Origin of the sequence: Mesorhizobium sp. B2-3-7, from assembly GCF_006442695.1 — a bacterium.
Taxonomy (GTDB): Bacteria; Pseudomonadota; Alphaproteobacteria; order Rhizobiales; family Rhizobiaceae; genus Mesorhizobium.
In genome coordinates this window covers 57672-112962 of sequence record NZ_VFVV01000006.1, presented here as the reverse complement: position 1 = coordinate 112962, position 55291 = coordinate 57672, and the positions used below count along the sequence as shown (strand labels likewise).

General features: G+C 63.6%; 53 protein-coding genes and 1 other RNA gene (1 of these 54 running past the window's edge). 15 read left to right on the top strand and 39 right to left on the bottom strand.

The features are described 5' to 3' along the window. On the top strand, positions 1 to 282 hold the end of the coding sequence (locus FJ940_RS13575; protein WP_140656810.1) for an SDR family NAD(P)-dependent oxidoreductase. It extends 585 nt beyond the left edge of the window; only the last 282 of its 867 coding nucleotides appear in the window; its start codon lies off the left edge, out of view; its stop codon occupies positions 280 to 282. Positions 283 to 361: 79 nt separating this feature from the next. Here the strand turns inward: FJ940_RS13575 and FJ940_RS13570 are convergent, their stop codons facing one another. The 3 genes from FJ940_RS13570 to FJ940_RS13560 all read right to left on the bottom strand — a co-directional run bounded on the left by FJ940_RS13570 (position 362) and on the right by FJ940_RS13560 (position 2367). After that, positions 362 to 802, bottom strand: coding sequence for a low affinity iron permease family protein (locus tag FJ940_RS13570; RefSeq protein WP_181165307.1), 441 nt, complete (start codon positions 800 to 802; stop codon positions 362 to 364). 333 nt (positions 803 to 1135) lie between these two features. Then, positions 1136 to 1777, bottom strand: coding sequence for a DapH/DapD/GlmU-related protein (locus FJ940_RS13565; protein WP_140567351.1), 642 nt, complete (start codon positions 1775 to 1777; stop codon positions 1136 to 1138). 86 nt (positions 1778 to 1863) lie between these two features. Beyond that, complete coding sequence (locus FJ940_RS13560) at positions 1864 to 2367, bottom strand: CreA family protein (protein WP_140630936.1); 504 nt, start codon at positions 2365 to 2367, stop codon at positions 1864 to 1866. Between the two features lie 210 nt (positions 2368 to 2577). On the opposite strand from FJ940_RS13560, the gene FJ940_RS13555 reads away from it, so the two are divergent. The 3 genes from FJ940_RS13555 (at position 2578) to FJ940_RS13545 (ending at position 5991) form a co-directional block, all read left to right on the top strand. After that, on the top strand, positions 2578 to 3177 hold the full coding sequence (locus FJ940_RS13555) for an SCO family protein (protein WP_140656808.1): 600 nt from the start codon (positions 2578 to 2580) through the stop codon (positions 3175 to 3177). Positions 3178 to 3187: 10 nt separating this feature from the next. Beyond that, entirely contained in the window at positions 3188 to 4060 is an 873-nt protein-coding gene (locus FJ940_RS13550; protein WP_140557545.1) for a 50S ribosomal protein L11 methyltransferase, read from the top strand. Between the two features lie 86 nt (positions 4061 to 4146). Continuing rightward, positions 4147 to 5991 carry an aminopeptidase P family protein gene (locus tag FJ940_RS13545; protein ID WP_140656807.1) on the top strand — a complete coding sequence of 615 codons (1845 nt, stop codon included), beginning with the start codon at positions 4147 to 4149 and terminating at the stop codon, positions 5989 to 5991. 46 nt (positions 5992 to 6037) lie between these two features. Here FJ940_RS13545 and FJ940_RS13540 read toward each other — a convergent pair whose 3' ends face one another. From FJ940_RS13540 to mraZ, 23 genes are all read right to left on the bottom strand, one after another. Next, positions 6038 to 6334 carry an AzlD family protein gene (locus tag FJ940_RS13540; protein WP_140495242.1) on the bottom strand — a complete coding sequence of 99 codons (297 nt, stop codon included), beginning with the start codon at positions 6332 to 6334 and terminating at the stop codon, positions 6038 to 6040. Beyond that, positions 6331 to 7059: an AzlC family ABC transporter permease gene (locus FJ940_RS13535; protein ID WP_140495239.1), complete on the bottom strand. Its 729-nt coding sequence runs from the start codon at positions 7057 to 7059 to the stop codon at positions 6331 to 6333. The genes FJ940_RS13540 and FJ940_RS13535 overlap by 4 nt, the downstream gene beginning before the upstream one ends. 104 nt (positions 7060 to 7163) lie before the next feature. Next, positions 7164 to 7856 (bottom strand): TIGR02453 family protein, encoded by a 693-nt coding sequence (locus tag FJ940_RS13530; RefSeq protein ID WP_140657014.1) that lies wholly within the window; start codon positions 7854 to 7856, stop codon positions 7164 to 7166. Continuing rightward, positions 7856 to 10060, bottom strand: a complete 2205-nt coding sequence (gene ligA, locus FJ940_RS13525) for an NAD-dependent DNA ligase LigA (RefSeq protein WP_140521206.1) — start codon at positions 10058 to 10060, stop codon at positions 7856 to 7858. The genes FJ940_RS13530 and ligA overlap by 1 nt, the downstream gene beginning before the upstream one ends. A gap of 211 nt (positions 10061 to 10271) precedes the next feature. Then, a complete protein-coding gene (gene recN, locus FJ940_RS13520) occupies positions 10272 to 11945 on the bottom strand; it encodes a DNA repair protein RecN (protein WP_140580004.1) in 1674 nt (557 codons plus the stop codon). A 13-nt stretch (positions 11946 to 11958) separates the two neighbouring features. Next, the gene (locus tag FJ940_RS13515; RefSeq protein WP_140495233.1) at positions 11959 to 12828 is read right to left on the bottom strand and encodes an outer membrane protein assembly factor BamD; all 870 of its coding nucleotides are present in this window, start codon (positions 12826 to 12828) and stop codon (positions 11959 to 11961) included. A 261-nt stretch (positions 12829 to 13089) separates the two neighbouring features. Beyond that, a complete protein-coding gene (gene lpxC / locus FJ940_RS13510; protein WP_140521209.1) occupies positions 13090 to 14040 on the bottom strand; it encodes a UDP-3-O-acyl-N-acetylglucosamine deacetylase in 951 nt (316 codons plus the stop codon). A 282-nt stretch (positions 14041 to 14322) separates the two neighbouring features. Continuing rightward, positions 14323 to 16005, bottom strand: coding sequence for a cell division protein FtsZ (gene ftsZ, locus FJ940_RS13505; protein WP_140580006.1), 1683 nt, complete (start codon positions 16003 to 16005; stop codon positions 14323 to 14325). Positions 16006 to 16071: 66 nt separating this feature from the next. Then, entirely contained in the window at positions 16072 to 17379 is a 1308-nt protein-coding gene (gene ftsA, locus FJ940_RS13500; protein WP_140553117.1) for a cell division protein FtsA, read from the bottom strand. After that, complete coding sequence (locus FJ940_RS13495; protein WP_140656806.1) at positions 17376 to 18317, bottom strand: cell division protein FtsQ/DivIB; 942 nt, start codon at positions 18315 to 18317, stop codon at positions 17376 to 17378. The genes ftsA and FJ940_RS13495 overlap by 4 nt, the downstream gene beginning before the upstream one ends. Then, positions 18305 to 19231, bottom strand: coding sequence for a D-alanine--D-alanine ligase (locus FJ940_RS13490; RefSeq protein ID WP_140495223.1), 927 nt, complete (start codon positions 19229 to 19231; stop codon positions 18305 to 18307). Before FJ940_RS13490 ends, FJ940_RS13495 begins: the two co-directional genes overlap by 13 nt. Before the next feature lie 301 nt (positions 19232 to 19532). Further along, on the bottom strand, positions 19533 to 20498 hold the full coding sequence (gene murB / locus FJ940_RS13485; protein ID WP_140557539.1) for a UDP-N-acetylmuramate dehydrogenase: 966 nt from the start codon (positions 20496 to 20498) through the stop codon (positions 19533 to 19535). Beyond that, entirely contained in the window at positions 20495 to 21895 is a 1401-nt protein-coding gene (gene murC, locus FJ940_RS13480) for a UDP-N-acetylmuramate--L-alanine ligase (RefSeq protein ID WP_140495219.1), read from the bottom strand. The genes murB and murC overlap by 4 nt, the downstream gene beginning before the upstream one ends. After that, entirely contained in the window at positions 21892 to 23019 is a 1128-nt protein-coding gene (gene murG / locus FJ940_RS13475; protein ID WP_140656805.1) for an undecaprenyldiphospho-muramoylpentapeptide beta-N-acetylglucosaminyltransferase, read from the bottom strand. The genes murC and murG overlap by 4 nt, the downstream gene beginning before the upstream one ends. A gap of 1 nt (position 23020) precedes the next feature. Beyond that, positions 23021 to 24172, bottom strand: a complete 1152-nt coding sequence (ftsW, locus tag FJ940_RS13470) for a putative lipid II flippase FtsW (protein WP_140516599.1) — start codon at positions 24170 to 24172, stop codon at positions 23021 to 23023. After that, complete coding sequence (gene murD, locus FJ940_RS13465; protein WP_140656804.1) at positions 24172 to 25572, bottom strand: UDP-N-acetylmuramoyl-L-alanine--D-glutamate ligase; 1401 nt, start codon at positions 25570 to 25572, stop codon at positions 24172 to 24174. The genes ftsW and murD overlap by 1 nt, the downstream gene beginning before the upstream one ends. 9 nt (positions 25573 to 25581) lie before the next feature. Next, the gene (mraY, locus tag FJ940_RS13460; protein WP_140656802.1) at positions 25582 to 26664 is read right to left on the bottom strand and encodes a phospho-N-acetylmuramoyl-pentapeptide-transferase; all 1083 of its coding nucleotides are present in this window, start codon (positions 26662 to 26664) and stop codon (positions 25582 to 25584) included. A gap of 24 nt (positions 26665 to 26688) precedes the next feature. Beyond that, on the bottom strand, positions 26689 to 28170 hold the full coding sequence (locus FJ940_RS13455) for a UDP-N-acetylmuramoylalanyl-D-glutamyl-2,6-diaminopimelate--D-alanyl-D-alanine ligase (protein ID WP_140656801.1): 1482 nt from the start codon (positions 28168 to 28170) through the stop codon (positions 26689 to 26691). Next, on the bottom strand, positions 28167 to 29621 hold the full coding sequence (locus tag FJ940_RS13450; protein WP_140559521.1) for a UDP-N-acetylmuramoyl-L-alanyl-D-glutamate--2,6-diaminopimelate ligase: 1455 nt from the start codon (positions 29619 to 29621) through the stop codon (positions 28167 to 28169). The genes FJ940_RS13455 and FJ940_RS13450 overlap by 4 nt, the downstream gene beginning before the upstream one ends. Positions 29622 to 29675: 54 nt before the next feature. Then, on the bottom strand, positions 29676 to 31385 hold the full coding sequence (locus FJ940_RS13445) for a penicillin-binding protein 2 (protein ID WP_140495205.1): 1710 nt from the start codon (positions 31383 to 31385) through the stop codon (positions 29676 to 29678). After that, a complete protein-coding gene (locus tag FJ940_RS13440) occupies positions 31382 to 31777 on the bottom strand; it encodes a hypothetical protein (protein ID WP_140495202.1) in 396 nt (131 codons plus the stop codon). Before FJ940_RS13440 ends, FJ940_RS13445 begins: the two co-directional genes overlap by 4 nt. A gap of 4 nt (positions 31778 to 31781) precedes the next feature. Then, positions 31782 to 32813 (bottom strand): 16S rRNA (cytosine(1402)-N(4))-methyltransferase RsmH, encoded by a 1032-nt coding sequence (gene rsmH / locus FJ940_RS13435; protein WP_140656800.1) that lies wholly within the window; start codon positions 32811 to 32813, stop codon positions 31782 to 31784. Continuing rightward, positions 32810 to 33268 carry a division/cell wall cluster transcriptional repressor MraZ gene (gene mraZ / locus FJ940_RS13430; RefSeq protein ID WP_140495198.1) on the bottom strand — a complete coding sequence of 153 codons (459 nt, stop codon included), beginning with the start codon at positions 33266 to 33268 and terminating at the stop codon, positions 32810 to 32812. Before mraZ ends, rsmH begins: the two co-directional genes overlap by 4 nt. A 408-nt stretch (positions 33269 to 33676) precedes the next feature. On the opposite strand from mraZ, the gene FJ940_RS13425 reads away from it, so the two are divergent. Next, positions 33677 to 34792 (top strand): cystathionine gamma-lyase, encoded by a 1116-nt coding sequence (locus FJ940_RS13425; protein ID WP_140623125.1) that lies wholly within the window; start codon positions 33677 to 33679, stop codon positions 34790 to 34792. Positions 34793 to 34800: 8 nt separating this feature from the next. Here the strand turns inward: FJ940_RS13425 and FJ940_RS13420 are convergent, their stop codons facing one another. From FJ940_RS13420 to FJ940_RS13390, 7 genes are all read right to left on the bottom strand, one after another. Then, complete coding sequence (locus FJ940_RS13420; protein WP_140656799.1) at positions 34801 to 35103, bottom strand: type II toxin-antitoxin system RelE/ParE family toxin; 303 nt, start codon at positions 35101 to 35103, stop codon at positions 34801 to 34803. Beyond that, positions 35100 to 35375 (bottom strand): type II toxin-antitoxin system ParD family antitoxin, encoded by a 276-nt coding sequence (locus FJ940_RS13415; RefSeq protein WP_140516612.1) that lies wholly within the window; start codon positions 35373 to 35375, stop codon positions 35100 to 35102. Before FJ940_RS13415 ends, FJ940_RS13420 begins: the two co-directional genes overlap by 4 nt. A 178-nt stretch (positions 35376 to 35553) precedes the next feature. Beyond that, positions 35554 to 35963: RNase P RNA component class A (gene rnpB, locus FJ940_RS13410), an RNA gene on the bottom strand. Positions 35964 to 36028: 65 nt separating this feature from the next. Next, positions 36029 to 36745, bottom strand: coding sequence for a transglycosylase SLT domain-containing protein (locus tag FJ940_RS13405; RefSeq protein WP_140623121.1), 717 nt, complete (start codon positions 36743 to 36745; stop codon positions 36029 to 36031). A gap of 211 nt (positions 36746 to 36956) precedes the next feature. Then, the gene (locus FJ940_RS13400; RefSeq protein ID WP_140623120.1) at positions 36957 to 37712 is read right to left on the bottom strand and encodes an N-acetylmuramoyl-L-alanine amidase; all 756 of its coding nucleotides are present in this window, start codon (positions 37710 to 37712) and stop codon (positions 36957 to 36959) included. Then, positions 37709 to 38428, bottom strand: a complete 720-nt coding sequence (locus tag FJ940_RS13395; RefSeq protein ID WP_140495186.1) for a DnaJ family molecular chaperone — start codon at positions 38426 to 38428, stop codon at positions 37709 to 37711. The genes FJ940_RS13400 and FJ940_RS13395 overlap by 4 nt, the downstream gene beginning before the upstream one ends. Positions 38429 to 38583: 155 nt before the next feature. Then, the gene (locus tag FJ940_RS13390; RefSeq protein ID WP_140495184.1) at positions 38584 to 38793 is read right to left on the bottom strand and encodes a hypothetical protein; all 210 of its coding nucleotides are present in this window, start codon (positions 38791 to 38793) and stop codon (positions 38584 to 38586) included. 235 nt (positions 38794 to 39028) lie between these two features. Between FJ940_RS13390 and FJ940_RS13385 the strand changes: the two genes are divergently transcribed. Both FJ940_RS13385 and FJ940_RS13380 read left to right on the top strand, forming a co-directional pair. Beyond that, positions 39029 to 40276, top strand: a complete 1248-nt coding sequence (locus FJ940_RS13385; protein ID WP_224518994.1) for a DUF3419 family protein — start codon at positions 39029 to 39031, stop codon at positions 40274 to 40276. Further along, on the top strand, positions 40273 to 40938 hold the full coding sequence (locus FJ940_RS13380) for a class I SAM-dependent methyltransferase (protein WP_140656798.1): 666 nt from the start codon (positions 40273 to 40275) through the stop codon (positions 40936 to 40938). Before FJ940_RS13385 ends, FJ940_RS13380 begins: the two co-directional genes overlap by 4 nt. A gap of 4 nt (positions 40939 to 40942) precedes the next feature. Here FJ940_RS13380 and FJ940_RS13375 read toward each other — a convergent pair whose 3' ends face one another. Beyond that, entirely contained in the window at positions 40943 to 42322 is a 1380-nt protein-coding gene (locus FJ940_RS13375) for a serine hydrolase (protein ID WP_140521219.1), read from the bottom strand. 315 nt (positions 42323 to 42637) lie between these two features. Here FJ940_RS13375 and FJ940_RS13370 point away from each other — a divergent pair, with 315 nt between their 5' ends. Then, positions 42638 to 43432: a GH25 family lysozyme gene (locus FJ940_RS13370; protein WP_140516622.1), complete on the top strand. Its 795-nt coding sequence runs from the start codon at positions 42638 to 42640 to the stop codon at positions 43430 to 43432. Between the two features lie 186 nt (positions 43433 to 43618). Then, entirely contained in the window at positions 43619 to 44797 is a 1179-nt protein-coding gene (locus tag FJ940_RS13365) for a lytic murein transglycosylase (protein ID WP_140516624.1), read from the top strand. A 102-nt stretch (positions 44798 to 44899) separates the two neighbouring features. Here the strand turns inward: FJ940_RS13365 and FJ940_RS13360 are convergent, their stop codons facing one another. Further along, positions 44900 to 46120: an alanine racemase gene (locus FJ940_RS13360; protein WP_140656796.1), complete on the bottom strand. Its 1221-nt coding sequence runs from the start codon at positions 46118 to 46120 to the stop codon at positions 44900 to 44902. Between the two features lie 208 nt (positions 46121 to 46328). Between FJ940_RS13360 and FJ940_RS13355 the strand changes: the two genes are divergently transcribed. Next, entirely contained in the window at positions 46329 to 47258 is a 930-nt protein-coding gene (locus tag FJ940_RS13355; RefSeq protein WP_140656795.1) for a DMT family transporter, read from the top strand. A gap of 372 nt (positions 47259 to 47630) precedes the next feature. Here the strand turns inward: FJ940_RS13355 and metF are convergent, their stop codons facing one another. Together metF and FJ940_RS13345 are read right to left on the bottom strand one after the other, a co-directional pair. Further along, positions 47631 to 48548 (bottom strand): methylenetetrahydrofolate reductase [NAD(P)H], encoded by a 918-nt coding sequence (gene metF / locus FJ940_RS13350; protein ID WP_140521221.1) that lies wholly within the window; start codon positions 48546 to 48548, stop codon positions 47631 to 47633. Next, entirely contained in the window at positions 48548 to 49570 is a 1023-nt protein-coding gene (locus FJ940_RS13345) for a metalloregulator ArsR/SmtB family transcription factor (RefSeq protein WP_140495166.1), read from the bottom strand. The genes metF and FJ940_RS13345 overlap by 1 nt, the downstream gene beginning before the upstream one ends. A gap of 177 nt (positions 49571 to 49747) precedes the next feature. Here FJ940_RS13345 and tsaA point away from each other — a divergent pair, with 177 nt between their 5' ends. The 4 genes from tsaA to FJ940_RS13325 all read left to right on the top strand — a co-directional run bounded on the left by tsaA (position 49748) and on the right by FJ940_RS13325 (position 52646). Then, on the top strand, positions 49748 to 50269 hold the full coding sequence (gene tsaA / locus FJ940_RS13340; protein ID WP_140656794.1) for a tRNA (N6-threonylcarbamoyladenosine(37)-N6)-methyltransferase TrmO: 522 nt from the start codon (positions 49748 to 49750) through the stop codon (positions 50267 to 50269). Further along, complete coding sequence (locus tag FJ940_RS13335) at positions 50269 to 50583, top strand: DUF2293 domain-containing protein (RefSeq protein ID WP_140495859.1); 315 nt, start codon at positions 50269 to 50271, stop codon at positions 50581 to 50583. The genes tsaA and FJ940_RS13335 overlap by 1 nt, the downstream gene beginning before the upstream one ends. A gap of 131 nt (positions 50584 to 50714) precedes the next feature. Then, positions 50715 to 51671, top strand: coding sequence for an aminotransferase class IV (locus FJ940_RS13330; protein ID WP_140559513.1), 957 nt, complete (start codon positions 50715 to 50717; stop codon positions 51669 to 51671). Positions 51672 to 51806: 135 nt separating this feature from the next. Continuing rightward, a complete protein-coding gene (locus tag FJ940_RS13325) occupies positions 51807 to 52646 on the top strand; it encodes an SDR family oxidoreductase (RefSeq protein ID WP_140495160.1) in 840 nt (279 codons plus the stop codon). 45 nt (positions 52647 to 52691) lie between these two features. Here the strand turns inward: FJ940_RS13325 and FJ940_RS13320 are convergent, their stop codons facing one another. Next, entirely contained in the window at positions 52692 to 53318 is a 627-nt protein-coding gene (locus tag FJ940_RS13320; protein ID WP_140656792.1) for an MOSC domain-containing protein, read from the bottom strand. Between the two features lie 180 nt (positions 53319 to 53498). On the opposite strand from FJ940_RS13320, the gene FJ940_RS13310 reads away from it, so the two are divergent. Beyond that, positions 53499 to 54065, top strand: coding sequence for an isoprenylcysteine carboxylmethyltransferase family protein (locus FJ940_RS13310; protein WP_140557515.1), 567 nt, complete (start codon positions 53499 to 53501; stop codon positions 54063 to 54065). A gap of 15 nt (positions 54066 to 54080) precedes the next feature. On the opposite strand, the gene FJ940_RS13305 is transcribed toward FJ940_RS13310, so the two are convergent. Then, positions 54081 to 55202 (bottom strand): beta-ketoacyl-ACP synthase III, encoded by a 1122-nt coding sequence (locus FJ940_RS13305; protein ID WP_140559509.1) that lies wholly within the window; start codon positions 55200 to 55202, stop codon positions 54081 to 54083. Positions 55203 to 55291 lie beyond the last annotated feature (89 nt).

Genomic DNA, 55291 nt, shown 5'->3' with positions numbered 1-55291 from the left:
TCGTCGCATCTGCTGATCCCGGGCTTCACCTATACCGGCCTGACCGAGGGTGCGACCGAGAAGCCGGCCGGCGCCTGGACCGGCGAACAGGTCATTGATTTCATGCTGGAATCCCTGACAAAGCGCGACTTCTACATCCTGTGCCCTGACAACGAGGTGACGCGTCCGCTGGATGAGAAACGCATGGCCTGGGCGATCGGCGACATCATCGAAAACCGCCCTGCTCTGTCGCGCTGGCACCCCGACCACAAGGATGCCTTCGCGGCATTCATGAAGCAATGAGCATGTCCGAAAAATGAGAGCCGGTGTTCGGATCGGGTCGCATTCGAGCAACGACGGAACCCTTGGGGGTTAACCGGTTTCAGCCGGTGCTTCGAGCCACCTGCTTTTTCGGTTTGCTCTTTGACGCCACGGCTTTCTTGGCAGCTACGGCCGCGATTTTCTCGTCATGCCGCTTCGCTGCCCGCTCGCATTTGGCACGGATCTCCTGGACCTCGGCTTCGGTCAGATGCTCGATACCGATAAAGGTGTTCTTGGCTTCGCTGACCCGGATCAACTCGTCCAGTTTGGCCTGGATTGCCGCGCCGTCTCGATTCTGGGTGTTTTGGATGAGAAACACCATCAGGAAGGTGATGATCGTCGTCCCGGTGTTGATCACCAGTTGCCAAGTGTCCGAGAAGGCGAAGAGTGGGCCGCTTACTGCCCAGATGATGACGATCAGGCAGCAGAGTGCGAATGTCGGCGACAGCCCCGCAAGGTGGGCTACCCGGTTGGCGATTTTGGTGAAGAGCTTCTCGATCATGGGGTCCCTCAAACAGCGCCGCGCCGTGCGGTACGCCGGAAGGAACAACCGGCGGCCATATCGGGTTCCCATCGGAAAGAAATACAACCGCCGCAATCGAATGCACGCATCAAGGGAATCGGAAGGACAACACACTTTATCGGTTTGGTGTCACAGTAACGGTGCAGGCAAAACAGGCCTGTTCCTTCCGCTTCACAGCGGTTTACCTCCAGCCCCTTCCGTTGCGCCACCCCCGCATGACGGAAGGGGTTCAGTCCGGAGCGCTCGCATAGTGGTTCCCTGAAGCGCGCCTTTGGCGCAAATGCGCGTGCTCTTCAGCCGCGCCGGCGTCACTCACGCGGCGTGATTTTCCCAGCGGTCCAGGAAGGTCTCGATGGTCATGGCCTGCATGTCGGGAACGGCGCTGGCGAGCTTTTCGACCGGCCAGTCCCACCAGGCGAGAGCCTCGATCCGTGCCGCGATATCGGCTGCGAAGCGCGGCCGAAGCGGCTTGGCCGGCACCCCGGCGACGATCGTATAGGGCGGCACGTCATGCGTGACGACGGCATTGGCGCCGACGACGGCGCCATTGCCGATGGTGAGGCCGGGCATGATCACGGCCCCGTGGCCGATCCACACGTCATGGCCGATGCTCACCGCCTTCGCCTGGCGCCGTTCGCGGAAGACGGCATCGACGCCCAGCCAGCGGAAATATTCGTTGGGCCGGTAGCTGACCTTGTGCTGGGTCAGTCGCTCGATCGGATGATCCAGCGCATTGATGCGGCTGTTGGCGGCAATCGAGCAGAATTTGCCGATGTTCGTGTAGATCGCCTCGGCGTGCCGCTCGAAATAGGAAAAATCGCCGACGCTCACTTCGCGCAGCACCACCCGCTCGCCGATCGAGGCGTAGCGACCGAGCTTGCAGGCTTTCAACTCCGCCGTCGGATGGATACGCGGCTCAGGATCTTTCAGCACGAGATTTTCGGAACGGTCCATGCGGGCGGCTTTACGTCAGGGCAATAGCTCCCGCAAGTCGGGAGCAATTGTCGGCCACGTCAATTGCACGAAAGAACCGGATCCATCTATTTCGGTTTGCCCTTGGTCCACACCACGTTCTGGCCATAGAGCGGCACGGTGGTGACCGACATTTTGGCCGAGCCGTTCTGCACCTGGCGCGAATGCGAGAGGTAGATCAGCGTCTCGTTGGCCTTGTCGTAGATGCGGTTCACCACCTGCTTCTTCCAGATCAGGCTGATGCCTTGCTTGAACACCTCCTCGCCGCCTTCGCTCATGTCGATGTCGCCGATGGTAATCGGACCGGTCTGGCGGCACGAAATCGAGGAATCGGAAGGATCCTCGAACCAGTTGCCCTTGTGCAGACGGTCGATGATGCCGCGGTCGAAATAGGACACGTGGCAGGTGACGCCGTCCACCTTTGGGTCCTTGATCGCTTCGACGATGATGTCGTTGCCGAGCCAGTCGACGCCGACCTTGCCGACTTCATCGGCGACTGCGGCACCGGCGCCAAGGACAAGGCACGCGGCCAGAGCGCCGCCGATCAGATTTCGCCCAATCAGTCGTTGCAAGACAGCCTCCTGCGCTTCGAGTTGCCGGTCACAGGTGGGGCGAGCAGTCCGGCTTTGCAAGCAGGTACGTTGACAGGATATACGGTTGCGGCAACGCGGCACTTTGCGCGGGTTTGACCAAGGCACTATGATCATGCTTGGTGAATCTGAAACATCCTGGGTTTGAGCCCGACGTTACAGAGCCCCCAATTTCGTAACTAGCAGGCCAAAATGTATAAAGACGCTTCACCATTAATGCGCTTCATCCTCATTGGCATCCTCGTGCTGATGGTGGTGGGGATAGGCGCGATGACGGTCAAGTCGTATTTGCCCCTCTATGGCGGCGAACCCTACGGTGCCGCCTTTACACTGGTCGACCAGAAAGGCGCGCCGATCACCGAGGCCGCCTTCCGGGGCCACCCCAGCGTCGTCTTCTTCGGCTTCACCCATTGCCCAGAGGTCTGCCCGACCACGCTGTTCGAACTGTCCGGCTGGCTGAAGACGCTTGGCGACGACGGCAAGAACCTGCATGCCTATTTCGTCTCGGTCGATCCGGAGCGCGACACCCCCGCGGTCATGAACGCCTATGTCAGCAATTTCTCTGACCGCATCACCGGCATATCGGGCGACCCGGACAAGGTCCACGCCATGGCGAAGTCCTTCGGCATCTACTGGAAGAAGGTCGACACCGGCGACGGCGACTACACGATGGACCATACCGCCTCGGTGCTGCTGCTCAACGGCAAGGGCGATTTCGCCGGCACGATCGCCTATGGCGAAAGCGCCGACACCGCGGTGGAAAAGCTCAAACGCCTCGCGGCCAAGGGCTGATGCGAAATCCATGACCCAGACGCGGCTCCATTTCACCGCCGGCAAGATCGAATCCACCAGAATTTTCGCCGCCCTCGATGCCGCCTTTGAGGACGAAGGCTTGCCGATAGCCGTGCTGGAGGTCGATGAGGACGCGGACATTCATGAAGTCTCTCTCTATGCCGACGGCGATGTGGATGCGGTCGAGGCGCGGGTGAAGGACATTCTGGCAGGGCTAGCCCTGTCCAGGCCGGTCGAGCGCGAGACCTTGCCCGATATCGACTGGGTGGCGCGCTCGCTGGAAGGGCTGAAACCGGTGCGTGCCGGCCGTTTCTTCGTGCATGGCGCGCATGATCGCCGCAAACGCCACAGTGGCGAGCTTGCCATCGAGATCGAAGCGGGGCTGGCCTTCGGCACCGGCCACCACGGCACCACCGCCGGATGCCTGGAAATGCTGGAAAAGGTGACGCGGCGCGAGCGGCCGCGCAACGCGCTCGATCTCGGCACCGGCAGCGCGGTGCTGGCCATCGCTGTGGCCAAGCTCTTCCATATTCCCGTGCTGGCGACCGACATCGATCCGGTGGCGGTAAGCGTTGCCGCCGCCAATGCGCGGCTCAACCACGTCAAGGCGCTGGTGGAAACAGTGACCGCGCCCGGATTCCACCATCCGATCTTTGCCAGGCGTGCGCCTTTCGACCTGATCATCGCCAACATATTGGCGCGGCCGCTGATGCGGCTTGCTCCGGAAATGGCGCGACACATCAGCCTCGGCGGCTCGCTGGTGCTGTCAGGCATCCTCGACCGGCAGCGCGATGCGGTGATCTCCGCCTATGTCGGCCAGAGCTTTCGCCATGTCAGAACGCTGCACCGCGAAGGCTGGGTGACGATCCATCTCAAACGGTGACGCAGCCCCGTCTGGCCCTGCTGAAATCGATTCCGGTTTCCAGCTCCATGCGCTACGGTCGGGCACTATCCGAGGGAGACGCCACCATGTTCCAGACCTTTGATTCCGCTGGCAATCCGGCCGTCGGCAGACCGCGCGTGGCGCTGCTGCGCCAATGGCTGGCGGAAAACGGCCTGGATGGATTTGTCGTTCCCCGCGCCGACGAGCATCAGGGCGAATATGTCGCCGACCGCTCGGCGCGGCTAAAATGGCTGACCGGCTTCAGCGGCTCCGCCGGCGTTGCCATCATCCTGCGCGACCGCGCCTTCATCTTCGTCGACGGACGCTACACGCTGCAGGTGCGCGGCGAGGTTGATCTCGGTATCTTCTCGATCGAGAGCCTGGTCGACAATCCGCCTGCAAATTGGCTCAAGGATAACCTCGGCAAGGGCGCGCGGCTCGGCTTCGACCCCTGGCTGCACACGATTGGCGAGGTCAAGGCGCTGCGGGCCTCGGCCGAAAAGACCGGCGCCGTGCTGGTGCCGCTCGAGGCGAACCCGATCGACATAATCTGGAAGGATCAGCCGGATGCACCGGTCGCTCCTGTCGAACTCCATCCCATCGGTTTTGCCGGCGAGCTCGCCAAGGACAAGCTGGCGCGGCTGGCGGCGGCGATCGGCCAGGAGGGCGCCACCCATGCGGTGCTGACGGATCCCTCCTCGATCGCCTGGGCCTTCAACATCCGTGGCGGCGACGTACCGCACACGCCGCTGGCGCTCGGCTTTGCTGTCCTCGCTGCCGACGGACGGCACCGGCTATTCATGGACAGCCGAAAATTCTCGCGCCAGGTTGCGGCGTATCTCACCCAGCTTGCCGAGCCCCATGAGCCCGGTGAATTCGAGGCAGCGGTCGTGGCGCTGGCCAAGAGCGGCGCGAAAATCGCGCTAGACCCCGTTTTGGCCGCCGACAGGCTGCGCATGCTGGTCGAGGACAATGGCGGCGAGGTGATTGCCGCTCCCGACCCGGCCCGCATCCCGCGCGCCACCAAGAACCAGGCCGAGATCAACGGCTCGCGCGCCGCGCATCGGCGCGATGGCGCGGCGGTGGCGAAGCTTTTGTGCTGGCTCGACCGCCAGAAGCCCGGCTCGCTCGACGAGATCGCGGTCGTCACCCGGCTGGAAGAGACGCGCCGGCAGACCGGCGAGGAAACGCAAATGCCGCTGCGCGACGTCTCCTTCGACACCATTTCGGGCGCCGGCCCGAATGGCGCCATCATGCACTACCGCGTCTCACGCGCCACCAGCCGCAAGCTCCAGGCCGGCGAGCTGTTCCTGCTCGATTCCGGCGCCCAATATCAGGACGGCACCACCGACATCACCCGCACCGTGCCGATCGGCCAGCCGACCGAGGAAATGCGCGAACGCTTCACGCTCGTGCTGAAAGGCATGATCGGCATTTCCACGCTGCGTTTCCCCGCCGGCACGCGCGGCTCGGAAATCGACGCCGTCGCCCGCATGGCGCTGTGGAAGCACGGCTGCGACTTCGCCCACGGCACCGGCCATGGCGTCGGCTCTTATCTGGCGGTGCACGAAGGCCCGCAACGCATCGCCCGCACGGGCACCGAAAAGCTGCTCGAAGGCATGATGCTGTCCAACGAGCCGGGCTATTACAAGGAAGGTTCTTACGGCATCCGCATCGAGAACCTCATCCTGGTGACGCCGGCCGAGCAGATCGACGGCGGCGACATCGCCATGCACGGTTTCGAGACGCTGACCCTGGCGCCGATCGACGTCAGGCTAGTGCTCTCGGATTTGTTGACCCGCGACGAGCTGCATTGGCTCGACACCTACCACGCCCGCGTGCTGGCCGAGATCGGGCCGATGCTCGACGGCGAGACGCTGGCCTGGCTGGAAAAGGCAACGGCGCCGTTACCGCATGGCGCTAAGATTTGAGTACGTCTAAGGCGGCGCCAGCGTTCGAACGATCGCGCCCGGAACTCTACCCCACGAACTGCCGCGCCAGGATCAGCATCGCCGCACCAGCCAAAAACATCGCCATCAGCCCGCCGCGCAGCGAAACCACAGCGGTGACAACCAACGCCGCCCATTCCGCCGGTCCGGCATTCAACAGTTCCGGCGCCACCAATGTCGTCAGCACCGCCGCCGGCACCGCGTTGAGGCCGGCCTCGACGCGCGGATGGATATTGTCGAAGCGCGAGATGACCAGATGTCCGCCGATGCGCGTAAGATAAGTGGCGATCGCGCCGGCGATGATGATCCAGAACGTCGTGCTCATGGCCGTGCCTTCACGCCTGAGTGGTGGGGCGGCAGGATGACGGCCAGCAGCATGCCGGCGATGGCGCCGATCGAGACGTGCCAGGGCGAACCTACCGTCTTGTAGGCGACGATCGAGGCGCAAGCACTGGCGACGACCACCGGCAGCCACAACGGCCGCTTGCGGAAGCCCATCACCAGGCCAAGGAAATAGATCGGCAGCAGGAAATCGATGCCCAGCGCATGCGTGTCGGGGATGAGCTTGCCGAACACCGCGCCGAGCGCGCTTTCGATCACCCAGAATACATAGACCGGCAGGCCGAGCCCGAGATACCAGGCGAAGCCGACCGTCTCGCCGGATTGCGCCCTCGCCTCGGCGACGGCGAATTGCGGATCGGTGAGGATGAAGAAGCCGAGCGCTTGGCTGACCACAGGCCAGTGCGCTATGCGCCGGCCGATACCGGCCGAATAGAGCACGTGGCGAAAATTGACGGCGAAGATTGACAGCACGATCAGCCACGGCGCGACATGCTGGCCGAACAGCTCGATGCCGACCATCTGGCTGGCGCCGCCGAAAATCATCGCACTCATCAGGAAGGCTTCGAACACCGAGAAGCCATTGTCGACGGCCAGCGCCCCGAACAGCACCCCGAACGGCGCCGACGCCACAACGACCGGCATGGAAAGCCGCACGCCTTGCCAGAAATCGCTCTTTGCGCCGTTCTCGGAAATTGCATCCGACACCATGGATAACTCCCAGGAGAATGGCCTGATCTAGGTAGCGTGGCCCGCCTTGTCACACGAATTCGGTTGAGCCCAACAATCAGCGGAAATGATTGCCAGGACCAATCCTAGCCCTGCCCCACCTTGCCCTCGATCGCCCTCCCCCAATCGAGCAGCGGCTTGGCGCGCATGGTGAAATCGACCAGCTCGTCGACCAGCGCCGCCGTGTGGATCCCCGCCGGATCGATGACATGCTGGACGTAGAAATGACGGTTGCGGATGGCCTCGGCCAGATCGGAATCGCCGACATGCTCGAAGCCCCGCGGCGTGCGCTTCATGCGGCCCTCCGTCTCGAATTCCAGACCGTTCTTCTTCAAGGCGCCCACCAGGGCGCGGAACCTGTCCGGCCTTGCCGCGATGGCCTTGCGCATGGCGAGCAACAGTTCCGGGGCGGGCTGCCACCAGGCAATGTCGGCGAAGCAGCGTTCCAGCCCAACGTGGACATAGAACACGCCCTGCTCCATCTTGGTGCCGTCGGGCGACAGGATCGCCGACAGATGCCGGTTGTAAGGCCGCTTGTCCTTGGCGAAGCGCACGTCCCGGTTGATCCGGAACAGTGATTTCTTGCGGTCGCCCTTGAGGCCGAGCCCGGCCTCGCCGAAACGGCGTGTGAGCGTCTCCACCAGATCGCCCAGCGGATCGCGCAATTCCTGTTCGAACAGGTCGCGATTCTCTACGAACCACTCGCGACTCTGGTGGAAATCAAGTGCCTTCAGGAACGGAATAGCCTTTTGGCCGAACCCCTTGAATTCGCCTGACATCATGCCTTGCCGATCCGCTGCAGCCACGCGTCCTCGTCTATGACCTCGATGCCGAGTTCACTGGCAAGCTTGAGTTTCGAGCCGGCGCCGGGCCCCGCCACTACCAGATCGGTCTTGGCCGAAACCGAGCCCGCCACCTTGGCGCCCAGCCGTTCGGCCATCGCCTTGGCTTCGGAACGCGTCATCTTTTCCAGCGAGCCCGTGAACACGACGGTCTTGCCCGCGACCACGCTGTCGGCCGAGACGGTGACGACATACGGCTTCGGCCTGACCTGTTTAAGCAACGCCTCAAGCACGTCGTCATTGCGCTCATTGCCGAAGAAATCGGCCAGCGCGTTGATCACCGTATCGCCGATGCCGTTGATCGACGGGAAGACACTATGCGGATCGTCAGCCGCCGCGGTCTCCTTGCCGACGCGGATCAGTTCCTCGATTGTCGAAAACGTCCGGGCAAGCACGGCCGCCGTCGTTTCGCCGATATGGCGGATCCCAAGCGCAAAGATGAAGCGGTCGAGCTCGGGTTCGCGGCGCGAATCGATCGCCGCAAAGAGCTTGTCCAACCCTTCATAGTTGCGGTCCTCGACGCTGCGCACGTTCTTGCGCGTCTTGCCCGACGCCGCCTCGCGCTGCCTCGCCTGCTCCTCGCGCCGCTCGGCCAGCGCCTTGGTGACGGCGGGACGCCGATCCCTGAGCGTGAAGATGTCGGCGGCCGTCTTGACCAGGCCCGCATTGAAGAACAGGTCGATGTTTTCCGCGCCTAGTCCCTCGATATCCATGGCCCCGCGCGACACGAAGTGGCGCAGCCCTTCCACGGCTTGCGCGGGGCAGATCAGTTCGCCCGTGCAACGCCTGCGGGAATCCTCCTTGCCGGTCTTCTCGTTGATTTCGCGCGTCGCCGGCGAGCCGCAGATCGGGCAAGTATGTGGGAATTCGTAAGGCACGGCATCCGGCGGACGCTTGTCGACGACGACACTGACGATCTGCGGGATGACGTCCCCTGCCCGCTGGATCACCACGGTGTCGCCGATGCGCACGTCGATGCCGTCGCGGATCGGCTGGCCGTTGCTGTCGAAACCCTTGATATAGTCTTCGTTGTGCAGCGTGACGTTCTCGACCACGACGCCCCCGACTGTCACGGGCGCAAGCCTCGCCACCGGCGCCAGCGTGCCGGTGCGCCCGACCTGGATATCGATCTTCTGCACGGTCGTCATCGCCTGTTCGGCCGGAAATTTGTGCGCGATGGCCCAGCGCGGTTCGCCGGTGACGAAGCCCCACCGGCGCTGCAACTCCAGTTGGTCGACCTTGTAGACGACGCCGTCGATGTCGTAGCCCAAGGAAGAACGCTGTTCCTCGATGCGGTGATAATGCGCGATCAGCTCGCCGACCGACCTCGCCCGCACCATCAGCGGGCTGACTTTGAAGCCCCATTCCGCGAATTTCTGCACCGAATCGTATTGTGTCGGAGCGGGGTCGGCTGTCGTGTAGCCCCAGGCATAGGCAAAGAATTTGAGGTTCCGGCTGGCGGTGACCGATGGATCCTTCTGGCGCAGCGACCCAGCCGCCGTATTGCGCGGATTGACATAGTCCTGGCCGCCGGCGGCCGCTGAGCGCTGCTTCAGCGCCTCGAATTCGGCATAGGTCATGTAGACCTCGCCGCGTATCTCGATGATTTCGGGCCAGCCCGAGCCTTTCAGCCTGCCGGGAATATCGGCGATGGTCCTCAGATTGGCGGTGATGTCTTCGCCGACAGCGCCATCCCCGCGCGTTGCGCCCTGCACGAACACGCCGTTCTCGTAACGCAGCGAGGCCGACAGGCCGTCGATCTTCGGTTCGGCCGTGAAGGCGATGTCGAGATCCTTGTCGCGGTCGAAGAAGCGCCGGCCGCGTTCGATGAAATCGGCGACGTCCTCGTCGGTATAGGCCTTGGCGAGGCTGAGCATGGGCACGGCATGGCGCACCTTGGCAAAGCCTTCCGCCGGCGCGGCACCGACCCTGCGCGATGGCGAATCCTCGCGCACCAGGGCGGGAAAGCGCTGCTCGATGGCGAAGTTGCGCCGGGTCAGCGCATCATAGGCGGCGTCGGTGATAACAGGCGCGTCCTCGGTATGGTAGCGGCGGTCGTGCTCCGCGATCTCCTGCGCCAGGCGCTTCAGCTCCGCTTCGGCTTCGCTCTCACTGAGTGAATCGACTGGTCTTTCAGACATCGCACGGCTTCCCTGACCAATGCACGCCGCCCAAAATACGGTGCGATTTTGGGGCAACGACATGCGCAAAACAATAACCAAGGCGCGGCTCACTTTGGTTGGGCGCCACTATAAATCAGGATTTGGCAGGAGGGAGCCGGCCTGCGAAAAAATCATTCCTGAACAGCAGGATGCAGCCATATCCTGACTCGCCTTCACGGGAAACGAGCTTTCAGGCAGCCGCCGTATTCTCCCGCAGCAATCTCTCGGCGGCCGCGCGCGCTTCGTCGGTGATGGTGGCGCCGGCCAGCATGCGCGCGATCTCTTCCTGGCGCGCCGCCCGGTCCATTTCGGCGATGCCGGTCGCGACCTTGTCGGTGCTGCCGGACTTGGAGATCAGGAAGTGCGTCGCCGCGCGGGCCGCCACCTGCGGCGCATGGGTGACCGAGAGCACCTGCACGCGCCTGGACAATCTTGCCAGCCGCTGGCCGATGGCATCCGCGACGGCGCCGCCTACCCCTGTGTCGATTTCATCGAAGACCAGCGTTGGCGCCGAGCCCCGGTCGGCCAGCGCCACCTTCAGCGCCAGCAGGAAGCGCGAAAGCTCGCCGCCGGAAGCAACTTTCATCATCGGCCCGGGTCGCGTGCCGGGATTGGTGCGCACCCAGAACTCGATCTGGTCGATGCCCTCTTCCATGCGGCTCTCGGCCTCGCTCTTCATCTCGACGATGAAGGCGGCGCGTTCGAGCTTCAGCGCCGGCAGTTCGGCCATCACCGCCTTGGTCAGGCCGACCGCCGCGGCATGGCGAAGCGAGGACAACCGCGCGGCGGCGATGTCATAGGCTTCGCGCGCTGCGGCCGCCTGCTTTTCCAGCCCATGAAGGCGCTCCTCGCCGGCATCGAGATCGGCAAGATCGGCAACCATCGTGTCGCGCAATTGCGCCAAATCATCGACGGCAACGCTGTGCTTGCGCGATGCCGCGCGCAGCGAAAACAATCGCTCTTCCGCCTTTTCCAGCCGCTGTGGATCATATTCGGTGGCGCGCAAAGCCGCCTCGACACCCGACTGCGCCGCGTCGAGCGACAGCATCGCCTCATCCAGCGACTTGACCACTTCGTCGAGCAGCCCGGGGGCCTCGCCGGCCTTGCGCTGCAACCGCCTGAGCAGGCTGGCCAGTTGCGGCAAGGGCGAGGATGGACCCGAAAGCACGTCCTGCGCGTCGTGGATTTCGGAGGCGATCTTCTCGGCCCGCATCATGTGGGCGCGCAAGTCGGCAAGCTCCGTCTCCTCACCCGGCTGCGGATCGAGCTTGGTCAGCTCCGTGACCGCTGCGCGCAGGTAGTCCGCTTCGCGCGCCGCCGCCGCCACCTTGGCACGATGGCGCGAAAGCTCCTGCTCGCAGGCACGCCAGTGCCGCCAGGCCTCGCCCGTCGACCGGACGGCGCCGAGATGGCCGCCGAAGGCGTCGAGCACGTCGCGATGCGCGCCGGGATCGACAAGGGCGCGTTCGTCATGCTGGCCGTGGATCTCGACCAGCGCGCGGCCGACTTCGCGCATCAGCGTCACACTGGACGGCTGGTCGTTGACGAAGACGCGGGTGCGGCCGTCTGCCGTCTGCAAGCGGCGCAGGATGATGTCGCCGTCGTCCTCGATGGCGTTCTCGGCGAGCAGCGCGCGCACCGGATGGTTGGGCGGCACGTCGAACACGGCAATCACCTGGCCCTGTGCCGCGCCGTGGCGCACCAGGGAAGCGTCACCGCGAGCCCCAAGCGCCAAGGACAGAGCGTCGAGCAGGATGGATTTTCCGGCGCCGGTCTCGCCCGTCAGCACCGAGAGACCGGGCTGGAAGTCGATATCCAGCTTCTCGATCAGGACGATATCGCGGATCGACAGCCTGGAAAGCATCGTTACGCCTGCATCAGGCGCCGGTGATCAGTTTCCCGGCCTTGGATATCCACGAGCCGGCATTCTCGCGCGGCGCAAGCCCGTTGCTCTGCAGGAGCTTGTAGGAATCCTTGTACCATGGGCTGTCGGGATAATTGGTGCCGAGAACGGCGGCGGCGGTCTGCGCCTCCGAAGTCAGGCCCATCGCATAATAGCTCTCGGTCAGGCGCGCCAGCGCCTCCTCGACGTGGCGGGTGTTGGAATAATTCTCGACCACATTGCGGAAACGCTTGACCGCGGCGATGTATTCGCGGCGTTCGAGATAATAGCGGCCGATCTGCATCTCTTTGCCGGCGAGCTGGTCGTTGGCGAAGCGGATCTTTTCCTTGGCGTCATCGACATATTCTGAATTAGGCCAGCGCGTCACGAGATCCTGCATGGTCTGCACGGTCTGGCGCGCTTCCTTCTGATCCTGCGTCACGTCCTTGATCTGGCGGTAGTAGCTAAGGCCGATGATGTACTGCGCATAAGCCGCGTCATCCGTTGACGGATACAGCGTCAGATAACGCTTGGCCGACGAGATCGCTTCGTCGTAGCTGCCCTTGCGATAGTCGGCGAACGCGCCCATCACCATCGATTTGCGGGCCCACTCCGAATAAGGATGCTGGCGGTCGACCGCGTCGAACTTCTTGCTCGCCTCGTCGAGGCGTCCGGCATTCAGATTGGCGAGCCCTTGGTTGTAGAGAACGTCGGCCGGCTCGGTCTGGTCGACATAGGTCGACAGGTCGATATCTTTTTCCGACGACATGCAAGCAGACAGGAAGAGCGATGGAACAACCACCGAAAGCGCCAGGAAAACGGACCGCTGCGGCGCTTTCAATTGACCGACTCGCTTGAAGAACATGATTGGATTGCGCCCTTTCGGCGTTATTTCAGTGCCTGTTGCATATCGTTTCCCCAAAACTGGTCCCCACTTCCAGGCGACATGCACTATCGACGGCAGCAGCCATAAACCATAACCGCCTTGCCCGGCAACGCTATGTCTAGGCAATCGAACATTTTTGTGGCGGCCGGGCCGCGCCGGAGCATCCCTGCGATTTCGCCGGCAAATGATGCATTCATGCAACACCAGCGAGCTGCGATGGCATCCGGAAAGTGGCGCGACTCAGATCATCCAGGGCGCATAGAGAGGCGCGTTGACGGCGCTCATCTCGGCCGCACGGCCGCGCTCGCGGCGGGTCGTTTCGACGATCTCGAATGCGGTACGGTCCGACAGCACGCGCCGCAAGGCGGCCGCATTCAGCCTATGGCCGCCACGATAGGAGCGGAAGCAGCCGATGAAGCGGGCCCCGGCCAGTGCCAGATCGCCCATGGCGTCCAGCGTCTTATGGCGTACGAACTCGTTGGGATAGCGCAAGCCGCCCATGTTGATGACGCGGTTGTCGTCACCGATGACCAGCGAATTCTCAAGCGAGGATCCCAGCGCATAGCCGGCGGCCCACAGCCGCTCGACGTCCTTCATGAAGCCGAAGGTGCGGGCGCGCGCGATGTCGCGGCGGAAAATGTCCGCATTGATGTCGGACGCGAACAGCTGCCGGCCGATCGCCGGGCTTTCGAAATCGATCTCGACCTCGAAGCGAGTGCCGTCATAGGGCCTGAACTCAGCCCAGGAGGCGCCGTTCTCGATGCGGACCGGCTTGACGATCCGGATGTAGCGCCGCTTGACCGACAGCGTTTCGATGCCGGCCTGGTCTATGGCCTCGACGAACGCCATGGCGCTGCCGTCGAGGATAGGGACCTCATGGCCGTCGATCTCGATGATGACATTGTCGATGCCGAGCCCGAACAGCGCCGCCATGATGTGCTCGACCGTGGCGATGTGCTCGCCAGAGGGATCACCGAGCATGGTGCACAGGTCGGTTGCGCCGATCTCGGAAAACAGGGCGCGGAACTCGCGACCTTGCCCGTTCTCACTAAAAAGCTGGAAAACAATGCCGGTGTCGGCATCCGCCGGGAGAAAGCTGATGGAAACTTCCTTGCCGCTGTGAACGCCGGTGCCCGTAAGCGACGCGCGCGCCTTCACTGTCGTCTGATAGTCGTGCAAGACAATCCCCATAAGCCCGAAATGCCTAGGTCCGCTTCTCCAGCCCGAGGGCGCGGCTCTCTTGTAAAAATCGGCAGGCCAGGTCACTTCCCCCGAAATCCCGGCAAACCGACGACGGTAGGCAGCGAAGATAATGTCCCATCAGGGATAGTCCAAATCACGGTTTCTTACTCTCTGTAACCGCAACCGACATATGGATAGCCTCTTAAGTGCTTGAATTTGCATTCTTTTAAACGTTAACAGGCAAGCAATTCCTTGCTTGCCTGTTAACAATTGTTACAGCCCGTTAACCGCTCAGTTGGCTTGGCGACGCAGGAACGCCGGAATTTCCAGCTGGTCGTCCTCCTGAGTCGCCCTGGCCTGCGGCGTCAGGCGGCCTTGGTCGTCGAGCTGGCCGCGACGAGGCGCGTAGAGCTGCGCGTCCTGGCTTGCCAGACGGCGCACTTCCGGTGCGGCCTGACGCAGCTTGGGCTCGCGCGGCTGCGCCGGCTGCAGGCGTGCAGGCTCTTCCTCGCGGCGCGTCAGGCCGTTGGTCAGACGCTTCAAGAGCCCCATCGGTCCGCTGTTCTCATGGTCGGCCGGGCGGCTCTTGGCGTCGACCTCGGCCTTCACGACAGGCGGAAAGTCCTCGACGCGCGGCATGCGCTGGGGAGCCATCGCGACCGGCTGCTGGACTTCGCGCAGGATCTCGCGCGGCTGAGGCGCCGGCTGGATCTGCTGGACCACGGGCTGCACCATCGGTTGCGGCTGCGCCGGCGGAGCCTGGAAGATCTTGCTCTGCGGACGGAAATCATCCGCATGGGCAACCGGCGCCGGACGGGCTTGCGCCATCGCCGCGGCGTTTGCTTCGGCCAGTTGGATCGCTTCCGCGACCGGATCGGCGGCGCGCGGCTCGTACGCAGCCTGCTGGACCGGCGCGGGGCGGCTTTCCGCCGCGGCAACGGCCGGGCGGGCGGCCGGCTTCTGCGGCGCGGTGCGGATCGAGATCGGAGCGGCGGCGATTTCGGCCGCCGACTTGTCGATGCCGGTGGCGACAACCGAGACGCGGATGACACCTTCGAGCTCCTCGTCGAAAGTGGCGCCCAGGATGATGTTGGCGTCCTGGTCGACCTCCTCGCGGATGCGGGTCGCCGCTTCGTCGACTTCGAACAGGGTCAGGTCGCGGCCGCCGGTGATCGAGATCAGCAGGCCCTTGGCGCCCTTCATCGAGGTCTCGTCGAGCAGCGGGTTGGCGATCGCGGCTTCCGCGGCCGCCATCGCGCGGCCCTCGCCCGATGCCTCGCCGGTGCCCATCATCGCCTTGCCCATCTCGCGCATCACCGAACGAACGTCGGCGAAGTCGAGATTGATCAGGCCTTCCTTGACCATCAGGTCGGTGATGCAGGCTACACCCGAATAGAGCACCTGGTCAGCCATGGCGAACGCGTCGGCGAAGGTGGTCTTGTCATTGGCCAGCCGGAACAGGTTCTGGTTAGGGATGACGATCAGTGTGTCGACGCATTTCTGCAGCTCCTCGATGCCGAAATCCGCCGTCTTCATGCGGCGCTGGCCTTCGAAATGGAACGGCTTGGTGACGACGCCGACAGTGAGGATGCCCTTCTCGCGGGCGGCGCGCGCCACGACCGGCGCCGCTCCCGTGCCCGTGCCGCCGCCCATGCCCGCGGTGACGAAGCACATATGGGTGTTGGACAGGTGATCGATGATCTCGTCGATGCATTCTTCCGCTGCCGCGCGGCCCACTTCAGGCTGGGATCCGGCGCCCAGCCCCTCGGTGACATGCGCGCCGAGCTGGATCAGCCGGTCGGCTTTCGACATGGTCAGCGCCTGCGCGTCGGTGTTAGCGACAACGAACTCGACGCCGCGCAGACCGGCGGTGATCATGTTGTTGACGGCGTTGCCGCCGCCGCCGCCGACGCCGAACACGGTGATGCGTGGCTTAAGCTCGGTGATGTCCGGCTTTTGCAGATTGATGGTCATTGTCTCCGTCCTTTGCCTTTCCTGCCGCTTCGCCGCCGCGGCCACTTATGGGGCTGTCCCCGTCAATTAGAAACTGTCTCTCAACCACTGACTCATGCGATGCAGTTTTCCGCCTGTTCCAGTCATCCTGAGACCGGAAATTCCTTTCGCCGGATGGCTCTCGAAGCTCGCCATCTGCGGATAGATCAACAAACCGACGGCCGCCGAGAAGGCCGGCCCCTTCGCCGCTTCGGGCAGGCCCGCCACGCCGAGCGGGCGGCCGATGCGCACATTGCGCCCCAGGATGCGGCGCGCCGCTTCCGGCAGGCCGGCAAGCTGGCTGGCGCCGCCGGTCAGCACCACGCGCTTGCCCACCGCATTGCCGTAGCCGGACTTGTTCAGCCGGTCGCGCAAAAGCTCGAGCGTCTCGTCGATGCGGGCGCGCACGATACGCGTCATGACGGAGCGCGGAATCTGGAGCGGCACTTCGCCCTCGTCGCCGATCGGCTGGATCGAGACCAGGTCGCGGTCATCGGCGCTGCCGGGCAACGCCGAACCGTGCATCACCTTCAGCCGTTCGGCGGCATCGAGCGAGGTGGACAGTCCCTTGGCCATGTCCAGCGTGACGTGGTTGCCGCCGATGGCGATGGCGTCGCCATGGACGAACTTGCCTTCCGAAAACACCGAGATCGTCGTCGTGCCGCCGCCCATATCGATGCAGGCGGCGCCCAGTTCCAGCTCGTCGTCGACCAATGCCGCCAGCCCGCTGGCATAGGGCGTCGCCACCATGCGCTCGACCGAAAGATGCGAGCGGTTGATGGAGAGCTCCAGGTTGCGCATCGGAGCGGCGTCGCCGGTCAGCACATGCATGTCGACGCCAAGCGTGTCGCCGACCATGCCGCGCGGATCGCGCACGCCGCGCTCAGCGTCGAGCGAGAAGCCGACGGGGAGCGAATGGACCACCTCGCGCTCGGTCTTCAGCGCCTGCTTGGCGCCGGCACCGAGCACCCGCTTGATGTCGGCCTCGTCGGCCTCATGGCCGCCGAGATTGATGGTTGCCGAGAAAGCTTCGCTCTTCAGCCGGCCGGCGGTCATGTTCACGATCAGCGAATCGACCGTCAGCCCGGCCATGCGCTCGGCGGCGTCGACGGAGAGACGAATGGCATGTTCGGCACGATCGAGATCGATGACGACGCCCGATTTGACGCCCTGCGACTTCTGATGGCCGATGCCGATCACCTGGATGCGGTGCGAGCGTCCGCGCAGCAGCTTGCCGTCATCGCACGGCTTCAGCTTCGCCACCATGCAGCAGACCTTGTTCGAACCGACATCCAGTACCGTCAAGGTGCCGGAGCGGCGCGAAGAGGCATCGCCTGAACCGCCAAGCCAGCTCATATCTTCGTCTCCGGCTTGCGCTTCAGCATTTTCGGCTTCTCGTTGAGCGCGGCTTCGCGCTGGGTCGCCGCCTCCGGCGTCAGTTGCACGACCAGCCGGTCGGACAGCCGCATGTCGACGGCAGCGATGTCGCGCGACAACAGCCCCTTGTCATGGTCCATGCCGACGAGTTCGGCGAGTGCCTGATCCTCGCCATCCTCGGGAAGCTTGACAGTGATGCCGTTGTCGAGCTTCAGGTCCCAGCGCCGATCGCCGACACGGACATAGCCCCTGATGCGGGTCGCGAGATCCGGGTATTTTTCGATCTTCGCCAGGAATTCCGGCGCCTTGGCCGGCGCGCCGGCTCCGATCAGCAATGGCAGCAGCACCTGCTTGCCACCCGAGAACGGCGCGATAACGGCACCGTCTTTTTCGATGACGGAGAGATCGCTGCCCTGCTGCCAAAGTGCGAACGCCTGACGCTCCTCGACGCGCACCTCCAACGTGTGCGGATAGACCTTGCGCACCGCGGCGACCTCGATCCAGGGCAAGGTGGCGATGCGTTCCCGCGCCGCCTCGGCATCGAAGCCGATCAGCGACGTCCAACCATCGAGCTCGAGCCTGTCGAGAATATCGATCTCGGACGTCTGGCGATTGCCGACCACCTTGACCTGGTCGACGGCAAAGCCGGTCCGGGCAGTGATGCTCTGGACGATGCCGTCGGCATGACCGCCGAGATAGGCGCCATAGGCGCCGCTCGAGGCAATGAGCACTGCCGACATGATCGCGGCGGAGAAGCGCGGCGCCTGGAATTCACCCTCGCCCAGGCGCGCCAGGATACGCACCGGGCGGCGAAGCATGCGCGGCAGCACGAAATGGTCGAACGACAATGGCAGGCTGAACAGCGCCGGCCCGGCCACGCCCTTCCCCTTGCCCTGCCCCCACTTCAACGCAGACACGAAGCGTCCTCCACCATCCAACTCAACAGATCGCCGAACGAATGCCCTGCCTGGGCGGCGATTTCAGGCACCAGAGACGTCGGCGTCATGCCCGGCTGGGTATTGACCTCGAGCCATACAACTTCGCCATTTTCGGAGTGACGATCGTCATAACGGAAGTCCGACCGGGAAACGCCCCGACAGCCGACAGCTTGGTGAGCCTTGAGCGCCAGTGTCTGTATTTTTTGGTAAATATTCGGTGAAACTTTTGCGGGGCATTCGTGTTTTGATCCGCCCGCGACATATTTTGAATCGTAGTCATAGAACGAATGGCCCGTCGGGATGATCTCGCAGACGCCAAGCGCCACGTCGCCCATGACGGCACAAGTCAGCTCGCGCCCATGGATGTAGCGCTCGACCATGACGGTATCGCCATATTTCCACTCGGACGAGCCGATGACCTGCGGCGGATGCGACTGCCCCTCATGCACGATCACGACGCCGAAGCTCGACCCCTCATTGACCGGCTTCACCACATAAGGCGGCTTCATCGGATGGTTGTTCTGAATGGCGAAGCGATTGGCGACCTTCGATTCGGCGACGGGGACACCGGCCAATTTCACGACTTTCTTCGACTGCTCCTTGTTCATCGCAAGCGCCGAGGCGAGCACGCCGGAATGGGTGTAGGGAATGCCGAGATATTCGAGAATGCCCTGAATGGTGCCGTCCTCGCCAAAAGGACCATGCAGCGCATTGAAGGCGACATCGGGCCTGAGATCGGCAAGCACGGAGCCGACATCGCGCCCGACATCGACGCGCGTGACTTGATAGCCTTCCGTCTCAAGCACATCGGCACAGGCCTTCCCCGAAGACAGGGACACGGGCCGCTCGGACGAGAAACCACCCAGCAGGACGGCCACATGCTTGTTTTTCATTCCCCGTCATCCCCTCTCACGGCGGATCAAAAACCAAGATTTCCGCAACATTGAGTCCGAGTCTCCCGGCAGGTTGCCCCCCAGACGGAAAACGCGGGAAACGCGTCGAACGACTCAAATCAGGAAACGCTTTGGAGCAGAGAATCAGAGAGTTGATTCACTGGCAAGTGCTTATGATTCCGAGAGATTCACTTTCTGAGAAAATGGATGCGAAAACCGTGCTGTTGAGTCTTTGGAGCAACGGTCGCGCGGTCGTTCCGGACCGGTTGAAGTTCATGCGTCACATGAACTTCAACCGCGGCTAGAGCAGCTGTCCAAGAAACTCCTGGACGGCGTGTCCGGGGCGGAAGTCCCCGATGCGCTTGATCTCCCAGTGCAGCCGGATGCCGGAATGTTCGAGCACCCGCGTGCGCACCGTTTCGCCGAGATATTCGAGTTCGTAGCCGGTCGCTGTCCCGGTGTTGATCATGAAATTGCAGTGCATGGGCGACATCTGCGCGCCGCCGATCAGCAGGCCGCGGCACCCTGCCTTGTCGATCTCTTTCCAGGCTGAGGTGCCTTCAGGATTCTTGAAGGTCGAGCCACCGGTCTTCTCGCGGATCGGCTGCACCGTCTCGCGATGGTTCTGCACCGCGTCCATCGCCGCCTTGATCACTGCCTTGTCCTCAGCAAAGCCCTCGAAAATGGCCGAGGTGAAGATCAGCCCGGACGGTGCCGACGAGTGCCGGTAGGCATAGCCCATATCGGCATTGCTCAGCGTCTGGACGTTGCCTTTGCGGTCGAGCGCACGCACCTCGACGACGCGCTCGCGCGTCTCGACGCCATTGGCGCCGGCGTTCATCCTCAGCGCCCCGCCGATGGCGCCCGGTATGCCGTGGTAGAAATGGAAGCCGCCGATGCCGGCTTCCAGCGCCACCGCGGCGATGCGCTTGTCGGGCGTGGCCGCGCCAGCCTTGATCGATGCCGGCGAAACAATTTCGGTTTCACCGAACCCCTTGGCCGACAGCCTTATCACGAAACCCGGAATACCCCCATCGCGCACAAGCAAGTTCGAGCCGACGCCGACTATGGTCAGCGGTATCTCTTCGGGAACCGCTTTCAGGAAAGCAGCGAGATCCGCCTCGTCCGCTGGCTGAAAGAGCGCCTCGGCCAGTCCTCCGGCGCGGAACCAGGTGATCTTGTCCATCTCGGCATTCGGCGTGATGCGGCCGCGCAGGCCGGCAAGCCGGCCGCCAAGTCTGTCGATCAGCGCCTGGCCCTGCATCATGAGACGGCCAGCTCCTTGGGCAGCGCATAGGCCCATTGCGTGATGTTGCCGGCGCCGAGGAAGACGACGAAGTCGCCGGGCCTGGCCAGATCACGGACAACAGGCGCTATTGCTTCCGGACCCTCGATGTAGCGCGCGTCGCGATGGCCGCCGGCCCGGATGCGCGACACCAGCGCATCCGAGGTCACGCCTTCGATCGGCTCCTCGCCGGCGGCGTAGACCGGCGCCACCATCACCGTGTCGGCGTCGTTGAAGCAGGCGGAGAATTCATTGAACAGATCATGCAGCCGGGTAAAACGGTGCGGCTGGGCAATGGCGATGACGCGGCCCTTGGTGGCGCTGCGCGCGGCTTTCAGCACCGCAGCGATCTCGACCGGATGGTGGCCGTAATCGTCGAACACTTCGACGCCATTCCAGGAGCCGGTTTGGGTGAAGCGACGCTTGACGCCGGCGAAGGACGACAGGCCTTTCTTGATCGCCTCGGCCGACAGGCCGAGCTCATGCGCCACCGCGATCGCCGCCGTCGCATTGGAAACGTTGTGGCGGCCGGGCATCGGCAGGCGCAAATCCGATATCGTCGTCTGGCCGCGTCCCTTGCGGTCGCGGATCACCACGTCGAATTCCGAGGTCGCGCCGGCCATGCGATGGTTGGTGAAGCGCACGTCGGCCTGCGCGTTCTCGCCATAGGTGATGACGCGGCGATCCTCGATTCGGCCGACCAGCGCCTGCACCTCCGGGTGGTCGGTGCACATGACGCCGAAGCCGTAGAACGGCACGTTCTCGACGAACTGGCGGAAGGCTTCGCGCACCTTCTCGAAACTGCCGTAGTGATCGAGATGTTCGGGATCGATATTGGTGACGACGGCGATATCGGCCGGCAGCTTGAGGAAGGTCCCGTCGCTCTCGTCGGCTTCGACCACCATCCACTCGCCGTCCCCCATGCGCGCATTGGTGCCATAGGCGTTGATGATGCCGCCATTGATGACGGTCGGGTCGAGCCCGCCGGCTTCGAGCAGCGTCGCTACCATCGAGGTCGTCGTCGTCTTGCCGTGCGTGCCGCCGATCGCCACTGCCTGGCGGAAGCGCATCAGTTCGGCCAGCATTTCGGCGCGGCGCACGATCGGCAGCAATTTCTCCCGTGCCGCCTTCAGTTCGGGGTTGGATTTCTTGATAGCCGTCGAGACAACCACCACTTCGGCATCGCCGAGGTTTTCTTCCCTGTGGCCGACAAAGCATTCGATCCCCTTGTCGCGCAGCCGCTGCACATTGGCGCTGTCGGCCTGGTCGGACCCCTGCACCTTGTAGCCGAGATTGTGCAGCACTTCGGCGATGCCGCTCATGCCGATGCCGCCAATGCCGATGAAATGCACGAGGCCTATGGTCTGCGGCATCTTCATGCGTGCGTTCCCTTCTTAAAATCCGAAACGGTTTTGCGGGACGCAATAGCCTCTGTGAGATCGGCGAGCAACCGTGCGGCATCCGGTTTGCCGACCGACTTCGCCGCGGCAGCCATTGCCGTGAGCCGTTCGGGCTCGGCCATCAGGGCGCCGATCAACGCCGCGATGCGCTCGGGCGAAAGTGAGGATTGCGGCTCCACCTCGCCACCGCCGGCGGCCGCAAGAGCGGCTGCGTTCGCGGCCTGGTCGTGATCGAGCGCATAGGGATAGGGCACCAGCAGCGCCGGTCGCCCGATGACGGCGATTTCCGAGACGGTCGACGCGCCGGAGCGCGACATAACCAGCTGTGCGGCCGCTATACGCGCCGCCATGTCGCTGAAGAAGGGCGAGACCTCGACAACGACACCGAGCGCTGCATAGGCCGCCTTCACCCGCCCGACGTCATCGGCCCGAGCCTGCTGCGTGATCACCAGCCGCTTGCGGAGTGCGTCGGGGAGCAAGGCGACGGCCGCCGGCACCGCATCGGAGAAGAACTGCGCGCCCTGGCTGCCGCCGAACACCAGCAGGCGGAAGGGATCATCTCCGGCCGAGGCGACGTAGGCGGTCTTTGCGGCTTCGAGCACCTGTGGGCGAACCGGATTGCCTGTCGTCACCGTCTTGGCGCCGACGGCGCTTTCGTCTTGGGGCAGGAAGCCACCGGCAATTGCATCGACGCGGCTGGCCAGCGCCCGGTTGGCGCGTCCCATCACCGCGTTCTGCTCGTGGATCAGCGTCGGCACCTTGCGCCGCGTCGCGGCGTAGAGCGGCGGCAAGGTCGGATAGCCGCCAAAGCCGACCACGGTATCGGGCTTGATCCTGCCGATGATGACGGACGCCTGGCGCACGCCGCGCCAGATTTTCCAGAAAGCGCCAAGCAGGGCAACAGGATTTTTGGAGCCCAGCGTCGCGGACTGGATCGGGTGGATGGCGGCGGCCGGGAAGTGGCCGGCAAAGCGCTCAGCGCGGTCGTCGGTCGCCAGATGCACCGTCCAGCCACGCGCGTTCAACTCATGCGCCAGTGCCTCGGCCGGAAACAGATGTCCGCCGGTTCCGCCCGCCGAGAGAAGGATAACGCCTCTGGCCATGTCACTCCGCCGGCATGGCGCGCTGTGGCAAGGCAAAGCCCACCTGCTTGCGCTTTTCCGGTCGCTTGCGCGTCAGCGCCAGCACCATTCCCATCGAGATGGCGATGGCAATCTGCGAAGAGCCGCCATAGGAGATGAACGGCAGCGTCATGCCCTTGGCCGGCACCAGCTGCAGGTTGACGCACATGTTGATGACTGCCTGCAGGCCGAACACGGTGACGAGGCCGCCGACCGCATAGCGGGTGAAATCGTCATGCTCCTTCAGCGCCGTGTTGAGGCCGCGCAGCACGATGAAGGCGAAGATGGACATGATGAAGAAACACATGATCAATCCGAATTCCTCGCCCGCGACCGAAAAGACGAAATCGGCATGGCTGTCGGGGATGACCCGCTTGACGGTGCCCTCGCCCGGCCCAACGCCGAACCAGCCGCCATTGATCAATGCGTCGCGGCCCATATCGACCTGGAACGTGTCGCCTTCGCCAGTGAGGAACTTGTCGATACGCAGGGCGACGTGCGGAAATACCGTATAGGCGGCAAAGACGCCGCCGACGCCGGCCGCTCCGAGCACGACGATCCACAGCCATGGCAGCCCCGCCATGAAGAACATGATGCCCCAGGTGCCGGTCGTCAGCATGGTCTGGCCGAGGTCCGGCTGCGCCACCAGCAGCGATACGACCAGTACCAAGAGCAACATGGCGAAGAGATTGCCCGGAATGTCGGGCTGGCGCTTGTGTTCGGCGAACAGCCAGGCGCACATGATGACAAAGGCGGGTTTCAAAAACTCCGAGGGCTGGATCGACAGGCCGGCAAGCGACACCCAGCGCCGCGCGCCTTTCACCTCGACGCCGATGTAGAGCACCGCCACCATCAGCACCAGCATCAGGCACAGCATGATCAGCGCCATGCGCCGGATTTCTCTGGAATCGAGGAAGGACACCGCCAGCATCACGCCGAGCGCCGGCACGGTGAAGATGATCTGCCTGGTCGCGAAATGGAAACTGTCGAGGCCGATGCGTTCGGCGACCGCGGGACTTGCGGCGAAGGACAAAACTATGCCCAGCCCCATCAGCGACAGGAACGCCGCCAGGAACCAGCGATCGATGGTCCACCACCAGGTCGCAACCGGGCTTTTGTCGAGACGGCTCTGCATTATCGTGCCCCTCCGATGGGTTTGACGCCCTCGATAGCATTCGCAGCTTGCCTGAAGGCTTCGCCGCGGACCTCGAAATTCTTGAACTGGTCGAAACTGGCGCAGGCCGGCGACAACAGCACCACCGCCTCGCCGCCATCGTCCTTGGCCGCATCATGCGCGGCATGCTCGACCGCGGCTGCAAGCGTGCCCGATATCTCATACGGCACCGCCTCGCCCAGCGTCGCCGAAAAGGCCGGCGCTGCCTCGCCGATCAGATAGGCCTTGGCGATACGCGGGAAGAAGCCGCGCAGCGGCTCGATGCCGCCTTCCTTGGGCAGGCCGCCGGCGATCCAGTAGATGCGTGAAAAGCTCGACAGCGCGGGTGCCGCCGCATCGGCGTTGGTCGCCTTGGAATCGTTGACGAACAGCACGTGGTCCTTGCGGCCGACCTGCTCCATGCGATGCGCCAGGCCCGGAAAGCTTTCCAGTCCGGACTGGATCTCGCCGAGGTCGAGCCCGACCTTGAGGCAGGCGGCCACCGCGGCAAGCGCGTTTTGCGCATTGTGCTGCCCGCGCAGCGAGCCGATGCCTTCGAGGAAGGCGACCCGGCTGTAGCGGCCATGCACCGCTTCCATCAAATTGGTGCCATCGGCGAAATAGCCGTCGGTCAGCGGCAGCCGCTTCGAAATGCGGATGACGTGCCGCCCCGCCCGCTCCAGCCGTTCGGCAATCTGCGCACACCAGGAATCGTCGATGCCGACGATCGCGGTCTCGCTGCCGGCAACCAGCCGCTCCTTGATCGAAGCGTAATGCTGCATGGTGCCGTGACGGTCGAGGTGATCCGGCGTCAAATTGAGCAGGACGCCGGCCGTCGGATTGATCGATGGTGCGAGGTCGATCTGGTAGGACGAGCATTCGACGACATAGTGCCGGTCGGGTTGCGGCGGATCGAGTGTCATCACGGCGCGGCCGATATTGCCGCCCATCTGCGTATCGCGGCCGGAAGCCTTCAATATATGCGCCGTCAGCGCCGTGGTCGTCGACTTGCCGTTGGTGCCGGTGATGGCGATGAATGGGGCGGCTGGCGCGCCGAGCGTCCGCTCGCGGCAGAAAAGCTCGACGTCGCCGATGATCTCGACACCCGAACCGCGCGCCAGTTCCACCGTCCAGTGCGGCTTGGGATGCGTCAGCGGCACGCCGGGCGACAGCACGAAAGCTGAGAAACCGGCCCAGTTGGCGCCACGCAGGTCGGCGGTTGCAATACCCGCTTCGGCCGCCTTGGCGACACTGCCTGGATTATCGTCCCAGGCCAGAACCTCAGCCCCGCCCTCGATCAGCGCGTGCGCGGTCGCGATCCCCGAGCCGCCGAGCCCGAAGAGCGAAACACGCTTGCCTGCGAAGGATGCGGCGGGAATCACGGGGCGCGCCTATCTGAGCTTGAGGGTGGAAAGGCCGACCAGCGCCAGGATGACGGCGATGATCCAGAAGCGGATCACCACCTGGCTTTCGGTCCAGCCGAGCTTTTCGAAGTGGTGATGGATCGGCGCCATTAGGAACACACGCCTGCCGGTCATCTTGAAGTAGCCGACCTGGATGATGACGGACAGGATCTCGACCACGAACAGCCCGCCGACGATGACCAGCACGATCTCGTGCTTGGTGGCGACCGCAACGGTGCCGATCAGCCCGCCCATGGCCAGCGAGCCGGTGTCGCCCATGAAGATCGCCGCCGGCGGCGCGTTGAACCAGAGAAAGCCGAGGCCGGCGCCGATGACCGCGCCTAGCACAACAGCCAGTTCGCCGGTGCCGGGCACGAAATGGATCTGCAGATACTCGGCGAACACCGCATTGCCGGAGAGATAGGCAATGACGCCGAAGGACGCAGCCGCGATCATGATCGGTACGATCGCCAGGCCATCCAGGCCGTCGGTGAGGTTCACCGCATTGCCCGCCCCCACGATGACGAAGCAGGAGAACGGGACGAAGAACCAGCCGAGATTAATCAGGAATTCCTTGGCGAAGGGGAATGTCAGCGACGAGGAGAACGGCGCCTGGCCATTATGCATGATCGCCCAGGCGGCGATGCCGGCGATGACGAATTCGAGCGCCAGCCGTGCTTTGCCGGAAAAGCCGAGATGCGACTGTTTCGTCACCTTCAGATAGTCGTCGTAGAAGCCGATCGAGCCGAAGCCCAGCGTCACCAGCAACACCACCCAGACATAGATGCTCGACAGGTTCGCCCATAGCAACGATGAGCCGATGATGCCGGACAGGATCATCAGTCCGCCCATGGTCGGCGTGCCGGCCTTCTTGAAATGGGTCTGTGGCCCGTCGGCGCGGATCGGTTGGCCCTTGCCCTGGCGCAACCTGAGCGAATTGATGATGGTCGGCCCGAAGATGAAGACAATCAGCGCCGAGGTGATCAGCGCCCCGCCGGTACGGAAGGTGATGTAGCGGAAGACATTGAAGACCGAGATCTTGTCCGCGAAATCGACGAGCAGTGTGAACATGCGCTTTTCGTCCCCGACTTGACCCTAGGTCTGTTTGCCGATTGTCGTTTCAGCCGGGAACTTGCCCAGCAACGCATCGACCAGCTTTGCAAAGCCGATGCCCTTCGACGATTTGATCATCACCACGTCGCCTGGCCTCAGCGCGGCAAGCAGCACCGGCTTCAATTCTTCGGCGCCGGCGCGGTATTCCGTCCTGATCTCGCCCGGCAGCGCTTCCGCCAGCGCCCGCATCTCCGGCCCCCCGAGAAAGACGGTCTGTGTGCCGGTGCCGACGATGAGACCGGCAAGTGCAGCATGCAGCTTGGCCGAATACTCGCCTAGCTCCAGCATATCGCCCAGCACGGCGATGCGGCGGCCTTCGCCCGTCACCGGCGTCGCGTTGAGCAGCGCCATGGCGGCCGCCATCGAGGCGGGGTTGGCGTTGTAGCTTTCGTCGATCAGCGTGATCGGTCCACCGGGGTGGCTTGAAGTCGGGCCACCGGGATGGCTCGAAGTCGAGCCACCGGGATGACGCAGCACATAGCGTTTGCCGCGGCCGCGCTCGGCCGAGAGATCGGCCAGCGCTAGGGCAACCTTGTCGAGATCGGCACCGACCAGACGGGCCGCGCCGAGGACTGCCAGAATGTTCTGCACCATGTGGCGGCCGGGCGCGCCGATGCGAGCCGTCACCTCGTGACCGCCGATCCTGGCGGCAATGTCGGAATGATCGGCATGGACTTCGCATTTGACCAGTCTGAAGGTTGAGCGCGCGTTCTCGCCGAACCCATAGACATGCTCGACGCCGGCGGCGTGCGCCATCTTGTCGAGAAGCTTGAAACGCGCGTCGTCGCGGTTGAGGATCGCCGCGCCGCCAGGTTCCAGCCCTTCGAAAATCTCGGCCTTCGCCTTGGCGATCTCGTCCAGATTTCGGAAGAAGCCGAGATGCGCGGCCGCGATCATGGTGACGATGGCGACATGCGGCCTTACCATCTTGACCAGCGGCCTGATCTCGTCGGGATGGTTCATGCCGATCTCGAACACGGCATAGTCGCAATCGGCCGGCATGCGCGCCAAGGTGAGCGGCACGCCCCAATGGTTGTTGAACGACTGCACCGAGGCATGCACCTTGCCGACCGCCGACAGCACGTGGCGCAGCGCTTCCTTGGTGGTCGTTTTGCCCGCCGAACCGGTCACCGCGATGATCCTGGCCTGGGAACGGTCGCGCGATGCGACACCGAGCTTTTCCAGTGCCACCAGCACGTCCTCGACGACGATCATCGGCGCCGTCAGCCGGCCAAGCGACGGCAGCTTGCCTTCGGCCACGACCAGCACCCCGGCTCCGGCCTTGATGGCGGCGGTCGCGAAATCATGGCCGTCCATCGCCTCGCCCTTGATGGCGAAGAAAGCGTCGCCCGGCTGAAGGCTGCGGCTGTCGATCGAAATGCCCGATATGCCGTCCGGCATCGGCCCGATCGGTCGCCCGTCCATGGCGGCGACCAGCGTCTCGGATGTCCACAGCAAATTCATGCGGCACGCTCCAGCAGCGCGGCACGGACTTCTTCGTGGTCGGAGAAATGCAGGGTCTCGGTGCCGATCGTCTGGCCTTCCTCATGACCCTTGCCGGCCACGATCAGCGTGTCCCCGGCATGCAACATGGCAACGGCCTCGTGGATCGCCGCGCGCCGGTCACCGATCTCGATCGCGCCGGGAGCGGCGGCAAGGATCGCGGCCCGGATCGTCTCCGGCACTTCCGAGCGCGGATTGTCGTCGGTGACGATGACGACGTCGGCGAGCCGCGTCGCGATCTCGCCCATGATCGGCCGCTTACCGCGATCGCGGTCGCCGCCGCAGCCGAACACGACGATGACCCGGCCGGTGGTGAACGGGCGCACCGAGGCAAGCACGTTTTCCAGCGCGTCCGGCTTATGCGCATAATCGACATAGACCGGCGCGCCGTTTGCAGTCGTCCCGACAAGGTCGAGCCGGCCGGGTGCGCCCTTGAGTTTCTCCAACGCCTTCAAGGCCTTGGCGACTGGCGTTCCCGTGGAGATGGCAAGCCCGGCCGAAACCAGCGCGTTGGCTATCTGGAAATCGCCGGCCAGCGGCAGGTCGATCTCGTAGAGCATCCCGTCGGCCTCGACCTCGGCACGCTGGCGGTGGCGCTCATGCTCGACCCGCTTCAGCGTCAGGAAATCGCCGTGGCGGCCGACCGTCAGCACGTCGAGCCTTGCGGCCTTCGCCGCCTGGATGGTTGGCGCCGACCACGGATCGTCGGCGAAGATCACGGCCGGCGCGCCCTTCGGCAGCAGCGCATCAAACAGACGCAGCTTGGCCCGGTGATAGTCCTCGACCGTCGGATGGTAGTCCATGTGGTCGCGGCCGAGATTGGTGAAGCCGCCGGCGGCCAGCCTGACGCCGTCGAGACGGCGCTGGTCGAGACCATGGCTGGAGGCCTCCATGGAAGCATGGGTGACGCCGGCGTCCGCCAGTTCAAGCAACAGCTGATGCAAGGCGACGGGATCTGGCGTCGTCAGCGAGCCATAATCGTTGCGGCCCGGCGCCACCACGCCGGTGGTGCCGATCGAGGCCGCGGCAAAGCCGGCTTGCTCCCAGATCTGCCTGACGAAAGCGGCGACCGAGGTCTTGCCGCTGGTGCCGGTGACGGCCACCATCATCTGCGGCTGTTTGCCGAAATAACGGGCCGCGCTCAGGGCCAGCGCCAGGCGCGGGTCATCGACGGCCAACACTGGAACTGGCAGTCCGCCAAGGGCGCTGTCCTTGCCCGCGACGATCGCGGCAGCCCCTCGTGCGGCGGCGTCCGCGGCATAGGCGGCGCCATCCGCCTTGCTTCCAGCGAGCGCGAAAAAGACGACGCCGGGTTTTACCTGGCGGGAATCCGAAGAGATGCCGGTAACCTCCAGATCGGCGGAAGCTGTTCCTTCGACTGGCAGGATACCGGTTAGATTTTTGAGCTTCATCGAGTTCCGTTCACCGCAACAAAATAGCGCGCAGTTGCCGGCGCGCCCTAAGAATCATTGATAGGAAACCAGCGTTGCACCATTTTCATGGCTGAAATCTGGCTTCACGCCAAGCATGGCCGCGGAACGCCTGATGATATTGCCGGCCATGACCCCGGCATTCGCGGCCGCGACGTCCGTCATGCCCGGCTTTTCCGGGTGCGGAGCATCGGCAATCGTAAACACGAGATATTGCGGATCGTCCATCGGGAATGCGGCGACGAACGTATTGAAATTCAACTCCTTCGAGTAGCGGCCATTGATGACCTTCTCGGCTGTTCCGGTCTTGCCGCCAACGCGGTAGCCGGGGACCCTGGCATTTCTGGCCGAGCCCTTCTCGGCGTTGAGCATGTAGAGATAGCGCATGCCCTCGACCGTTTTGTCGGCTACCACTTTCTTGGCCGCCGCCATCGCGTCCTGCTGGCTGCGGACCAGGAATGTCGGCTCCATCAGATATCCGCCATTGATCAGCGCCGCGCAGCCGACAGCCGCCTGCAACGGTGTCGTCGACACGCCATGACCGAAGGCGATGGTGAACGAGTTGACCTGTTTCCAGACCTTCGGCTCAGTCGGACGGGCGACTTCCGGCAGTTCGGTCTGCATCTTGTCCAAGATGCCAAGACGATGCAGGAATTCGCGGTGCGCCTCGATGCCGACCAGTTCGGCCTCCCTGGCCGACCCGATGTTGGATGAATAGAGGAACACCTCCGGCAACGACAGCACGCGGTTCTTGCCGTGGAAATCGTGAATGGCCTGATGGCCGACCCGGATTGGATGCGAAGCGTCGAAGCGGCTCGCCATCGTCGCCTTGCCGGAATCGAGCGCCATGGCTGATGTGAAGCTCTTGAAGGTCGAGCCCATCTCATAGAGCCCCGCCGACATCCGGTTCAGCCGGTCCTTGTCTTGTGCATTGTAGGGATTGTTCGGATCAAAATCCGGCACCGAGGCCATGGCCACCACTTCGCCGGTCTTGACGTTGAGCACGACGGCGCCCGCGCCCATGGCGCGATAGCGCTCCAGGCCGGCGGCAATCTCGTCGCGCACCACATGCTGGACGCGCAGATCGATCGAGAGCTTCACCGGCTTGAGATCCTTCGCCACCGCCAGGCCCGACGCCTGCAGATCGCTCAGGCCCTGCTCGTCGATATATTTCTCCATGCCGGAGATGCCTTGATTGTCGATATTGGTCAGGCCGACAATGTAGGACGAGGTTTCACCACTGGGGTAGAAACGGCGCTTCTCGGTGCGGAAGCCGAAACCGGGAATGCCGAGCTGCATGATGTCGGCCTGCTGCTTGGGCGTCAGCTGCCGCTGCAGCCAGACGAAGCCGGCGCCGCTCTTCAGCTTATGGTAGGTCTGCTCGTAATCGATCTCCGGCAGCACCGTCGACAGCTTTTCGATCGCCTCGTCGGCGTCGACGATGCGGCGCGGCTCTGCAAACAGCGATGCCGTCTTGATGTCCGTCGCCAGCACCTCGCCGTTGCGGTCGACAATGTCGGGTCGCGAGGCCGTCACCCGGCTCTGCGGGCCGCCCGACATGTCGGGGGTCTGGAAGCCGAGATAGACAAGCCGCCCGGAAATGATCGAGAAGATACCGAAGAACACCGCCATCGTCATGACGATGCGCGCCTTGCCCTTGCCTCCGGTCGCCTTGCGGGCGCCATCGACCACGATTGAACCGTCTTCGCTGGCCCTGGGGCGACGTTTCAGCAGTTTGCCGATCATTGGGCGATGCCTCCGGTCACGATGGGATCCTTGCCGTCCGAGGGTGTGTTGCCGGAATTGTCTGCCATGCCGCCTTGGCGCCCGTTCAGGATGTCCTGGATGTCGAGGGTTTTGGCTGGCAGGTCGCCGAGGCCGACGATCTGGTGCGCGCTGACCGGCTCTAGTTCAAGCTGCGACTTGTAGAGCTCGGCGAGCTTCTGTAGCCGCGATGGCTGGGTGAGCAGGCTCCAGTCGGCCTTGAGCAGGTCGATCGTGTCCTCCTCGTAGCGTATCTCAGCATGGATCTTCTGCACTGCAGCCAATTGGTCCTCGGCCTCGCGCTTGGTTTTGTAGGTCAGGGCCGCCGCCGAGACCATGACGGCGATGAGGACGATGTCGCTGGAACGAAACACGTGCTTACCTCTCCCCCGGCTGCTCGATGCCGGGAAGTTTTGGGCCGGGAAGTTTTGGAAGGCCGAAAATCGAAAAATCGCCGGCACGCGCCGGCGCATCGGTGCGGATGGCGGCGCGCAGCCTTGCCGAGCGGGCGCGCGGGTTGGCCGCAGTCTCGGCCTCACCCGGCGTCACGCCGCCGCCGGACTTGCTGAAGGTGGCACTGCGTGCCCGTGCCTCCGGCATGTGGCGCGAGCCGCTCGCGGCGTCGGAGCGATCGGCAATGAAGCGCTTGACGATGCGGTCCTCCAGCGAATGGAATGTCACCACGGCAAGTCGTCCGCCCGGCTTCAGCGCCCGCTCGGCGGCGAACAGCGCCTTGGCCAACTCACCGAGCTCGTCATTGACGAAGATGCGCAGCGCCTGAAAGACGCGGGTGGCGGGATGGATCTTGTCCTTCGGCGCCCGGCCGATATGCGTCTCGATGGCGTCGGCAAGCTCCAGCGTGCGCTCGAACGGACGCTTTTCGCGACGCGCTTCGATCATGCGCGCGATGCGCCCGGCGTGGCGCTCCTCCCCGAGGAAGCCGAAGATGCGGGCAAGATCGCCCGGCTTGAAGTTGTTGACGACATCTGCGGCGCTGAGGCCCGCCTGCGCCATGCGCATGTCGAGAGGCCCATCGACGCGGAACGAAAACCCGCGCTCCGCCTGGTCGAGCTGCATCGAGGAAACGCCGATGTCGAGCACGACGCCGTCGGCACTTTCGACATGCTGGTCCAGCATCGAGAATGGCGCCTGCACCAATCGCAGGCGGCCGCCTGATTGGGCTTCGAGATTGCGACCAGCCGCTATGGCATCCGGATCGCGATCAATGGCAACCACGGACGCGCCGGCCGCCAGGATGGCCTTGGTGTAGCCGCCGGCGCCGAACGTGCCGTCGACGATGACGTCCCCTTCCGCTGGCGAGAGCGCCTGCAACACTTCGGCAAGGAGGACCGGAATGTGGCGGGCCAGTCCGCCAACGGCGTTGATATCATCGCCGTGGCCCACCGTCATTCCGGTCGCTCCCCAGGCTTCGTCCCCTGCCGAAGCTGCAAAAGCCGGGCCCGCGCCTGCGCTCCGTAGGCCGCAAGCCGTCCCGGCTCCCAGATCTGAAAGAAATTGCCGCGCCCGACAAAGGCTACTTCCGCCGAAAGGCCGGCATGTTCGCGGATGAAGTCGCTGATCGTGATGCGACCATCCTGGTCCAGCTTCAGGAATGTTCCGTCGCCATGGCAGAAGAACGACATGTCGTCCGCCGTCTGCTGGAACGGATCCTCGAGCGCGATGCGCTGCTCGTAGCGGTCGAGCAGGTCGGGCCCGCCGACATCCATGGCCGGCAGATCCAGGCAACGCAGCGCGTATAGATCCGAATAGCCGCGTTTCTGAACGACGGCGCGAAAATGCGCAGGAACGGACACCCGCCCCTTCGCATCGATCCTGCTCACCGTGTTCGACAGAAACCGGTCCATCACACGTCACGGCCGCTTGCGCCGCCGCACCCCTCTTCGTCGTGTTGCACGCGCCACCGCTACGCGTTCCCTGCCCTGAACCCGCCTCCGTGACAGGGGCGAAAACCGGCAAACGCGCAGCCGCCGCGGCTGCCCGATTGGCGTACGCTTCACTCTGACGCGGAACGAAGGCTTTGGTATCGATATGGGATATCATGGGGTGTTATGGGCGTCAACGGGAACAGGCTTCACAACATGCAGTCGCGACCGATGGAAGCGGCTTTGAAAACACGTCTCGTCTTTATGGATCATTAAGCCTAACGAAGCGTTTAGAGCCGCTTGGCCCAACCGGACGCGCCTTGTCGCGAGCTGTTGCCGGGCATAGCGTCTCACCACACGTCCAGGGTCACCAAGAGGGTTGGAATGTCGATGTCTGAAACAGCACGGTCGCGCGCCGCGGCTCTTGCCCACCTCCGTCGCAACGCACTTGCCGTCGGCGATTCCATCCCCCTGCCACTCACCATGGCTGCCATCTTTCACGCGCCTGGCGACGCCACCGGTTTCAACCAGTATGGCCGTTTCAGCAATCCGACCTGGGATGCGGTAGAACATATGCTGGCGCATCTGGAAGACGCGCCCTGCGTCGCCTTTCCTTCCGGAATGGCGGCGATTTCGGCGGCATTTTTCGCTGTCCTCAAGACCGGCGACCGCATTCTTCTGCCTTCGGATGGCTATCACACGACAAGGGCACTGGCCGAACGCTTCTTGAAACCACTCGGCATCGCCTACGATGTGAGGCCAACCTCGACCTTCCTCGATGGCGGTTTCGAAGGCTATCGTCTCGCTTTCGTAGAGACGCCCGCTAATCCGGGGCTGGACATATGCGATATCGCGGCGGTGGCCGCGGCCGCACACAAAGCGGGCGCACTGCTTGTCGTTGATAATACGACCATGACGCCTTTCGGCCAGCGCCCGCTCGACCATGGCGCGGATATTGTCATCGCCGCGGACACTAAGGCGCCCAACGGCCACTCCGACGTGCTGTTCGGCCATGTCGCGAGCCGCAACGCCGACATCATCGCCGCGGTGACGGATTGGCGCGAAACGTCCGGCGGCATTCCAGGGCCGTTCGAAGCGTGGCTTGTGCATCGTGGCCTCGAAACGCTCGACGTGCGCTTCGACCGCATGTGCTCCTCGGCGGAAGTGATCGCGCGGCGCCTGCAAGGTCACCCGGCGATCACGGGCCTGCGCTATCCCGGCCTGGAAGGCGATCCTTCGCACAATCTTGCCCGTGCCCAGATGGAACGCTTCGGCTTCCTTGTTTCCTTCGAACTCGCTTCGGAGCAGAAGGCCGAGGATTTCATCAACAACTGCGAATTGATGCAGGCCGCGACATCCTTCGGCGGCGTCCACACCTCCGCCGAGCGGCGTTCGAAACGAGGCGATGCGGTATCGCCCGGCTTCGTTCGCCTTTCTGTAGGCTGTGAGCCGGTGGAAGAGCTCTGGAAGGCGATAGAGGCGTCGCTGGACAGGATCGCCGGCTGACCGGACGATTACGAACCGAGGTCATTGGCTTCGACATTGCGATGGCCGTGCAGCACGCGAAGGATTTCGATCACATCGTCCCTAACTCGATACAGAGTGAGATAATTGCCGACCATTAGATGGCGAACACCCGGTGCGATATCGTCTCGTGGCGCGCCTGAGAAAGGATAGGTAGCCACTTGCTGCCACCGTGCCTCGATGCGGTCGAGCAGCCGGTCGGCTGCAGCCTCGCTGTCGCGCGCAATATGCAGCCAAATCGTGATCAGATCGTCTTCAGTGCGCGCGTTCCGGACGATAGAGAGCAAATTCATGCGGCGCCGTCAGATCGCAAGCGTCTCCGCGCTTCGGCCTTAATTTCCTCCATCGATTCAAATCGTCCCGGCCCGCTGTCGATCCCTTCCTGAACTAGCCTCCGCAACTCCTCGACCGTATAGCCGAAGAGGTCGCGCCGATCCTTCCATTGCCGGAGTGCATCGCGGATTACCTCGCTAGCCGAAGCGTATTCACCAGCGGCGACCACATCGTCGACCGCCGCCGCCAGTTCCGGCGAGAGGGTGATGCTGCGTTTATCGACCTGTCCCATGACCGCTCCTCGTCCACTTGCTGAAGCATGGTACGATTTAATCGTACCGAATTCAAGAAAGTCCCCTGCGGCCGTGGATGCAGATTGGCAGGCGACAAAAAAGCCGTTGAATCAACAGGCGCGCCCCAGGGCGCAACCTGCTGATCGCAAAGGCCTCTTTTCGATATCGCGGAGAAAAACTGCCAGCTGGCCTGTAAGCCGGGTTCTGTATGGCCCTCGCCCCTTGCGGCGCGAGAACGTGGCGGCCATTCATCTTGGGCGCATATTGCCATGCGCCTCACGCAACCTACCCGGACGGTGAGCCGGAAACAGCCCTCGAGGGTTTCCCCTCGCACCGCCCCTATTCGGTCTTGCTCCCGGTGGGGTTTACCGTGCCGCTCCTGTTGCCAGTCGCGCGGTGGGCTCTTACTCCACCCTTTCACCCTTGCCCCGACCCGGCAAAGCCAAGTCGTGGCGGTTTGCTTTCTGTGGCACTTTCCCTGGGGTCGCCCCCGCCGGCCATTAGCCGGCACCGTGTCTCCATGGAGCCCGGACTTTCCTCACCCGCGGCCTTTCGGCTTTTGCTGGTGCGGCCGCCCGGCCAGCTGGCCAAGCGTATAAAGGGGTTCACGCCACAAAACGCAACCAAAAAAGCCGGTTACGACCGGTTCTTGTCACGCCGGCGATCCGACAGCCGCCAGTTGCACCTTGACCTTGCTGCAATAGGCGGCCGAAACCGGGTTCATCCGGGTGGCGCCGTGGCCGGCATTGTATTTCAGGATCGTGCCGCACGTCGTGCCGCCGCCGAGATCCCGCGCCATGGCAAGATACTTCATGCCGTATTTGATGTTGGTGTCCGGATTGAAAAGCCCATTGGCCGAGCCGCTATAGCCCATCATCCGCGCCGTCGCCGGCTTGATCTGCATCAAGCCGATTTCGCCGGCGCCGCCGACGAGGTTCGGCCGATAGTTGCTCTCGATCTTGATAACGGCATGAGCGAGCGACGCCGGCACGCCATAGCTCGCGGCATAGCGCGCCACGATGGCCGAATACTGATCGCCACTGGCCACCGCTGCCGTCGAGGCTGCTGCGTCCTTGATCCCGATCGATGCCGTCGTCGTTTTGTCGACGGCCTTGCGGCCTCGTCTGGTCTTCTGTTTTGTGCTCGGCTTCTTGGCCTTGGTCCAGCTCGCCTTCTCCACTTTCGCGGAAGACCGCTTCGCCGCCCTCACATCCTTGCTGCTTTTGGCCGAAATGGCCTTGCCCTTGGCGGTCGCTGCGACGAGCCCCTGATCGGCCCGTGGGCTCAGCGGCGCGGCGCTCGCCGCCCCGAAGGCAAAAGTCATTACGCCGGCAGCAAGAGCTGCCGTTACAACGGTCAATTTCTGCATGTGATCCTGTTCTGTCTGAACGCGCGAAGATTTCCGCGCGGCATTGCTTGATTAATGTCGGATCATCCGGGGGGTTAGACATCCGACAAGCTGTACGGATCGCCCTTTGAAGCCCGAATTGCGCGCAATGAAGGCGGGGCAAGTCACTTTAAGTGACAGTTTGTAACTTAATGTCGGAAAAGCATTACTTGGACGGCATCCTGACCCAGGGTCAAGTTGGGTGGGAAGCGAGCAGCCGTTGAAGCGTGCGCATCGTCGATCCGTCCGCCACTCCATCGATCCGGCGTGGCCGGAAATGACGCTGGAAAGCCTCGACCACGACCCGCGTCTGCTGGTCGAAAACACCCGTTATTTCGACTCCATAGCCGTAGAGCGCCAGCATCGATTGCAGCGCCTCGACATCGGCGCCAGCGTCGCCGGTCTTCAGCACGGCGCCGCGCCTGATCGGTGCCGCCGCCACCAAGTGGCCGACGCCGGCCTCGAACAGGGCCCGCCAGGGAAACTTCTCGCCCGGATCGATCTTGCGCCCCGGCGCCACGTCGGAGTGCGCCAGCACCCGCTGGGGGGCAATCGCATGCCGGTTGGCAATTCCGGCACACAAGCCGATCACCGCATCGATCTGTCGCTTGGGAAAACCGGGATAACCCAATGAATGCCCCGGGTTGACGATCTCGATGCCGACGGAACAGGAGTTGATGTCGGTGCGTCCGAACCACGAACTCTTCCCAGCGTGCCAGGCGCGGTCGCTTTCCCGGACCATCTGCACGATATGGCCGTTCTCATGCACCAGATAGTGCGAGGAGACTTCGCTGGCCGGGTCGCACAGCCACGCCTCGGCCCCGGCGCCTGTCGGCATGCCGGTATAGTGCAGCACGATCATGTCGGGCTTCAGCGTCTCGCGCCGTGGCCCGAAATTCGGCGATACCCTGACCTCGGCGCTCGGCTCGTCGGGCAGGAAGCCGCTCATGCGTGCCGCAGGCCCCGCTCGATCATCTCATAGGCGGTGTTGATCGCCGCGAGCCTCGTCGTCGCGATCTTGATGAATTCCTGCGGCAGGCCACGCGCGATCAGCCGGTCCGGATGATTGTCGGAAACCAGCTTGCGGTAGCGTTTCCTGACCTCCTCGAACGGCTTGCCGCGCTCGATGCCGAGCACGACATAGGGGTCGGCCGCACCAAGATTGACGTGCCTGGCAAGGATCGCCTCGTAGTGCACCTCATCTATGCGGAAGATTTCGGCGATGCGGTGCAGGAACTGGCCTTCACGCTCATGGATCAGCCCGTCGGCCTTGGCGATGTGGAACAGGCCATCGAGTATATCCTCCAGCATCATGCAGTTCGAATGGCCGGAGCCACAAAGCTGAGCCATGCGCTCGGCATAGGTCTCGAAGCCGGCAACGTCACGTTTGGCTAGATCATAGAGCCGCGCCACGTTGCGCGTCTCCTTTGGCGGCACCTCGAATATTTCCTGGAAGGCGCGTATCTCATCCTGGGTGACGACCCCGTCGGCCTTGGCCATCTTGGCCGAGAGCGCAATCATCGCCACCGAGAAAGCGACGCGACGGCGCAAATCCGCATCGCCGGAAAAAACGGTGCGTACAGCCTCGACCACGTCGGCGACGCCCGACGAGGCTGAGGACGAAATCCGCGTGATGAAGTCGCCGAGGCGGTCCCAAATCGACATGGCCGCTTCTTAGAGCCAACCGGTCCCCGCTATCAAGCCAATAACGGCCGGCATCATACCTCCGACGACAATCGATCTCGTGTCGGAACCACTACCCGCCTGGGCGAAGGGCCGGCATGACGCCGGCCCTTCGCCAGAACACAGGTACTAATGGACTACTGCGCGGGCGCAGGAGCGGGCGTTGCCGGAGCCGGCTCGGCAGGCTTGGTCGAATTATCCGCGGGCGCCGCAGGTTTCATTGGCTGCTCGGCCGGCGGATTGGTGCTCTGGGTGGTGGTGTTATCCGTCCCCGTGCCGCTGTCGCTGCATGCAGCGACGCCGAGCAGCGCAAGCGCGGACACCGACGCAAGAATGAGTTTTTTCATGATATCTCTCCTTCAACACACGCTCACGTTGCAGTGAACGGTCGAGAAGGAAATGCATCACTCAGCCATGGGTTTCGTAACGATGCGTTTCCGCATGTAACATCGCTCGCATCCTCCCCTTGCGCCTCCCCGGGGGTGAAACAGCTTTGCGCTCCCCTGTGCGGATCGCTGTCATCCACCTGTCATAGCCGGGCGTTACCCGCTTGCGGCAAAGCAAATGGGGAATCACCTTGCCATGACGGACGTTTCCGCAGATCTGATCTTTCGCCGTGGCAAGGAAGTTGGAAAAGCCGTCTACCAGAACCGCCCCCTGTCGAAGGCAGGAATTTCCGAACGGCTGTTCGCCTTCCTGTTTTCGGGCCTGGTCTATCCGCAGATCTGGGAAGATCCCGATGTCGACATGGACGCAATGCAGCTTGGCGAAGGCCACCGCGTCGTCACTATTGCCTCCGGCGGTTGCAATATCCTGGCCTATCTCACCCGGTCGCCGGCCAGGATCGACGCCGTCGATCTCAATGCCGCTCACATAGCCCTGAACCGCATGAAGCTGGAGGCGGTGCGCCACCTGCCTTCGCAGGGCGACCTGTTTCGCTTCTTCGGTGCCGCCGGCAACGACCACAATTCTCAGGCTTACGACCGCTTCATCGCGCCGCATCTCGATCCGGTCAGCCGCCACTATTGGGAGCGCCGCAACTGGCGCGGCATCAGGCGCATCGCCGTCTTCGACCGCAATTTCTACCAGACCGGCCTGCTTGGCCTGTTCATCGCCATGGGCCACCGCACGGCTAAATTCTTCGGCGTCGACCCCGCCGGCATCATGCAGGCCAGGAACATTGGCGAGCAGCGCCGCTTCTTCCACCAGGAGCTGGCCCCGGTGTTCGAAAAGCCGCTTTTGAAATGGGCGACCTCGCGCAAGGCCTCGCTGTTCGGCCTCGGCATCCCGCCGGCGCAATATGACTCTCTCATCACGTCCGGCGACGGCACCATGGCCAGTGTGCTGAAAGCCCGGCTGGAAAAGCTCGCCTGCGATTTTCCATTGAAAAACAACTATTTCGCTTGGCAAGCCTTTGCCAGGCGCTACCCCCAACCCGGCGAAGCCGCCCTGCCCGCCTATCTTGAAAGGCAGAACTATGAGGCCATTCGCGGCAATGTAGACCGCGTCGCCATTCATCATGCCAATCTGATCGAATTCCTGGCAGGCAAGGACGCGGGTTCCGTCGACCGTTTCATCCTGCTCGACGCGCAGGACTGGATGACCGACGACCAGCTCAATGCGCTGTGGTCGGAAATCACCCGCACCGCCTCCGCCGGCGCGCGTGTCATCTTCCGCACTGCGGCCGAGCCAAGTCTGCTGCCGGGCCGCGTCTCCGCTTCCCTGCTCGACCAGTGGAGCTACGAGAGCGATGCCTCGCGCGAATTCTCCACCCGCGACCGCTCGGCAATCTATGGCGGCTTTCATCTGTACGTGAAGCGCGCCTCATGAGCACTACCGAGCTGCCGGCCAATCACGCCGAACTGATGGACGGTGTCTACCGCTGGCAGCGTCACATCTACGACCTGACCCGCAAATATTATCTGCTCGGCCGCGACCGGCTGATATCAGGGCTGGACGTTCCGCCGGGCGGCACGGTGCTGGAGCTCGGCTGCGGCACCGGGCGAAACATCATCCTCGCCGCCCGCAGCTTTCCCGGCGCGCGCTTCTATGGCCTCGACATTTCGGCAGAGATGCTGGAGACCGCGGGCACCGCGATTGCCCGCGAAGGCCTGTCCGATCGCGTCATGCTGGCAAGGGGCGACGCCACGGAGTTCGACGTAAAGGCGCTGTTCGGCCGCGACAGCTTCGACCGTGTCTTCGTCTCCTATTCATTGTCGATGATCCCAGGCTGGGAAAAGACGGTCTCCGCCGCGCTGGCAACGCTCGCTCCGGGCGGTTCCCTGCACATCGTCGACTTCGGCCAGCAGGAAGGCCTGCCGGACTGGTTTCGGACCCTGCTTCGCGGCTGGCTCAGAAAATTCCACGTCACGCCCCGTGAAATGTTGCGCGAGGTGCTGGAATCGGCATCGCGAAAAATCGGCGCAACCTTCCGTTTCCGCACACTTTATCGCGGCTACGCCTGGCTGGCGGTGGTCCGGCCGAGCAGCTGATTGGCTAGCGCAGCGCCTTCACCAATGCCCCGACCATGGTCTGCGGCCTGTAGCCCAGCTTGGCCGGCGTCAGGCCGAGCCGCACCACCACTAATTGCTCGGATGGAATGATGGCGACGGTCTGCCCATCATGCCCCTCCATCCAATAGGTGTCCTTGGGCAGGCCCGCCGCCACGCCGGCACCGGGGTTTTCCTCGTCGCCCGGCGCCTCGATCCACAATTGCCCCTTGCTGTAGACTTTCGAGGCCGACGCAGGTTCGCGCATCCAGTCGACGAAACCGGCCGGCAGTATCTGGTTGCCGTTCCAGACCCCGCCCTGCAGCAGGAACTGGCCGAAGCGGGCCCAGTCATGGGCGGTGGCGTAGAGATAGGATGAGCCGACGAACGTGCCCTGTTCGTCGGTCTCGAGCACGGCGCTGTGCATGCCCAGCGGCTCGAACAGCGCGGTGCGCGGCCACGTCAACGCCTTGGCCTTGTCGCCGACCGCATCCTGCCAGAGCCGCGACAGCATCACCGCCGTTCCGCTCGAATAGGAGAACACCTTGCCCACCTCGCCCGTGAGCGGCTTGGCTTCGGCAAAGCCCGCCATGTCGGGTTCGAGATAGAGCATGCGCGTCACGTCGGCGACGTCGCCATAGTCTTCGTTGAATTCCAGCCCGCTCGACATCGCCATCATGTCGGCAAGGCTGATCGCGGCGCGGCCATCGGCCTTCCACGGCGCGAAAAGGCCCTGGTTGGTCATCGCCATCTTGCCGTTCTTGACCAGCGTGCCGACCATGGCGGCATTGACCGTCTTGGTCATTGACCAGCCGAGCAACGGCGTCCGGGCGGAAAAGCCCTCGCCATAGCGTTCCGCCACGACGCGGCCGTTCTTGACCACCACCACGGCGCGCATGCCGGCGCCGGTCATGGCGGCATCGTCGACGATCTTCACCACCTCCGGGTTCTGCGAGGCTTCGACCCGCTCGCCTTCCGGCCACAGCGCGTCCTGTCTTGTCGCCGAGGGTTCGACATGGATCGCCGTGCGCCGCGCCTTGCCGACATCGCCATCCGGGACCGAGGCGCAGCCCAGCCCGTCGCGGAAAACCGCGATGCTCTTGCCGAGGAAGCCAAGCAGGCCGGCGGAGACTGTGCCCCGGTTCTTGTCGACCGAGACCCGCATCAGCTTGAGCAAGGGATGACCGGGCGCCTGCACATCGACGGCAAGCACCTCGTTGGCATCGCGCCCGGCGACGAAAACGTTCGAGCAGACGATCTTTGCCGAATAGCCCGAGCCGACCCGGATCAGTTCGGGCGGCGCGAAATAAAGCCACCCAAACAGCGCCACGACCGCCAGCACCACCAGGCCGAGCAGCCGTTTGACGATCTTGGCAATGATCCGCATCTTTCCCGCCCCCGAATCCAGGCTCGATCCATGTCATCGATTTGCCGCCATTGCTTCCGCAAAATCATGGGCCTTGTCGAGCGTCGTCAACCAGATATCAACCATGATCGGCGATCACAGGTGCATGTCGCCCAACAGCGCGCCGCGTTTTTGGGATCACGGCAGGAAACAAAATCAAAGCGCGCCGAAAAAATGCGCGTTTTGGCGATATACCGGGCGATGCTGTGGGCGATCGTCCGGCGGGGGCCAGACCAAGCGCCGGCCATCAGTGCACAGACCCATCAGCAACCGGCTGCAACCGGCTCGGGAGTTGTGATGCGCCGTCTTGCGGCCCTTTTCATGCTGACGCTGCTCGGCGCATGCTCGACCGTGGAGGATCTGTCGCCACTGTCGCCATCCAGCACCCCTTCGGTTGCGGTGCGCGCGCCCCGCTTCGCCGATTCCAAGCCGCATGAATGGGACAGCGGCGCGCCCTGGAATTACGCAGTTCACGGCACCGACGTCTCAAAATACCAGACCTCGGTCGACTGGCCGACCGCCAAGGCCAGCGGTATTTCCTTCGCTTTCATCAAGGCGACGGAGGGCGGCGACCGTTTCGATGATTATTTCAACGAGCATTGGGCGCGCACCAAAGCCGCCGGCGTTCCTCGTGCCGCCTATCATTTCTTCTATTTCTGCACTCCGGCGGCGGTACAGGCGCGCTGGTTCATCCGCAACGTCCCCGTCGACCGTTCGGCCATGCCGCCGGTGCTGGACATGGAATGGAACCCGAAATCGCCGACCTGCAGGCTGCGCCCCGACCCGGCCACCGTGCGCGCGGAGATGACCACCTTCCTCGAAATCGTCGAGCGGCATTACGGCAAGAAGCCGATCATCTACACGTCGGTAGACTTCTTTGAAGACAACGAGCTGTCGACCTTCCGCGGTTATCCCTACTGGCTACGCTCCGTCGCCGGCCACCCGCGTCAGAAATATGGCAGCCACCCCTTCACCTTCTGGCAGTATACGGGAACCGGCATCGTTCCCGGCATGATCGGCAAGTCCGATATAAACGTCTTCAACGGCAGCCAAGCCGCCTGGGACAAATGGTTGAGGCAGAACACCCGTTGACACCGTGTCAACGGGTGCCAAGCCGCCCGGAGGAAGGGTTGCTGCAGAACACCCGTTGACACCGGGCCTGCCGCCTGCTTTCGACACGGCCGGCGGCCAAGAGTGCAACCGCCGGTATTCCGGGGCGACGCGCATCCAGATGGACAGCAAGGCCGCCCGGGAATCCTGAATGTCGAAAGGAAGTCTATGCGACTGCGTCCCCAAGCCCTCGCGGTGCTGTTCCTGTGCGCCACGGCCTTGCCGGCGATGGCGCAGGAATGTGGCGGCGACTTCGAAACCTGGAAGCAGGGCGTGGCAGCGGAAGCCAAGGCGGCGGGTGTCGGCCCTGTCGGCCTCGAAGCGCTCGAGGATGCCAGCTTCGACGAGAGGGCCCTGGCGCGCGACCGTGCGCAGGGCGTCTTCACCCAGACCTTCATCGAATTCTCCAACCGGATGATCTCGGCCTACCGGCTGAAGCAGGGCGCGGCGAACATGAAGAAATATGCCGATATCTTCGCCCGCGCCGACCAGCAGTTCGGCGTCCAGGCGCCGGTCATCACCGCCTTCTGGGCGCTGGAGACCGATTTCGGCGCCGTGCAGGGCGATTTCCATACGCTCAGCGCGCTGGTGACGCTTTCCCATGACTGCCGCCGCCCGCAGCTGTTCCGGCAGCAGTTGGTGCCACTGCTGGAATTGATCGACCATGGCGTGCTGCCGGCCGACGTCAACGGCGCCTGGGCTGGAGAGATCGGCCAGACGCAGATCCTGCCTTCGGATTATCTTGCGCGTGGCGTCGACGGCGACGGCGACGGCAAGATCGACCTGCGGGGCAGCGTGCCGGACGTGATCATGACGACGGCCAACAAGGTGCTGTCGCGCGGCTGGAAACGCGACGAGCCCTGGATCCAGGAAGTGCGCGTGCCCGACGAGATGCCATGGGAACAGACCGGGCGCACAAACAAATTGCCGCTGACACAGTGGACGCAGTGGGGTGTTACCAATCCCGACGGCTCGCCGCTGGTCGACAAGGGCCTGAAGGCCGGGCTGGCGCTGCCCATGGGCCGCAAGGGGCCGGCCTTCCTCACTTACGAAAATTTCGACGTCTATCTCGAATGGAACCAGTCCTTCACCTACGCGCTGACCGCGGCCAATCTTGCCGCGCGGCTTGCCGGCGCGCCACCGATCGACCCGCGCAATCCTGAACCAGGCCTCAACAACGAGCAGATGAAGGCTTTGCAGACCAAACTGGAGGCCAAGGGCTATGATGTTGGCACGGTCGACGGGATCCTGGGCACCAACACCCGCGAAGCGATCCGCAAGGAGCAGACGCGGCTGGGATTGCCCGTGGACGGCTGGCCGACGCCGGAGCTTTTAGCGAAGCTGTGAGTAGTAAGTAGTAAGTAGTGACAGAGGCCATTTCCCTACTCCCTACTCCCTACTCCCTACTCCCTACTCCCTACTCCCTACTCCCTACTCCCTACTCCCTACTTAATCCGCCATCGTCTCCAGACTCGCCAATCCCACCGGCGCGTCGCCTTCGTCGAAGGACGTCGCCACCTCGACGAAAGTGTCGGGATAGAAGCCGTTGAAACGGGTTCTCAGCGACAGCGAATAGGCGCCGATATGGCCGATCTCGATCCAGTCGCCGGTGTCGACGGTTTCCGGCAGCCAGAACGGCCGCGACAATATGTCGACGGAATCGCAGGTCGCGCCGCAGACCTTGAACGGCACGATGGTTTTCTCGTCGCCATTGCGCGTGCGGATCGCCGGATCGGGAATGAAGCGCGCCGGCAGCGTGATCTTGCCGGTCCATGAATCCGACAGCGACGCCCAGATGCCGTCATTGATGTAGAGCCGCTTGCCCTTGCGCAAAAGCACCCGCACGATCAGCGACAGGCAGCGCGCCACGATCACCCGGCCGGGCTCGGCCACCAGCGGCATCTGGTCGAACTGGTATTCCTTGAGGTCTCCAGAAAGCCGCGACATGATCTGGCCGAGCGACGGCATCGCGACTTGCTTGCGGTTGGGATCATGCCCGTATTCGGCCGGAAAACCGCCGCCGACATCGAGACCGGCCAGGTCGAAGGTCAGCCGGTTGCGCACCCAATCGGTGGAAGCCAATGCCCTTTCGTAGGTGTCGGGGTCCTCGATCTGGCTGCCGACATGGAAGCACAGGCCGACCTTGTAGCCGGTACGGTTCAGCCGCTCGGCGAGCTCGACCGCATAGGCCGGCCCGGCGCCGAACTTCTTCGACAGCTCGTAAGCCGCATGGCCCTTGGTCTGCACTCGAACGAACACGCTGATTGCGCCCGGGTCAATGTCGAGTGCCCTGACCACCCGCGTCAGTTTGGTGATCTCGTCTTCGTGGTCGAGCGCAATGACGCGGATGCCGTATTTCTCCAGCGCCAGCTTGATGTCCGACTGCGCCTTGACGGGATGCATGTAGAGCATCTCGGCATCGGCCGAGACCGCGCGCACGGCGGCGAACTCGCCGGGCGAGGCCACGTCGAAGGCGGAGACGCCGGCCTCGACCAGCGTCTTCAGCACGATCTGCTCGCCATTGGTCTTGACCGCATAGGCCGTCTTGCCGGGGAACATGCCCATGAACTGCAAGGCATCGGCCTTCAGCACCTGCGGGCGGAAGCAGTAGACCGGATCGTCCGGGCGAAGCGCCAGTGCCGCCTCGCGGGCATTCTCGAATCGCTGCATGGACGAATCCTTGACCTAGCCTGCGCACAATTAATCCAAGCTAGCGGCCAATGAAAACAATTCTGTGTCTCTTGCGCCTGGCGGCAGGGCGCTAGGCTTTGTCGGGGGAGACAGGCCATCGGGCAGGTTTCGGGTGGTTCTTGCCTGCGAACCCGATATGGCTTCTGTCTGGCTGCCTGCATTCGGCCGTCCGGGGAGGACGCATCACATGGCAATAGCCGCGACATCAGCACCGCGCGGACCGATGGCGCTCAAGGAGTGGGCGCAGCTTCTGCTGCTCGGCGCGATCTGGGGCGGCTCCTTTTTCTTCGCCCGCATTGCCGTGGCGGAGCTTCACCCGCTGGTGCTGGTATTGTTTCGCGTCGCCATCGCGGCACTCGCTTTACAGCTCTATCTCTTCCTGCGCGGCCCATCCTCCCGCCTTGCCCTTCCTCATGCAGGACTGTTCTTCCTACTGGCCTTCACCAACAACGTCGTGCCTTTTTCGCTGATCTTCGCCGGCCAGACCGAGCTTGGCGCCGGCGTCGCCTCGGTGCTCAATGCGACCACGCCGTTCTGGACGCTGATCCTCGCCAACGCCCTGACATCGGACGAGAAGCTCTCCTGGAACAAGCTGGCCGGCATTGCGCTTGGCGTCGCCGGCACGGCTGTGATGATCGGCCCCGGCCTGGTTGCCGGCCTCGGCGGCCCGGTCTGGGCCAAATTCGCGCTGATCGGAGCATCGTTGTCCTACGGCGTCGCACTGATGGTCGCCCGTCGCTTCAAGGGCGTGCCCTCGCCGGTCATTGCCACCGGGCAGCTGACCGCCTCGACCATCATCATGATCCCGGTCGTGCTGCTTGCGCACGGTCCCGCCGGCCTATTCTCGGCCTCCCCGCCCGTCTGGGCGGCGGTGCTGGCGCTGGCGCTGCTGTCCACCGCCTTCGCCTATATCCTCTATTTCAACCTCGTCGCCTCGGCCGGCGCCACCAAGGCCTCCCTGGTGACGCTGATCGTGCCGGTCAGTGCCATGCTGCTCGGTTTCCTGTTCCTCGGCGAGCGGCTGGAATTGTTCGAAATCGGCGGCATGATGCTGATCGGTCTCGGCCTGGTGATCATAGACGGGCGCCTGTTCATCCGCAGGGTAGCGCTGCCATGACATGCCAACGACACGAAGCCGCCATAATTTATTCACAGGTTCGTATCTGCTTTTTGCCTAGAAGTTTCAACGCCTAACGGCGAAAATGAGGTCGCAAACTCCACAATCGCGTCGCAATGCAGCACATTTTCCGCTTGCCTGTGGCACAAATGACCCTAGACTCCGGGCATAGCTCTTTAAGAGGAGGCTATGTCATGGGACTTACGAGGCCAATCAACGCATTGATGATCTGTGCTGCGTTTGCATTCATCGGCGCCCTCATTATAGGCGTTCTTCCCTGAACCCGCCAAAAACGGGGAAGACCAGCACCCAATAATCAACCAGTTTGAAAGGCCGGGTTTTTACCCGGCCTTTCTGCATCTCAAGCCCGGTTCAGGCGGCTGCGGAGCCAGCCACTTCCGCCTCATGCGAGCGGATGCCGATCATGTGGCAGACGGCAAAGACGAGGTCGGCCCGGTTCATCGTATAGAAGTGGAAATCGCCCACGCCCCGCTCGACCAGGTCCAGCACCTGCTCGGCCGCCACCGCCGACGCGACCAACGCATGCGTCTGCGGATCATTCTGCAGGCCGTCGAAACGTTCGGCCAGCCATGCCGGCACCAGCGCGCCGCAACGTGCCGAGAAATTGGCGACCTGGGTGAAATTGTGCACCGGCAGGATGCCCGGCACGATCGGAATGTAGATGCCGGCTCGACGCGCGCGCTCGACATAGCGCTCGTAGAGATCGTTGTCGAAGAAGAACTGGGTGATCGCCCGCGTCGCGCCATTATCGACCTTGCGCTTCAGCATGTCGATGTCGGTGGCGAAGTCGGGGCTTTCCGGATGCTTTTCCGGATAGGCCGAGACCGAGATGTCGAAATCGCCGGCGCTCTTCAGCGCACCGACCAGCTCGGCGCCATTGGCATAGCCGTCCGGGTGCGGACGATAGGCGGTGCCGACGCCCGCGGCCGGATCACCGCGCAGAGCGACGAACCGCTTCACACCCATCTCGGCGAATTCCTGGATCACCGCATCGACCTGAGGGCGCGGGGCGTCGACGCAGGTCATGTGCGCTGCCGGCGTCAGGCTGGTCTCCTTCAGGATGCGGCCTACGGTGCGTGCCGTGCGCTCCCGAGTCGAACCGCCGGCGCCATAGGTCACCGAGACGAATTTCGGCTTCAGCGGTTCCAGTCGGGTGACCGTGTCCCACAGCCTCGCTTCCATCTCGTCCGACTTTGGCGGGAAGAATTCGAAGGAAACCCTGACCTTGTCGCCAATGTCGGGGCGGCGGGAAAAGCGGAACTGGTTCATCAGGCGATTTCCCCTATCGAACTCACTTTGGTCTGCTGGCTGTCATTGGCAGGATCGGCGATCAGCAGGCGCCGGTCGCGGCCAAGCCAGAGCTTGACCGTGAGCCTGGCCTCGGTGCCGCCGCGCGGCTCGAACTCCTGGGCATCTTCGAGATCAAGGCCCGCTTCGGAGAACCACTCGCCGATCTGCCGGTCGGAAAAGCCGAGGCGCATATGCGCGTGCTCGTCGCGCAGGAATTCCAGGGTATGCGGCGCGAAATCGACGATCACCAGCCGTCCGGAAGGGCGCAGCAGCCGCGCCGCCTCATGGATGGCGCGCGCAGGATCATCGAGATAATGCAGCACCTGATGGATGGTGACGAGATCGAAGGCGTCGCGCTCGACCGGCGGCGAGAAGATGTCGCCCTGCCGCACCTGAGCATTGGAGACGCCGGCCTTGTCGAGGTTGGCGCGCGCGACGGTCAGCATCTCGCGCGACATGTCGATGCCGATGCCGCGCCGGTAGAGCGGCGAGAATATCTCCAAGAGGCGTCCGGTGCCGGTGCCGAGATCGAGCATCGACTGGAACGGCCGCTTGCCGACGAGCTTCATGAGGGCTGCCTCGACCGCACGGTCAGGCACGTGCAGGGAGCGGATATGGTCCCAGCTTGCCGCGTTCTGCGAAAAATACTCCGCCGCGCGGTCCTGCCGCTTGCGCTTGACCGAGGCCAGCCGCTCGAGATCGCGCTCGACCTGCGGATCGGCGCCGCGAATGCCGGCGACCAGCCGCAGCACGAAGTCGCGCGCGGAATCCGTATCCGACAGCCGGAAGAAGGCCCACGACCCCTCCTGGTAACGGCCGATCAGCCCGGCCTCCAGGAGCAGCTTCAGGTGGCGTGACACGCGCGGCTGCGACTGGCCGAGAATCTCGGTAAGATCGGACACGGTGAGATCACCGCGCGACAGCAGCGCCAGTATGCGCAAGCGGCTCGATTCGGCCGCCGCCTTCAATGTATCCACCATGGTGTCGAGCGCGACATGCATCAGCGTATTCTCTTTGAAAAAGATATAAACATATGTTTATGTCGATTTTCACAGCCTTGCAAGCGCTATGTCGCTTCCGGACAAGAAAATGCCGCAGGCGTGATTTCTCGGTGCATGTCGCCTAAAAATGTGTAGCGGTTTCAGGGCAAGACATGCGTCAACAAAAAGATGGATAAAATGACCGGGCGACGTGAGATGTTCGAGGCACGGGAGGGTGAAAAAAGGCTCGAGATCGATCCGGCGCTGATGCCGGCGGACGGCGGCGTCGTCTTCATCGGCCGTATCGCCTCGCCATGGACGACGCGCGAAACCTGCCCCAAGAACATGCGCGCGGCGCGCGAGACCCGACAGCCGGCAGCACTGACGATCGACCCACCCTACCGCGCCGGCCTGCAAGGGCTGGAGCGCGCCAGCCATCTCGTCATCCTGTCGTGGCTCCACCAGGCGCCGCGGACTCTGATCGTGCAGAAACCGCGCCATGCGGCTGAAGCAAAAGGTGTATTCGGTCTGCGCTCCCCTGCCCGACCGAACCCGATCGGCCTGCATGTGGCGAAACTGGTTGCGCTCGACCTCGCCACCGGGCGCATCGAGATCGACGCCATCGACGTGCTCGACGGCACCCCGGTGCTCGACATAAAACCCTATTTCGCATCGACCGATGCCTTTGCCGAGGCGACCATCGAAGGGCGCGACGAATGATGAAGGCGCCGACCGGCCGTCGGCGCGCCGTCGCCAAGGCGTTGACCGCGCTTCTGCCGCTGGCGCCCTATGCCGATATGGAGAAGATCCGAGCGGATGCCGGCTCCGTCCACATGAAGACCTTGCCGCCGACCATTGCCGTGTGGCTGGCGACGGTTGCCCATATCCGCCACGCCCATACCGACTACGAAAAGCTGCTCGCCGAAGGTTATGACCGCGACTCGGCGCGTTTCTTCGTCATCGAGCAGACCAATGTCGTGCTTACCCGCTGGCGCGCCACCCGCCTGCTCGACGCCGACGACGAGGATGATTGAAGCCGTTGCCGGTCCGGCACGGCGCTCGGTAGCATGGCTGGCAGCTTTTCACTTCGAGGACGAACGACCCCGGATGACTGGCTCTATGCCCTCTGCCTGACACCGATAGCCTGTGATGCAAGGAGGTGCCGATGAGCCAGACCGCACAGGATACACGGCCGCTGCCTGTGGTGAGTGACCGCCACGTCGACCCGCATGCTTATCCCGACGGCATCGCCTTCCTCGACGGCCAGTACCTGCCGATGTCGCAGGCCAAGATCTCGGTGCTGGATTGGGGATTCCTGCATTCCGATGCTACTTACGACACGGTGCATGTCTGGAACGGCTGCTTCTTCCGGCTTGACCTGCATCTCGACCGCTTCTTCGGCGGACTGGAGAAATTGCGCATGACGATCCCGTTCGACCGCGATGGCGTGACGGAGATCCTGCACAATTGCGTGGCACTGTCGGGACACAGCGCCGCCTATGTCGAAATGCTGTGCACGCGCGGCGCTTCCCCTACTTTCAGCCGCGATCCGCGCCAGGCGATCAACCGCTTCATGGCGTTTGCCGTGCCGTTCGGCTCGGTCGCCAATCCCGAGCAGTTACAGCGCGGCCTCAATGTCGCCATCAGCGACAAGGTGCGCATTCCGCCGGCCTCGATCGACCCGGCGATCAAGAACTACCACTGGCTCGACCTGGTGCGCGGCCTTTACGATGCCTATGACCGCGGCGCCGAGACAGCGCTCATTCTCGACTTCAACGGCAATGTCGCCGAAGGTCCGGGCTTCAACGTCTTCTGTATCAAGGACAACAAGCTCTCGACGCCGGCGATCGGCGTGCTACCCGGCATAACCCGCCGCACTGTCTTCGATCTCTGTGCGCTGGAAGGCCTCTTCGCCACCCCGGCGGACGTCAGTGTCGCGGCATTGCGCGAGGCCGACGAGGTCTTCATCACCTCTACCGCCGGCGGCATCATGCCGGTCACGATGATCGACGGCAGCCCAGTCGCGGACGGCAGGCCCGGCGCGATTACCGGCCGACTGATGGCGCTCTATTGGGACAAGCATAAGGATCCGGCCTGGTCGAGCGCTGTACGCTACCCCTGACCGGTCGCCGCTCCCGTCCAAATAATTCCGCCACCGCCTCTGGAAAGTCGCGGGACGCACCGTATATGGCACAAAGCGGAGAGGCCTCCACTTATCTCTGAAAAAATTCCAGCTTGCACGGGCAAGGACTTCATCATGACAAACAAGGTTTGGTTCATCACCGGATCGTCGAAAGGTTTTGGCCGGGTCTGGGCCGAGGCCGCGCTCGCTCGCGGCGACCGCGTCGCGGCAACCGCCCGCGATGCCGGCACACTCGCCGATCTCGTCGAGAAGTATGGCGACAACATCGCGGCGATAAAGCTCGACGTCACCGACAAGAAAGCCGTCGATGCCGCAATCACCGGGGCGCACAAGCGCTTTGGCCGGCTCGACGTCGTCGTCAACAATGCCGGCTATGGCCATTTCGGCGCCATCGAGGAGGTCAGCGAGCAGGAAGCCCGCGACCAGATCGAAACCAATGTGTTCGGCGCGCTGTGGGTCACCCAGGCCGCCTTGCCGATCATGCGGGCGCAGCGCTCCGGCCACATCATCCAGATCTCGTCGATCGGCGGCGTCAATGCCTTCGCCTCGCTTGGCCTCTACCACGCCTCGAAATGGGCGCTGGAAGCCTTCAGCCAGTCGCTGAGCCTCGAGGTCGCGGAGTTCGGCATCCATGTCACGCTGGTCGAGCCCGGCGGCTTCTCCACCGACTGGGCCGGTCCGTCGGCCAAGGTCTCCAAAGCGCTGGACGCCTATGCGCCCGTCCGCGCTGCCATGGCGGAGCGCCGCAGTCGCGCCGTGGCCGGCGATCCCGAGGCCACCGGACCGGCGATGCTGGCGATCGTCGACGCGGCCGAGCCACCTCTCAGAGTATTCTTCGGCGACGGCGGGCTGCCGATGATCAAGCAGGAATACGCCAACCGCATCGCCACCTGGGAAAAGTGGGACCATGTTTCGGTCATGGCGCAAGGCGCCAACAAGAACCGCAAGGCCTAGTCCGGGTCGCTCAGCCACGCCGTTTCGAGCGGCGTGGCTACCTCGTCAGGCGCGATAAATCCACTGCTCGGGCACCCGCACGGAGATTTCCTCGCCGGACCTGACGATTCCGGGCTTCTCGACCCAGCCTACAAGGCCCCGCAGCCGCTTGGCCACTTTCGGAAAGAGCAGCGCGGTGGCGTCATGGTCCGCCGCCCGGACATGCTCGGCGATCGATTGCCCGGCGACGCGGCATGGTTTGTTCTGGGCATCGATCTTGATCGTCACGCCGCCCTGGAAGAACAGCAGCGAGCCGGATGGCAACATCGAAAGATGCGGCACCCCTTCGATCAGCAAATTGGCGCCGATCCACTCGGGCTTGATCTCCTCTAGGCCCATGCGTTCGGCGACCAGCGCGAGTTCGTCCGCCGCCACCAGCGACAACTGCCTCTCGTTGCGCATCTCGGTGCCGCGCGGATACCACGGTTCGCGCCCGCCGGAGCGTCGCGCTATCCCGGCATGAAAATCGCCGGCTATACCGTCGAAGCCCAGCTGCAATTTCTCCACCGCCTTGGTTTCGAAATGGTCGAACGGAGCGGCATGGAGCGCCACCGCCCTTGCCGCCAGCCTGCGGCCCGGCACGATGTCGACCGTCAGGTCCGCCGGAAAAAGCTCGAAGTTGGTTTCCTGCATCAGTCTCGTCTAGAGGCCCTGCGCAATGCGGTCCAGTCGAAAGCGCTGATGATCCGATCACGCCGTTTGATGCCGATCACGACTTTCTTACCGGAAACGCCGTTGCGGTCCTCAGCGCGCCGCATTGCCGCCGCGCCGCCGGCATAGACGATGGCGCCAGATCGGGAGGAGGTTCGGGTCATGCAGGTGGGACACGCCGTTGCCGCGCTCTGGTTGTTCTGGCTGGTATCGTGGATCCTTGCCGCTTCATGGGCCGATCCCGTGCGCAAGCGGGCGGATTTCAGGGCGGAGGCGCGATATCGGGTTCTCTGGCTCGCCGGTACCGTCCTGCTGTTCGTTCCGGCGCACGGCTATGTGGGTCGGCTTCGGCTCTGGACGCCGACGCTCACCCAAGCCTGGATTTGCGTCGCCCTGATCGCCATCGGCATCGCCTGTGCATGGTGGGCCCGCCTGCATCTCGGCCGGCTGTGGTCCAGCACGGTAACGGCCAAGGCCGATCATCGCATCATCGACACCGGCCCTTACGCGCTTGTCCGTCATCCGATCTATACCGGCCTGCTGCTTTCGGTCCTCGCCACCATGGCCGTCAAGGGCACGGTATGGGGCGTCGCGGGCGCCGCCCTGCTGCTTGTCGGGATCGTCATCAAGGCGAGGCTGGAGGAAAGTTTCCTGCGCGGCGAGCTTGGGCCCGCCTATGACGATTACGCGCGCCGCGTGCCGATGCTCGTTCCCTTTTCGCCGGCCTGAAGCGGCAAGCGCGTCCTACAGCATCCGCAGCAGCGCGCCGCCGATCGAATACCCCGCGCCGAAAGCGCAGATCAGCCCGAAGTCGCCCGCCTTCATGTCGGCATGGTTCTCCGACAGCGCGACGATGGCGCCGGCGCCCGCCGTGTTGCCGAGACGCTCCAGCACCATGGGCGCGCGGTCATGATCGACCTCGTGGCCGAATGAGAGTTTCAGGATCATGGCGTTCATGCGCGCATTGGCCTGGTGCAGCCAGAAGCGTCGCACCGCCTGCGGCGTCAGGCCGTGCTCGGCCAGGAACTCCACGATGAATTTGTGCCCAGCGACGGTGACTTCCTTGAACACCTTGTTGCCGACCTGCTTGATCAGATTGCCCTCCAGATCGATCCTGTAGGGATCGTCCTGTGCGGTGCGGGTGTGGTAGCCGAGATTGGTGCGGATGTTGTTCGACATCTGCGTCCAGATGCGCGTGTCGAGCACTTCGAAACGTCCCGGCCGTTTCTCGCCGAGTGCCAGCCCTTCGACCACCATCGACACCGAGGCGTCGCCGAAGATGAAATGCGTCTGCCGGTCGCGGAAATTGAGATGGCCGGTGATGATCTCGGGCGTCGTCACTAGGATGCGCTTGTGGGCGCCCGCACGCACGAGATTGACCGCCATGTGCAATGCTGCCGCGGCAGAGGAACAGCCGAGCCCCATGTCGAAGCCCGCCCCCTTGGTGCCCAGGGCCTGCTGCATCTCGATGGCGATCGCAGGATAGGGCCGCTGGTGGTGCGAGGCCGAGCAGATCACTAGGTCGATATCGGAGGGCAGCAACCCGGCATGGTCAAGCGCCTTGCGGGCCGAAGCGATGCCGAACTCGGCCTCCAGCGACAGCGCATCGTCCGGCCGTGCGGGAATGCGCGGCGCCATACGGGTCGGGTCGAGTATGCCTTCGCGCTCGATCACATGACGGCTGCGCACGCCCGAGGCGTGGACGATGAAGTCGCTGTCCGATTTCTGCAGCAGCGGCTGGTCCGTGCCCGACCGGCGCGCGTTTTCCGTGTCGACCCAGCTGTTGAAACTGGCGACCAGTTCCTCATTGCTGATCTCTGGCTCGGGGATTTCGACGCCGATACCGCTGATGATGACGCGATGCATGTCCAGTCCGTCCCATCCGCAGGCGTTCAGGGGCTTTGATGTGGGCGTAAGGGAGGCCCGGCGCAACCCTTGTCGCATTGAGCCGGTTT

What these genes read in the sequence shown, in the direction of transcription:
- FJ940_RS13570 (WP_181165307.1), bottom strand. Translation starts at nt 802, where the DNA reads ATGATCGAGAAGCTCTTCACCAAAATCGCCAACCGGGTAGCCCACCTT.
- FJ940_RS13565 (WP_140567351.1), bottom strand. Translation starts at nt 1,777, where the DNA reads ATGGACCGTTCCGAAAATCTCGTGCTGAAAGATCCTGAGCCGCGTATC.
- FJ940_RS13555 (WP_140656808.1), top strand. Translation starts at nt 2,578, where the DNA reads ATGTATAAAGACGCTTCACCATTAATGCGCTTCATCCTCATTGGCATC.
- FJ940_RS13550 (WP_140557545.1), top strand. Translation starts at nt 3,188, where the DNA reads ATGACCCAGACGCGGCTCCATTTCACCGCCGGCAAGATCGAATCCACC.
- FJ940_RS13545 (WP_140656807.1), top strand. Translation starts at nt 4,147, where the DNA reads ATGTTCCAGACCTTTGATTCCGCTGGCAATCCGGCCGTCGGCAGACCG.
- FJ940_RS13540 (WP_140495242.1), bottom strand. Translation starts at nt 6,334, where the DNA reads ATGAGCACGACGTTCTGGATCATCATCGCCGGCGCGATCGCCACTTAT.
- FJ940_RS13535 (WP_140495239.1), bottom strand. Translation starts at nt 7,059, where the DNA reads ATGGTGTCGGATGCAATTTCCGAGAACGGCGCAAAGAGCGATTTCTGG.
- FJ940_RS13530 (WP_140657014.1), bottom strand. Translation starts at nt 7,856, where the DNA reads ATGTCAGGCGAATTCAAGGGGTTCGGCCAAAAGGCTATTCCGTTCCTG.
- ligA (WP_140521206.1), bottom strand. Translation starts at nt 10,060, where the DNA reads ATGTCTGAAAGACCAGTCGATTCACTCAGTGAGAGCGAAGCCGAAGCG.
- recN (WP_140580004.1), bottom strand. Translation starts at nt 11,945, where the DNA reads ATGCTTTCCAGGCTGTCGATCCGCGATATCGTCCTGATCGAGAAGCTG.
- FJ940_RS13515 (WP_140495233.1), bottom strand. Translation starts at nt 12,828, where the DNA reads ATGTTCTTCAAGCGAGTCGGTCAATTGAAAGCGCCGCAGCGGTCCGTT.
- lpxC (WP_140521209.1), bottom strand. Translation starts at nt 14,040, where the DNA reads ATGGGGATTGTCTTGCACGACTATCAGACGACAGTGAAGGCGCGCGCG.
- ftsZ (WP_140580006.1), bottom strand. Translation starts at nt 16,005, where the DNA reads ATGACCATCAATCTGCAAAAGCCGGACATCACCGAGCTTAAGCCACGC.
- ftsA (WP_140553117.1), bottom strand. Translation starts at nt 17,379, where the DNA reads ATGAGCTGGCTTGGCGGTTCAGGCGATGCCTCTTCGCGCCGCTCCGGC.
- FJ940_RS13490 (WP_140495223.1), bottom strand. Translation starts at nt 19,231, where the DNA reads ATGAAAAACAAGCATGTGGCCGTCCTGCTGGGTGGTTTCTCGTCCGAG.
- murB (WP_140557539.1), bottom strand. Translation starts at nt 20,498, where the DNA reads ATGATGCAGGGCCAGGCGCTGATCGACAGACTTGGCGGCCGGCTTGCC.
- murC (WP_140495219.1), bottom strand. Translation starts at nt 21,895, where the DNA reads ATGAAGATGCCGCAGACCATAGGCCTCGTGCATTTCATCGGCATTGGC.
- murG (WP_140656805.1), bottom strand. Translation starts at nt 23,019, where the DNA reads ATGGCCAGAGGCGTTATCCTTCTCTCGGCGGGCGGAACCGGCGGACAT.
- ftsW (WP_140516599.1), bottom strand. Translation starts at nt 24,172, where the DNA reads ATGCAGAGCCGTCTCGACAAAAGCCCGGTTGCGACCTGGTGGTGGACC.
- mraY (WP_140656802.1), bottom strand. Translation starts at nt 26,664, where the DNA reads ATGTTCACACTGCTCGTCGATTTCGCGGACAAGATCTCGGTCTTCAAT.
- FJ940_RS13455 (WP_140656801.1), bottom strand. Translation starts at nt 28,170, where the DNA reads ATGAATTTGCTGTGGACATCCGAGACGCTGGTCGCCGCCATGGACGGG.
- FJ940_RS13450 (WP_140559521.1), bottom strand. Translation starts at nt 29,621, where the DNA reads ATGAAGCTCAAAAATCTAACCGGTATCCTGCCAGTCGAAGGAACAGCT.
- FJ940_RS13445 (WP_140495205.1), bottom strand. Translation starts at nt 31,385, where the DNA reads ATGATCGGCAAACTGCTGAAACGTCGCCCCAGGGCCAGCGAAGACGGT.
- rsmH (WP_140656800.1), bottom strand. Translation starts at nt 32,813, where the DNA reads ATGACGGTGGGCCACGGCGATGATATCAACGCCGTTGGCGGACTGGCC.
- mraZ (WP_140495198.1), bottom strand. Translation starts at nt 33,268, where the DNA reads ATGGACCGGTTTCTGTCGAACACGGTGAGCAGGATCGATGCGAAGGGG.
- FJ940_RS13425 (WP_140623125.1), top strand. Translation starts at nt 33,677, where the DNA reads ATGTCTGAAACAGCACGGTCGCGCGCCGCGGCTCTTGCCCACCTCCGT.
- FJ940_RS13420 (WP_140656799.1), bottom strand. Translation starts at nt 35,103, where the DNA reads ATGAATTTGCTCTCTATCGTCCGGAACGCGCGCACTGAAGACGATCTG.
- FJ940_RS13415 (WP_140516612.1), bottom strand. Translation starts at nt 35,375, where the DNA reads ATGGGACAGGTCGATAAACGCAGCATCACCCTCTCGCCGGAACTGGCG.
- FJ940_RS13405 (WP_140623121.1), bottom strand. Translation starts at nt 36,745, where the DNA reads ATGCAGAAATTGACCGTTGTAACGGCAGCTCTTGCTGCCGGCGTAATG.
- FJ940_RS13400 (WP_140623120.1), bottom strand. Translation starts at nt 37,712, where the DNA reads ATGAGCGGCTTCCTGCCCGACGAGCCGAGCGCCGAGGTCAGGGTATCG.
- FJ940_RS13395 (WP_140495186.1), bottom strand. Translation starts at nt 38,428, where the DNA reads ATGTCGATTTGGGACCGCCTCGGCGACTTCATCACGCGGATTTCGTCC.
- FJ940_RS13390 (WP_140495184.1), bottom strand. Translation starts at nt 38,793, where the DNA reads ATGAAAAAACTCATTCTTGCGTCGGTGTCCGCGCTTGCGCTGCTCGGC.
- FJ940_RS13385 (WP_224518994.1), top strand. Translation starts at nt 39,029, where the DNA reads ATGACGGACGTTTCCGCAGATCTGATCTTTCGCCGTGGCAAGGAAGTT.
- FJ940_RS13380 (WP_140656798.1), top strand. Translation starts at nt 40,273, where the DNA reads ATGAGCACTACCGAGCTGCCGGCCAATCACGCCGAACTGATGGACGGT.
- FJ940_RS13375 (WP_140521219.1), bottom strand. Translation starts at nt 42,322, where the DNA reads ATGCGGATCATTGCCAAGATCGTCAAACGGCTGCTCGGCCTGGTGGTG.
- FJ940_RS13370 (WP_140516622.1), top strand. Translation starts at nt 42,638, where the DNA reads ATGCGCCGTCTTGCGGCCCTTTTCATGCTGACGCTGCTCGGCGCATGC.
- FJ940_RS13365 (WP_140516624.1), top strand. Translation starts at nt 43,619, where the DNA reads ATGCGACTGCGTCCCCAAGCCCTCGCGGTGCTGTTCCTGTGCGCCACG.
- FJ940_RS13360 (WP_140656796.1), bottom strand. Translation starts at nt 46,120, where the DNA reads ATGCAGCGATTCGAGAATGCCCGCGAGGCGGCACTGGCGCTTCGCCCG.
- FJ940_RS13355 (WP_140656795.1), top strand. Translation starts at nt 46,329, where the DNA reads ATGGCAATAGCCGCGACATCAGCACCGCGCGGACCGATGGCGCTCAAG.
- metF (WP_140521221.1), bottom strand. Translation starts at nt 48,548, where the DNA reads ATGAACCAGTTCCGCTTTTCCCGCCGCCCCGACATTGGCGACAAGGTC.
- FJ940_RS13345 (WP_140495166.1), bottom strand. Translation starts at nt 49,570, where the DNA reads ATGCATGTCGCGCTCGACACCATGGTGGATACATTGAAGGCGGCGGCC.
- tsaA (WP_140656794.1), top strand. Translation starts at nt 49,748, where the DNA reads ATGACCGGGCGACGTGAGATGTTCGAGGCACGGGAGGGTGAAAAAAGG.
- FJ940_RS13335 (WP_140495859.1), top strand. Translation starts at nt 50,269, where the DNA reads ATGAAGGCGCCGACCGGCCGTCGGCGCGCCGTCGCCAAGGCGTTGACC.
- FJ940_RS13330 (WP_140559513.1), top strand. Translation starts at nt 50,715, where the DNA reads ATGAGCCAGACCGCACAGGATACACGGCCGCTGCCTGTGGTGAGTGAC.
- FJ940_RS13325 (WP_140495160.1), top strand. Translation starts at nt 51,807, where the DNA reads ATGACAAACAAGGTTTGGTTCATCACCGGATCGTCGAAAGGTTTTGGC.
- FJ940_RS13320 (WP_140656792.1), bottom strand. Translation starts at nt 53,318, where the DNA reads ATGCAGGAAACCAACTTCGAGCTTTTTCCGGCGGACCTGACGGTCGAC.
- FJ940_RS13310 (WP_140557515.1), top strand. Translation starts at nt 53,499, where the DNA reads ATGCAGGTGGGACACGCCGTTGCCGCGCTCTGGTTGTTCTGGCTGGTA.
- FJ940_RS13305 (WP_140559509.1), bottom strand. Translation starts at nt 55,202, where the DNA reads ATGCATCGCGTCATCATCAGCGGTATCGGCGTCGAAATCCCCGAGCCA.